Below are 57,671 nucleotides of genomic sequence, written 5' to 3'. Positions count from 1 at the left end.
CACCCCCTCCGATGGCATAGGAAATTTCCGAAGGGTTAGGTTGCGCCGCAATAAATGCTTCGATGTCCAGTACGGTAGCATCGCGACGGATGTCGCTGGCGTCAAACGCATCGTACAAGTCTTGTGTGGGAAGGTTGTAGCTATTTCCGTCGGCATAGAATGGTCCTTCGTATTGCCGAATACCGTGGAAGCCCACCGCGGCATTGCCATTTAGGCATATCAAGCAGCCGTAATCTCCACCTTGTAACCCCGAAAACTGAATGGTAAACACATCTTCGGATACGTTTTGGTTTGCCACTAAGAATAGGGTGCTGTAGTCTGAAAATAAGCCATAGCCACCCGCATTGGTATCAATCAGGTTGCCGAGTACCGTCGCTGCTTCGTTGTATTTGCCTTGGAAGAGCAGTACTTGACCCAATAGGGCTGCAGCAGCTCCTGAAGTCAAGCGACCGGTTTCGCTGACGGTTGCCGGAAGAACCTCCCGGGCCGCTCTAAGATCGGACTCGATTTGGGCGTATACCTCCGCTTTTGGTGTCCTAACGGTGCTGGAGATTTCATTGATCGAGATCCTTCGGTCTATAATCAGCGGCATATCTCCAAAGTATTTAACCAGGTTAAAGTAGAAATAGGCGCGCATCATTTTGGCTTCTGCCAGGATGAGCTCCTTGCCGGCAAAGTCAATTTTGTCCTGATTTTCGAATATATAGTTTGCTCGGGCAATGCCGGTATAATTCACCCGCATGACGGCTCTCAGCTCTTCATTCACACCGCCATGGGTCATGTTTTGAATCTCGTGAAGGCCTTGGGTGTCGTTTACGCTTTCACCTCCAGCGATGGAGTTGTCGGAGGCAATCTCTCCGATCCATATGTTCAGGTATGCGGGTTGCATCATGTCATAGACACCGATGATGGCCCGGTCGAAATCTTCCCGCGTGTTGAAGAAGTTTTCTGCATCTTGGGTGTATTCAGGATCTACGTTCAGCAGGCTGTCGCATGCCGAAAGTATTCCAAAAGGAATGATCAATAACCACTTATATATACGTCTCATGATGTTAAAATTTAATGTTAAAGCCTGCCATAATGGTTCTCGCCTGTGGGTAAATACCGTTATCTACCCCAGCGCCAAGAGGATTGCCTGAACCCACATCCGGATCAAAGCCTTGGTATTTGGTGATGGTTACCAAGTTGTTGGCGGCTATATAAAATCTGAAAAATTGAACTCCGAACCTCTGCGATACCTCGGTAGGCAGTGTATACCCCATTTGAACGTTTCTCAAACGGGCAAAGGAGCCATCTTCGACATAAAAGTCAGAGAAAACGGTGTTTCTGGTTGCGCCTGTGGTTAGTCTAGGCACCTCGTTGGTGGTACCTGGACCTGTCCAGCGAGCCAGGTTGTAGCTGAGTTGATTGGCCCAGGGCTGCTGTCTCTCATAGTTTCGGATAATGTCTTGACCAAGTGCCGCAAAAATATTTGCACCAAAGTCTATTCCTTTGAAGTCTACGGAGAAATTAAAGCCCATCACCACATTCGGAATAGGTGAGCCGATCATCGTTCTGTCGGAATCATCCCCAAAGTTAACCATGCCATCACCATTCTGATCGACAAACCTCAAATCACCCGGTCTCGCACCTGCTTGGGTTACTGGGTTAGACGCTATCTCTTCAGCAGATTGGAATATTCCGTCTGTCTGGTAGCCTACAAAATAGCCGATGGGGAATCCCTTCTGAAATCGGGTGGCAACGTTGCCGCCCACACTGAAGGGAGCACCAGGAATGAATTCGAAACCTTCTGGAACAGCGGTCACTTCGTTTTTTAGAAAGGTGACGTTGTAGTCAAATCGGAAGTTGACACCCTGTGGCCTTACCGTTCCGTACCCAAGTTCGAGCTCAATGCCGCGGTTCATTACGTCCCCTGCATTGATTACCGGCGGAGAACCCCCTGGTCCGTATGATCCTAGCAAAGCAGACACGTCAGGTTGGAACAAGAGGTCTTTGGTGTTTTTAATGAAATAATTGGCTGTGAAGTCCAAGTTCTGGAAGAAGGAAAAATCTAGGCCGATATTTGTCTGGTACGTAGTCTCCCATTTCAGATCAGGATTGCTCGTATTTCCTATGGCGGCACCATTTATGATAAAATCATTGAACACATAGGTAGCCGAACCATTCAGTAGCCCCCTGTATCGGAACAAGCCGATTTGATCATTTCCGGAAACTCCAAAGCTGGTTCGAAGTTTCATGAAATCAATTGCGCTTGAATTGAAAAACGACTCGTCTGAGATGACCCAGGCGCCGGAGATTGCTGGAAAATATCCGATACGGTTATTCGGTCCAAAGTTTGATGATCCGTCTCTACGAAGAATTGCCGAAATTAAATATCTCCTCTGGAAATCGTATTCTCCTCGGACAAAGGCAGAGGTAAGGCGCTGTCTACTTTGAAAAGAACCCACATTGTTAAGAAATCCACCCGGAGCTTGGTTTGCCGAAATATCTGCAAACCGGATGTCGTTATTCGGGATATTGAACCCGGTTCCGTTTAATCCTTCGCTTCTGTTACCTACCAAGGATACCCCAAACATGCCCTTCACCCGGTGATCCGCAGTCAATGCCTTTTCGTAGTTTAGGAACGTTTCCAGGTTATAGTCCAAAAAGGTGTTTCTCGATTCAAATACACTGGCCCCGCGTTCGATTTGCGAACCACCTACATCTACAAGAACGGGGTCTAGGTTTGCATTTCTGGCAGTGTTTGCAAATTTGCCCGGACCGTACCAAACCAAAGGGTTAAATACTTTGGAGTCTACCAGCGCGTAGTTGTAGCCCGCGCGCCCTGTCCAGGTAAAGTTACCGTTGATTTTGTATTCGATTTCCTCTTTTCCTACCAGCTTGTTGACCCATGCGTCGTTATGGGTATTTTCCATTTGTGCGAGCGGATTGATGATGTCGTTTACGTTGTCTAGGTAGGAGTACCTGCTTCCGACAAGAATAGGCTCGGTAGGATATGCATTGATGGTATTGTATAAAACAGAACCTATTCCCCCCTGAGGGAGTGTTTTGCTCTCTTCTCGGGTAAACAGAAGTACATTGGTGAGCTTCACTCTGGGCGCAAGCTCCGTAATAAAGTTTATACGGGCATTATACCGTTCAAAATTTGCCTTGGGACCGCCTACGATACCCTGCTGCGAAAAGTAGGATCCGCCAATGGAGTACGAGGTCTTTTCGGAACCACCCGTCACCGTCATGTTGTATTCTTGAATAGGAGCGGTTTGAAACACCGCATCCTGCCAGTTGGTGCCCTCACCCAGTTCCACATTATTGAAGGGCATGGGTTGTCCTCCTGCGGCAAAAGCTTCATTTTTCAGAATCGCAAATTCGCGCGCATTTAGCAGGTCAAGTTTACGGGCGGTTTCCTGGACGCCGTAATAGCCGGAAAAATCCAGTCTGGGTTTCGATCCCAGGTTTCCTTTCTTCGTTTCGATCAGAATCACACCATTGGCGGCGCGAACCCCATAGATCCCGGCCGTACCGTCTTTCAGCACGTTTACTGATTCGATGTCGTTTGGATTTAAGGCGTTAAGTCCGGCAGCATCGTAAATGACACCGTCCACCAATATCAGGGGGTCGTTGTCCCCGAAGGTTCCTATACCCCGAATACGGATGTTTGAAGTACCTCCTGGCGCACCCGAGTTGGTCGAGATATTGACGCCTGCCAATTGTCCCTGCAAGGCTTGGTCTACCCGCGGCATGTTCATTCGCTCTATGGCTTCGCCTTTTAGCTGGGATGTGGCCCCCGTGAGTTCTTTTTTCGTGGCTGTACCGTATCCGATCACCACTACTTCATTGAGGTTCGTGAGATCTTCTAGCAAGGTAACGTTGATCTCCCGCGCATTACCCACAGTTATCACCTGTGTCTTATACCCTATAAAGGAAAACTGGAGTTTGTCTCCAGTGGAAGCATTGATGGAGAAATTACCATCCAAGTCGGTCACAGAACCTACGATCGACTCAAGCTTCAGAATGCTTACTCCTGGTAGTGGAAAGCCGGTATCATCCGTGACTTGCCCCCTCACTACGTCTCCTTGCGCCCATACTCCCGCATGGAGCGAAAGCGCAAAACACAACAGTACTAGTCTTTTCATTTTTTTTGGATTTATGAGCCTACAAGGTGGCGTTAAAATATAGTTTTCGGAAATATCGAGCTACATCAATACTACATCATAAGGTTTTACGGCCTTACTCAATAATTCATCAAAACAACTAAAAATGCTGCATTTAGTTTAACTAGACCTGTTTTTCAAAAATCTCACCAACACATTTTTGCTTTGTGTTCATTACATCATGGATAAATCCGTTATCTTGTAATTTCAAATCAATAAACCCGGAATTGAAACTGCTGCTGTTTTACCTATTGAGCTTTTTCCAAGTAGCCGCCCTGATGGGACAGGGGCTTGGTTTGCCGTTTTCAAAATACTACGCGAGTCAAGAGTATGGTGCTGGAATTCAGAACTATGCCATCACTCAAAAACCTTCGGGCGTTATCTATGTAGCTAATAACTACGGGCTGTTGGAGTATGATGGCACTTCGTGGAGGAGGTACGCACTTCCCTCCGGGGCCAAAGTGCGGCATGTGCAGCTAGGTGAAAACGGCCTGGTTTATGTTGCCGGCCAGGGAGATTTTGGTTTTTTTGGCCCAGACGCTACCGGTCATCTCCGGTTTCAGTCACTTCGTGGCGCACTTCCAGAGGCATACAGGGAACTGGAGGAAGTTTGGAAAGTCTATCTGTCATCTGAGGCATTGTATTTCTGTACAGATAGACAGATTTTTGTTTTTGACAAGGACCAGCAATTTCAGCAGGTAATCTCTTCAAAAAGTTCCTTTGAGAGCTTTCATTTCAGCGGGAATAAATTATACGTCAACGAAATAGGGCAAGGAATTCAGGTGGTTCAAAACGCAGAACCTAACACCATCGGTGGTTCCCGCTTTTTTCGGGACCAGTTGGTGACCTCTGTCCTGCAGCTATCTCCTGACGTGCTGCTGGTCTTTACCAGGGATCAGGGTGCGTATCACCTACAGGGTGATAACGTAACTCCTTGGAGGCAAGTCGGTGGTAGCGGGGTAAACACGGCCTTACGTCTGAGAAACGGGCAGGTCGTCATGGGGACTCAGACCGATGGACTCTATTTACTGGATGATCAGGGCGGACAGCTTTTGCATCTCGATACAACGAATGGTTTGACCAACAATGCTATTCTGTCGCTATTTGAAGACCTCTCCGGCAACCTGTGGATAGGGCATGCCAACGGTATCACCTTATTGGAGTTGAGCAATCCCTTTCGAAGGATCAATCAGTTCTCTGGCCTAAGCGGTACCGGCTATCATGCAGTGCTTCACGATGGAAACCTTTATTTTGGGACAAACTATGGGGTCTATGTGCGGGGGGATACCAACCGGGAGGGGGAGGAGGCTGTTTTTGTTCCGAATTCTCAGGGACAGGTTTATCAGCTAAAGACGATACAAGATCAGCTGCTGATTGCACATAATGACGGAGCTTTTGTGGTTCAGGGTGGTGTAGCCAAAAAACTGGACGGTCCGACCGGCATCTGGAACTTTCAGCCGCTTAGAGGGCATCCCAATCTGGTATTGGTGGGGGGATATAACGGTCTCTACCTGTATGAGATAGGTCCTTCCGAAGTCCGTTTTTTGCGTCAACTAAGTGGGTTTAATGAGTCTAGCCGAATCATTGAGCAAGATGACCAGGGGCGTATCTGGGTAGCCCATGGGTACAGGGGCTTGTACAGGCTTCAGTTGGACAACAAGCTGGAAACTGTAGCGGTGGAGAGGTTTGGACAGGAGGCGGGCCTTCCCAGTGGAACGATGAATAACGTGTGGTATGTCAACAACCGACTGGTATTTACCACCCAATCCGGCATATTCCGGTTTGATGAGCAAAGCAAGCGGTTTGAACGCGACGATTTCTTCCAGCGATATTTCGGAAACGGCGACTTGCTGCATGTACTACAGGAAGACCCTCTGGGGAATATTTATTTCATTGGGGCGGAAGAAGTAGGGGTTCTGGAAAAGCGGGTGGACGGAAGCTTTGTCAAACAAACCGAGCTGTTCAATCAGCTTCGGCCCTTGCTCAACGATGACTTGCAAAATATTTCTTCCATCCGGGGCAATGAGGTGCTTTTCGCTGCAAACGAGGGGTTTATTCGATTTAGCCTGAATGAGGGGAATTACCGGCCTCACGAATTCCGTACGCTGATTCGTTCGGTCTATCTGACCGGGGCGGTAGATTCCTTGGTTTTTGTTGGTGGCGCTTCACAAGCAGAGTCCGCAGCTGCAGCGCAGGTATTAAAAATCCCCTATACCAAGGCCAACCTTCGAATAGCAGCGAGCAATCCCACCCCAAACAACGAGAAAGAGCTGGCCTTTCAATATTGGCTGGAGGGTTTGGAACAAGGGTACGGCGAATGGATACAAAGCAACGAAAAAGCCTATACCAACCTCCGCGAAGGGAGGTATACCTTTTGGGCCAGAAGTCGTAATCTCTACGGTCAGGTAGCCGCCGAGGCCAGTTGGTCCTTTGAGGTGCTGCCGCCTTGGTACCGAAGTAGGGTGGCCTTTACTGCGTATTTTTTGATGGTGTGCTTAGGAGTGGTTTTGGGATATCGGGCTGTAGACAGTAGGTACCAGCAAAAGACCCAGCAGGTGAAAGATGCTTCGATGCGGGTGATAGAGGAAAAGGAGTCTGCGCTTCAAAGCTCGCAGCGGGAACTGGAGCAGCTGCGTACAGAGAAACTCAGGCAGGAGATTCAGTTAAAGGATAAGGAGCTTGCGACCGCTACGATGCACCTGATTACCAAAAATGGATTTATTGACCATGTCAAAGGGAACCTAACCGGGATCATTAAGAAGAGCAAAAACCAAGAGGTAAAGAATGAGATTCAAAAAGTGATCAAAAACATTGAGAAAAATATTGCCGAAGACGATGATTGGGAGCAGTTTGAAATCCATTTCGACCAAGTACATGGCGACTTTATGTCCCGTTTCAAAAAGTCCTTTCCAGAGCTTAGTCCCCAAGAAATCAAGCTTAGCGCTTACTTGCGCATGAATTTGAGTACCAAAGAAATTGCCTACCTGATGAATATATCTGTGCGGGGTGTGGAGATTGCGCGATACCGGCTGCGGAAAAAGCTTGTCCTACAACGCGAGGATAATCTTCAGGAGTATATTTTGAAATTTTAGCTACTTTCCTTCACACGAAGATTTGACCATGGAAATACCAAGCCAGAAAGAGTTGCCTATAGCAAAGCAGTGGGAAGACTCCCTTTGTGAACACAGGGATGTCGGTAACCAAAAATAATAGATGTTGATGAAATCGAGGCGGCCTGCCGGACAGGAAAGCATGACATAGGCCTCGCACACACTGAGATAACTATTTTGATCGATTGAGTTTTTCAGTAGATCCTATGTGATTACATACTTATTTTTAACATCCAGCCGAAAAAGAATTAGAATGAAAAATAGTTTGCAATAAATCCTAATGATGGGTTTCCGATTTTAATTTTGTTTAAATATGTTTTGAAGGATATATAACATTGATAATTTTATTTTTGTCAGGCTTACGTAGTATTAATGTTTCAAATAGAAAATTGAGAACCAACTAACCCCCTAAACCTGAAAACGGGAATCCAATTTTCTCTGGGAAAAAACTTTTTTTCTCAAAAAGATATATAAATTTACTTTCTCAAAAAATGTATACAGTATACATAAATCAAGTAATTTATAAGTAGGAATATGGGTTTCATGATAAAGCCGGCGTTTATTTTGCCTTTAGTCATTTTTTGGGTAGGCATTCCATGCGTATTTTCCCAGCAACAGGAATTCACTTTGGGAGACGAGGTGTTTTTTCCAAACCCAAAAGTTATAGACACTTATTCAGAAGTGACGGGTGAGTTGAGACAATGGCATAAAGTAACCCTAGTCATTGATGGGCCTAGAGCTAGTCAATTTGGGCAAACTTTACTGGTTGCGGACGAAGAAAATGCCACTTTAAATTTGGATGTTAGACCGAATGCAGGCCCTCCCGGAAGGCTTGGTTTTATGCATCCTAACCCTTATCTGGATTATCGGATGACGGTTACTTTTAGGCATGAGTCAGGAGAACCCGTATATCAAGTCCCGGGATATTTTGCTGCTGATGGAAATGCAGCCGAGTCAGGAGCCACTTCAGGTAATAAATGGAAAGCTCATTTATCACCTGATAAAACAGGGTTATGGGAGTGGGAAGTGTCTTTTGTGGCCGGTGTGGATGTTTCCATAGATGCCGAAAAGACGGGTCGTCCCTATAAGCCTTATGACGGAATGAAGGGAACGTTTGAATTAGGGCAGACGGACAAGGATTCCCCTGATTTTAGGTCCAAGGGCAGGCTTGCCTATGTGGGGCAACGGTACTTACAGTTTAAGGGTACCGGCGAGTATTTCCTGAAGGCTGGCACAGATGCCCCGGAAACCTTGTTGGCCTATGCGGATTTTGACGGTACCATGACCATGCATGTTCCTGGAAACAGGGGTTGGGTTGGCCCTGAAATGGGACATGGGCTTCATGAGTACGCCCCGCACATTCGAGATTGGCAGCAAGGTGATCCAACTTGGAGAGGAAACAAGGGCCTGGGATTGATTGGCGCTATAAATTACTTATCAAGCAGGGGATTAAATGCACTTTCTTTTATGACCTACACGGGTGGTGGGGATGGAGAAAATGTCTGGCCTTGGGTTTCCAGAAATGAAAAGTTGCATTTTGATGTTTCTAAGCTGGACCAGTGGGAGATCGTATTTGGTCATGCACAAAAAATGGGTTTATTTCTCAATTTTAAGTTTCAGGAACAAGAAAACGATTCAGGTTGGCCACATAGGGCAGGGCTTAGCCCAAACACCATAGTCCCTGAGGCGATGGATGGTGGTACCTTGGGCAAGGAAAGGAAACTCTATACCCGTGAATTGATCGCACGTTTTGGTCATCACCTGGCTTTGAATTGGAATCTGGGGGAAGAAACCCAGATGAAATCGGAGCGTATCCAAGAGTGGTCTTGGTACATCCAGCAGTTGGATCCCTATAAACACCACATGGTGATCCATACCCTCGGCTCCTCTTCGGGGCATGACAACACCTACCCTTACCTCACGGGAGACCAATCCGCCATCACTGGTCCAAGCATGCAAACCCAAAGGTACAGGGATGCCCATGCGTTCACCTTGCGCTGGATCCGGGCTTCTGAGAAGGCGGGTAAACCTTGGGCGGTGTCGTATGACGAGCAAGGAAACGGATGGTGGGGGGTTCCTGCGGACCCCGGTTTTGAAGATTGGGACAAGGAATTGGGTTTCGATTCGTTGGATGATGAGCCCATGGATATTGGTGGCACTGGTGAAATTGCGGACATACATGAAATTCGAAAATATGAAATGTGGCCTCATTATATGGCTGGTGGATTTGGGGTAGAACTATATTTCGGGTACAGGCCCGTACATAATGATCTCGATGCCGAAGATTTTAGAAGCCGGGAGAGAAGCTGGGGGTATGCCAGGAACATTTTGGAATTTTTCCATGTCAATAAGGTTCCGTATTGGGAAATGGAGAACCATAATATACTTGTAGGGAATGAAAAGGATGATAACAGTAAGTACTGCTTTGCCCAGCCAGGGGAGATATATTTGGTTTATTTGCCGGAAGGAGGATCTACTTCTCTCGATTTGAGGAGTGCTTCAGGTAGCTTTAGCGTACGTTGGTATGACCCCAGAAACGGGGGTAAGTTGCAGAAGGGTAGCTTAGAGACGCTGATAGGTGGGGATATCGTAGAAATTGGCACGGCCCCATCTTTACCAAATGAGGATTGGTTGGTGGTGATTAAGAAGGAATAGGCCAGTCAACCTAAAAGAGAGATCCTTAGAATTGCGAAACGTCTCCACCTGATTGTGAAGAAACGGGATGGTATTATTCTCGCTGATGGACTAAAATACGCGTGTTTGTTGCAAATTCAGGGCAACAAAGAACACAAAGAAAAATTGTCTAACCAATTAATATTCAGTTAATTAAATTATATTTTATGAGAGTCATAGCTTTGTCATGTTTCGGTTTGTTTTTCATTTCCTTTAATATCCTTCCCGGTACAGTTGAGGATGAAATAGATATTGCGGTTTGTTCAAGTAATACAAACCTATCGGCTGAACCTGCTCAAAACCTTACCGTGTATGCGGATAAGGATGTAATAGAGATCCTATCAACAGGGATTGACTTAAATTATTCTGTGACTGAGATTCAGGCCAAAGCGGGCACTACCTTACGTATCCGGTATATCAATGAAAGTGAAATGAGTCATAATATCGTGTTTGTAAGGGAAGAGGCAGATATCCGTCCCGTTGGAATTGCTTCCCTTCAAGCCATGGCAACTGACTGGATTCCTGAGAATGAAATGGAGCGAATTATTGCGTTTAGTGAGTTGGCCTATGCCGGGGATACCGTAGAGCTCTCCTTCAAGGTGCCACCGCCTGGAACCTACCCCTACATTTGCACCTATTCCGCACACTGGACTCTTATGCAGGGACGGTTGATATCAACAGAATAACCTACCTGTTATCAGCAGATCAAGATATCCAATCAGTTGATATTGCCGATCTTCTAACTGATTTATAACAAATGTCTCAATTTAATTGCCCAAATTAAATGATTTTGGCAATTGTTACATATAGAATTACTCAGGGCATATGACAAATTTAGTAAAACCGCTTTTCCTTAGTTCCGTATTTGCTGTGGCAACTTGTTTTATCTCAAGTATACCACTGCAAGCGCAGTTTCAGCCTTCAGATAATATGAATCCTATGGAACATGGGCTATTTGTCACTTCCACCATGGCTCATGACCCCTTTACATCTAGCAGCATATTTGTGAATAAGGGAATAGCTGTCAAGGTGGGGGCCGATCCACAGGCGGTAGTTACTTTTGACACGGATTTACTGCGTGTCGCAAGTGCTTGGACGGGTGGGTTTCTTCATTGGTATTTAGGACGGGATGGTTTGGAAAATTGGCCCAGTCCAGATGGGTTTATTCACTTCGAGACCAGCAAAACTCCTGGATGGTCGCTAAATAAAGGGTTTAAAGACCCAAGAAGTTGGCCTTATGGCCCGCTTCCGAAGGAGACGGGGCACTATAAGGGGCTTTATATCAACGGGGAAAAGGTCCTTTTTTCGTATACTGTCGGTGATAGCGATGTTCTTGAGTTGCCTGGTTTTGAACAAGTAAATGACCATCCGGTTTTTACCCGGACATTTACCCTGAGCCCCACCAAAGAAACCATGTCTTTGCGCGTGCTGCAAGTACCTGAAAATGCGGAAATGGAGATAACTTCAGTTTCGGATTCTAAGGAATACATAATACTAAAGGTTGGCAACAACACCCGTGCCGTAGGCTTACAGGGTGTTTTTGATTCCAAAGCAACATGGAGAATACAAAACGGCCATCTTGCACTGGATCTTCCAGCTATTGAGAAACCGCTTGGTTTTAAGTTGGCTATTGGTCCGGTTTTGTCCGGGCAAGAATCGAATTATTTGTCCACATACCTGGGACAGGCTGCGGGTATTTCAGATTTGACAGAGTATAAGAACCCCGGGCCAAATCAATGGGAGACACTGCAAACCGAAGCGGTGATGGGTGATGAAGCAGGTGCGTTTGCCGTGGATGAGCTTACCTTGCCATCGGAGAATCCATGGAATTCCTTCATTCGGTTGATGGATGTGGACTTCCTCTCCGATGGACGTGCCGTGGTGGCTTCACTAAGTGGAGATGTGTGGTTACTTGATGGTGTCAGGGAGGAACTAGGAACGCTCCAATGGCATCGATTCGCAACGGGTTTGTTCCAGCCTAGTGGGGTCAAAGTGGTCGATGACCAGGTCTATGTTATCGGTCGTGATCAAATTACCAGGTTACATGATTTAAATAAGGATGGATTTGCGGATTTCTATGAGAATTTCAATAACGAACTCATGGCATCCACCAATTTTCATGCGTTTACTTTAAATTTGGAAACGGACTCAGAAGGAAATTTTTATTTTGCTAAATCGACACCTTGGCCCCCTTATATCAGTGGAAAAGGGCCTTCAAAAGATGCTGAGATAACGCCACATCACGGAGTACTTTTTAAATTATCGCCTGACGGGGAAAAGCTTGAAATAATCGCAAGGGGCCTTCGGAACCCCAACGGGATGGATATGAACGCTGATGGTGAAATCGTATATGCCGACAACGAGGGGAACTGGGTGCCTACGAGTAAAGTCCATCGGATAAAAAAAGGAGGATTCCATGGCTTTATTCCAGCTGCACATGAAACACTTCGTCCTGATTCGTTTGAGCCGCCCATTGTTTGGACACCCCATTATTTGGACAATTCTCCCGCCAAACCTATGTTTATAACAAGTGATAAGTGGCCTAAAGAGCTACACGGCAACCTATTGCTGGCCTCCTATGGTCGTGCGAACCTCTCCTTGATAGTAAAGGAAGAGGTAGATGGCGTATGGCAGGGAGCGCATATAAATTTACCCCTTGTGTTTAGGTCTGGTCTTGAGCGTGGTCGGTTCCATAAGGATGGGCATCTCTATATCGCCGGGATGACTAGCTGGCAATCCATTGGGGAGAAATGGGGGTCCTTTCATCGGGTAAGGTATACCGGGCAGCCCTTAGATGTGCCAATTTCGGTTACTACCAAAGCGGGTGGGCTTGAAATTAGGTTTTCGGAGGTATTGGATAGAGAGGCAGCAGGTGAAATTGGAAATTACAAATTGCAAAAATGGACCTATCCCTGGACTAGTCAATATGGTACCCGTGGAAAGGTTTATTCTGTGGACAACCCCGGAGAGACAAAGCCTGACCCGGTACAAGTAAAATCCATTCGTTTATCCGAGGACGGGAAATCCGTATTTCTTGAGATTCCGGCTTTAACCCCCGGTTTGGTAAATAGCTCCATAGGTACGCTTAAAGAATTACCGGATATGATTGAATCCTCCTTGGGATTAGTCATATCAATAAGTTACCAGATTTCTACCGCAGACGGCACGAAGCTTAACCATATGATTCACAAAACCATACACCGTGTACCGGTTGAGGGGTTTGTAAGATAGGTTAAGTACTTCAACGGCTTCACCGTATTTAATACATCTCTTGTGAAAATTCAATAAATTGTAGACATACGGGAAAAGTAAGTTTTTGATCTTTATCTGGTCTGATTTTAAGAAACTTAATTCCCTATCTTAAAAACCAATAGTATGAAAAAAATAACCTATTTAATGCTGCCCCTATTAAGCCTATCTTTGCTTTTATTTGCTTTCCATCCTGCCCCAAAAAAGACTGTTGTTACCATCGAGGGTGAATCCTTTTATGTAAATGGCAAACCTACCTACGAAGGCAGAACCTGGAAGGGCAACAAAATCGAGGGGTTGCTAATGAATTCCCGAATGGTGCAGGGCATCTTTGACGACCTTAATCCGGAGACCAGAGAATTGTTTGGCTATCCGGATACCGGCGAGTGGGATCCGGATAGAAATACAGCTGAATTTGTGGCAGCCATGGACGAATGGAAATCGTATGGGATGAATTCATTCACCATGAATTTACAGGGAGGAAGTCCTACCGGGTATGGGAATAAGGAGTGGCTCAATTCCGCCTTTTACCCCGATGGCCGTTTAAGACAGCCTTTTATGGATCGGCTGAAGTTGATTTTGGACAAAGCGGATGATTTGGAAATGGTGGTTATACTGGGTATTTTTTATTTTGGGCAGGACCAAAATCTGGATGATGAACAAGCAGTGATCAATGCGGTAAAAAATTCGGTGAATTGGGTTTTGGAAGAAGGTTATGAAAATGTGTTGATAGAAGTCAACAACGAATGTGATGTAAACGCCTATGACCATGAAATCCTTAAACCGGCTAGGGTCCACGAGCTCATCGAGTTGGTAAAAAGCATGGAGCAAAACGGCAGAAGGTTGTTGGTTAGCACCAGCTATAAAGGAAATACTCCTCCCAAGCCCAATGTGGTGAAGTCAGCTGATTTTATTCTGATTCATGGCAATGGGGTGAGGACAACCGAGATGATGGAAAAGCTAATCGAAAATACCCGCAAGGTGGAAGGGTTCAGGCCCATGCCGGTGGTAGTCAACGAGGATGACCATTACGATTTTGATAAGGAAAGAAACAATTTTACCGTGGCGGTGGAAAATTATGTTTCTTGGGGATTCTTTGACTACCGAAGGAATGGAGAACCGTTCGAGGAGGGTTACCAAAGCGTACCCGTGGATTGGGGGATCAATTCCGAGCGGAAACAAGGGTTCTTTGACTTGGTCAAAGAGATTACAGGAGGTACCTACTAATTTAAACAGAACAAATTGGTTTTTGGAAATAACCTATGAGCTCCAATATCGTAACTTTAATCTTATCCTTTTCGCTAGCGGTATTGCATCAATGGACCACCGGTATCCCCTGCGATACTGGGCTGGGGAAACAATTTGATGGATATCCATCTATTCAAGATCAAATAATCAAACAAAAGGAAGGGTCGGCATGGCATCCAGAATATGTTACCACCTCGGAGAATAGTCTTTCTGATTCCGAAAAATGGAATTTGAAAATAAACGGCTTTTCTCCAGCTTATTATGACAAGGTCAGGGATGCCATTGCCATTAACACCGTTGAGCAACCAACTGATAAATGGGCTGCTGCCACCACTTCGTTTGAACTCCTAACGGGAATTTACACCATTCGTTTTACATCCTTGTTAGAATCAGACGGAGAAAGTTCCTATAAGGTTCGTATTGATGATAAGCAGGTGCTTGAATTTCAAAATCCCAGAATATACGGTAAGGATATCCCGGAGTATGCTCCCCATGTCGTAGAGGTTAAGGATGTGGCCATGGTTCGTGGATGTAAAATACAGGTTGAATTTCTGCCCCACTCAAATGGCTTGGTTCCTGAAGGTGACGGATTCGGGTACGCCCGGGCTAGATGGAGTAACAATATTGAATTTTTACCACAATAAAAAAAAAACTATACTAAAAAGTGCATCTACATAATAAAAAAAACATATGAAAACCTATCAATTAGCAATAGTCCCTGGCGATGGCATTGGCCATGAAATCATACCCGCAGCCCTTAAAGTTCTAGAGGCAGCAGCAAATAGGTTCGGCTTTAATTTAAACTATACATTCTTTGATTGGGGAGCGGGCAGGTATATTAAGGAAGGGGCGTTTATGCCGGAAGATGGCTTGGAGACATTGAAATCTTTTGATGCCGTTTTTTTTGGTGCTGTCGGATTGACGGAGGTAGATGATACGCTACCGGCCAAATTATACACCTTTAAAGTACGGACGGCCTTTCAGCAATATGTGAATTATAGACCTGTGAAATTGTTTAAGGGGCTGGAAAGCCCACTTCGAAATAAAACTTCAAAGGAAATTGATTTTGTGGTGATCCGCGAAAACAATGAAGGGGAATTTGTACAGTCCGGTGCTTTTTTCCGACCGGAAAGCCCCGAGGGATTAGCAACAGATACAAGCATTTTCACCCGTAAAGGTATAGAACGGGTCGCTCATTTTGCTTTTCAATTGGCACAAAAAAGGCGAAAAAAAGTCACTAATGTGACCAAATCCAATACCTTGATCCATAGCTTAAAATACTGGGATTCGGTTATTTCAGAGGTTTCTGAACAGTACCCCGATGTCAAACTGGAGAAAATGTATATAGACAACGCCAGTGCCAACTTTATCCTGCATCCGGAGTATTTTGACGTAATACTTACAACCAATCTTTTTGGGGACATTTTAAGTGATCTTGGTGGAGGTATCATGGGCAGCTTGGGCTTAGGCGGAAGCGGCAACCTCAATCCTGAAAAAGAATTTCCATCCATGTTTGAACCCATTCACGGGTCTGCCCCTGACATTGCCGGAAAAGGAATAGCCAATCCGGTAGGTACGATTTGGTCTGGAGCCTTGTTGTTAGAACACCTTGGTGAACACGAGGCGGCTAATCATATCATAAATGCTGTTGAAAATGTTTTCGAAAAAGGCATAAAAACCAAAGATCTTGGAGGCACTGCTTCTACCAGTGAATTTGCGGAAAATGTAATCTCCGTGTTAAACCAGTAAAAAATGGAATGGATTGATCTCACGCAAACCATCCATCCGGAGATGCCGGGAGTGAATCTTCGGGAGGCTAAGAATCTGGAAAAAGACGGATGGAATGCTACAACGATTGAAATGTATAGCCACTCAGGAACTCACATGGATGCCCCAATTCACTTTGGCGTAGACGGGCCGACTATTGATCAGATCCCATTGGCGAATTTGATGGGCTATGCACGAATCCTTGACTTGACAGGAATCCTGCCTTCCGCTTTGATCCAAGTCAGCGATTTGGGCCCGTTGAGGGAAGAGCTTAAAACCGGGGATAGCCTGATTATTCATACTGGATGGAGCCAATACGCTAGGACTTCCATGGAAAAATACAGAAACGAATTGCCAAGAATCAGTGAGGAACTTGCCAATTGGTTAGTAGAAAGAGGTATTAAAATGATAGTTGTCGAACCCCCTTCTGTTGCGAATGTAAATGATTTGCAGGAGGTTACACGGATTCATCGGATATTGTTTTCCGGTAAGATCATCATTGTAGAAGGAATCTGTAACTTGGAGGAGATACAAACAGACGAAGTCGAACTTATGGTCTTGCCCTTAAAAGTAGGTGGAGGAGATGGCGCACCAGCCAGGGTAATTGCAAAACCGCTGAACTAAAAACCAGTTAATGATGGAAAAATACGACCCACTTGAAAGGCCGTTAGAAGGAAGAATAAAGACTTTGTTTCATGAGCAGCAGATGTCATTGGTCATTGTAGACGATGATCCTACTGGCACCCAGACTGCGCATGACGTGCCTGTGTTGGGCGATTGGTCAGCGGATGCATTTATTCATGAATTCAACCTAAAGACACCTCTATTTTTTGTACTCGCTAACACCCGAAGCCTTCCCAAGGAGGCGGCGACATCCCGGGCTAATGAGATAGGTCAGAACTTACGCAAGGCATCAATGATCACCGGCAGGAAATTCATGATTGTCAGCAGAAGTGATTCCACCCTCAGAGGATATTTCCCCTCAGAAGTAATTGCCTTAAGTCAGTCAGCAGGCATAGGCAACATGCCGGTTTTTTTAACTCCGGCATTTTTTGAAGGAGGACGGATAACCGAAAATAACGTGCATTATATCATGGAAGGCGAAAAGAAAATCCCCGTTGCGGAGACAGTTTTCGCCCAAGATAAAAGCTTTGGATATGTCAACTCTGATTTGACCAAGTGGATAGAAGAAAAGTCCCTAGGTAGCATTAAACAACAGGATGTGAAAAGCCTTTCTCTTGAGGACATTCATGCTGGCGTTGAAGTGATATCAGAAAGGCTTAATGCATTGCAGCCCAATGATATCATGGTCATCAACAGCAGATCTTATCGGGATCTGGAAATGACCTGTCTGGCAATTCATGCGTTGATTAAAGAAGGAAAAGGGTTTAATTTTCGAACTGCGGCTTCCTTTGTTTCCGCGTTTGCCGGCATAGCAGCAAAGTCGTGGAAGCCCAAAAATGTATCCGGAGCGTCAAAAGGGGGCTTGACTATCGTGGGATCCTATATAAAAAAATCAACTTCGCAATTGGAGCTCCTGTTAGAAAAAGAGGGGGTTTTACCAATTTCTATCTCCGTTGATTCCATCGTAAATGATTCGGGTACTATAGAAACGTACATGAATGTTTTGGTGGAAAAAATTGAGAAAGAATTAAAAAAAGGAATTGATGTGGTGGTATATACTTCCCGGGAACTGATTTCGGGAGCCAACGCAGAAGAGAGCCTTGCTATTGGGGAAAAGGTAACCAGTTTTTTGGTTCAATTGGTTGCTAACATCAACTTCCAGCCGGCTTTTATAATTGCCAAAGGTGGCATTACATCCAACGACATTGCTGTAAAAGGATTAGGGATGAAAAGAGCCATCGTTTTGGGACAGGTAATTCCCGGAGTTCCAGTGTGGGAGCTAGGTGAGGAGACCAGATTTCCTGAAACTCCGTATGTTGTTTTTCCGGGAAATGTCGGGGATGAAAAGAGTTTAGCCCAGGTTTATGATTTGTTTATAGATAATAAGATGGGTGGATGAAAAAACTTAAAGGGGTAATTGTTGGTGCCGGATATTTTAGCCGGTTTCATGGAGACGCATGGTCAAGGATGCCTGACATAGAAATAGTGGCTGTTTGTGACAAAGATGTTCAAAAGGCAAAGTTATATGCGAATCACTATGACATTCCAAATGTATATGGGGATGTAAATGTAATGTTTGCAGCCCATCAGCCTGACTTTGTTGATATTGTTACTCCTCCGGTCACACATAAGCCCATCATCAAGTCCGCAATCGCGAAGGGCATTCATATCATCTGTCAAAAGCCGTTGGCTGACACATTTAAAGAGGCAAAAGAAATCCGAGAACTGGTTAGGGGAGAGGACATCCGTTTTATGGTGCATGAAAACTGGAGGTTTCAACCTTGGTATAGGGAGATCAAATCGGTTATTCAGGCAGGCACTATCGGGAAAAAAATATTTCAGTATACGTTTAAAATGCGGCTGGGAGATGGTTGGAGAGAAGATGCGTATTTGGACAGACAGCCGTATTTTCGAAATATGCCCCGCCTGTTGATTCATGAGACGGGAGTTCACTTTGTAGACACTTTCAGGTATTTGGAAGGGGAGATTTCCGAGGTCTACGCTCACTTGAAAACCTTAAACCCACTAATTAAAGGGGAGGATACCGGCATGGTGTTTTTTAAATTTAAATCGGGTTGCACCGCATTGTTTGATGCCAACCGATACCACGAACCTACACACAACAATGCAAGATACACTTTTGGGGAAATGTGGGTAGAAGGAGATAAAGGCAGCCTTACCTTACACCCGAACGGACTAATTTCAATCAAACCATTGGGAGAACCACAGTATCAACTGCCTTTTAAACCTACGGAAATCGGGTTTTCCGGTGACAGTGTCTTTGCATGTCAGAATCATTTTATAAAAGGAATTTTAGAAGAATCGCCTTTTGAGACTGAAATTGATGATTATATTAAGACCTTGAAAGTAGTTGAAGCCATCTATCATTCGGATCATGAAAGAACAATTTACCCGATTAACAGCGTAAAATAGAGAATATTCGCTATTTTTATTATTTAGTATACGGTACACAAAAATGGAAATTTTATAGCGTAAGTGATGCTTAAAAATGATGAGTTGGGAATTCAGGCGTATAGAGAGCTAAGGAAGCTGATCATCAATGGTATCTTGGCACCCGGCCAAAAAATCATTCAGGAAAAACTGGCTGCAAAACTGGGTATAAGTAGAACACCACTGCGGGTGGCTCTTCACATGCTCGAGGCGGAAAACCTTATTGAGCCAAAAAATAAAACCGGATTCAAAGTTAAGGAAATTGACAATAAGGAAATCCTTGAGATTTTTGATTGTAGGATTGCGTTGGAATCAACAGCCGCCGGATTGCTTGCAAAAAGAATAAATGGGAAAGAAGCTGAAAAACTGAAAAGTTTTTTTCTGCCCTTTGAAAATGAAGGTTTACAGAAAGGAAGTGAAAGCTATAAAAAGGCTGATACCCAATTCCACAATTTTATTGTGGAAAAATGTGGTAACAGGTATATAGATAAGTTGTTCAAGCAGGGTAATCTTATCACCTATATAGAAAGAATTGGTCTTATCAGACCACCAGAAGCTACTCTTCAGGATCATATAGACATAATCAACGCCATCATTAACAATGATTCCGAAGAGGCCGAAAAGGCTATGAAAGTTCATCTAACGAGATCAAAGGAGATCATTGAGGAAAAACTCATCAACGAACCCGTCCAATAGGCATTTATAATCAAGCCGCTGACGACACCTACACCTCGATTGTGCAGTTTCCCCACAAATAAACCCAAAGTATCATGTCTTTCACAAAAAAGCCTTTTGTTCCAAGCCGGTACTTTATGGTGGCGGGAACCTTTTTATTGTCCATGTTGGTCTATGTAGACCGGATAGGAATATCCGTTGCCAAAGACCCAATGACTGATGCGCTTCAATTGAGCGACAAGCAATTTGGGTGGGTACTGTCTATGTTTGCTTTAGGGTATGCCCTGTTCCAAACGCCCTTGGGTATTCTTTCAGACAAAATAGGACCAAGAAGGGCTTTGGCAGCAGTGGTTAGCCTATGGTCTTTTTTTACAGCACTAACGGGAGCTGTGACAAATTTCATTACCTTATTCTTCGTACGGTTTTTTTTTGGGGTCGGTGAGGCCGGTGCTTATCCCGGTATATCCAAAGCGGTTTATCATTGGATTCCAGTAAGAGAAAGAGGGATTGTAAACGGGATCAATTTTTCAGGGGGCAGGTTTGGCGCTGCGTTTGCACTTCCCTTGATAGCCTTGGTGATTGACAAATTAGGATGGCGGAGTACCTTTTTTGTTCTTGGTCTGCTCGGTATCATTTGGGCTTTGGCGTGGTATTTCCTATTCCGGGACAATCCGGAAGACCACCCCAGGGTATCGGCATACGAAAAGCAGGAAATCTTGATTACCAGAACTAAATCCGGGGTAGAAACCCCTTCGCATTTCACCGTGAATTCGTTGTTAGGTTCCAGAAATATGTGGTTAGCCATGGGGCAGTATTTCGCCAGTAACTTTACCTTTTTCTTCTGCCTTACCTGGCTGTTTCCACATGTAAAAGAGCAGTTTATGCTCAATAATGTAGAAGCAGGTTTTTATGCGTCATTTCCTTTGATCGCAGGTGCATTTGGTAATATGTTTTCGGGGTGGTTGGTAGACCGAATCTATGCAAGCGGGAGGTTTACATGGTCACGGATAATCCCTGCGACGGTAGGGTTTGCTTTGGCAGCTATGGGATTGATTGCTAGTCTGTATTCCACGGATGTATTCTTTTCGATTGTCTTTTTATCAATAGCGATTTTTGGTGCGGACATGACCATCAGTCCTTCGTGGACGCTCTGCAATGACATAGGTAAACTGCACTCTGGAGCTGTTTCGGGAACCATGAATATGGCTGGTAATATTGGTTCTTTTATTACAGCGCTGGCTTTTCCCTATCTTCGGGATTGGACAGGATCGGTTACGCCTTTTTTTATTATTGGGGCCGTATTGAATGTCTTGGCGATCATTATGTGGCTTAGGATAAAGCCAGAAAATCCCATTCGTTTTAAGACTATATAAAAAAATCACTCCCTCACCCAGTAAATTTTCTCACTAGGTATTTTGGGGACTTGTTACAGGATCCGCCTGCTAACCCTTCGCAAGTTCCGTGCAGGCCTTTACCAGCACATCCAACTCATCCAGCGTCGTGTAGAGGTTTGGGCTGATCCGGCAGCCATGGACATTTGATCCGTCAATCGCAACGGTAAATATTTTATACCTATCCATCAGTGTTTTTGCGAAATCAGCAGGTTTCATGCCTGCGATGCCTACGTTTCCTATTCCGCAATATCTCGCAGGGTCCTCGGGTGTATTGACGATCACACCGGGAATATCCCGCACCTTGCTGGTCCAATACGTTTGCAGATATCGGAGGCGTTCCTCTTTTCGCGCTCCGCCGATGGCATTATGGTAGTCGATGGCGTCGTTGATGGCCAAGTCGGTATGTGCGGGATGTGTGCCCACATGGTTCAGCCCGTGAATATCAGTGTGTGCGCGGGATCCCTCTGCCAGCAAGGGCCAGATCTTTTCTGCATTTCCTTTCTTGACGTACAGTAGCCCGGCACCAAGCGGTGTACTTAGCCATTTGTGCAGACTGGATCCGTAGTAGTCGCAATCCAGATCAGGGAGATTGAACTGAAAATGCCCAAAAGCGTGTGCGCCATCCACCAATACCGACACCCCTTTGCTGTGGGCCATGTCGCAAATTTTACGTACCGGTAGGATCTGACCGGTGATATTGATGATGTGGGAAACCATCAGGAGTCTGGTCTTTGGCGTGATGACCTGGGCATACAGGTCCACGATCTCTTCGTCCGATTGGGGGTGGTTTGGAACAGACACCACCTTATTTACCACACCGTACCTTCGCGCAGCGAGTTTGAATTGATTCAACATCGCGCCATAATCCTGTTCTGCCATCACCGCTTCATCGCCCTCTTTCCAGTCGATGCCCGTAATGACCATGTCCAGTGATTCGGTCGCGTTGCGGGTGATCACGACCTCCTCGGGGCTGCAACCTCCCAATGCGGCAAGGCGGGCTGCGGTTGCATCTTTGTCTTTCTTCCGATGGTTCCGCATGTACCAGGATCCTTGAAAATTCACATCCCGAACGTGCTGGATAAAATTTTCCAGTGTTTCCTGTGGCACAAAGCAGTAAAAGCCATTTTCCAGGTTGATATAGTCGGGCTTGAGTTTGTATCCCGCCCGAATCTTTGCCCAAAAATCCTCATCCGAGGCAAGCTGCGTGGGGGGTATATGTTCCACGCCGGACAGAAGCTGGGCAAAGGAGTTAATTCCAGGGCTGGCCGTAACACCTAATGCCACGAGGTTTTTGAGGAAGGTTCGTTTTTTCATCTGTTTATAATTTGTTCTTTAGCGGTCAGATGGAATCTCGCACGTATTACAATCGTTCCTCCGTGTGTCGCTTGCGTCGTGCTCGATTTCATGTGTCTATAATTGTTCTTCAAAGGTCACATGGAATCTCGCATGGCTGATAGGCATCCCAGTGTGTGAGGGGAGTGTAATGCTCGATTTCATGTGTTTGGGAAGTTTGGTTAAATGTAACGAAAAAATGGCTGGATTTGAAAGGGATATTTTGTGTTTGGTACTTGTTTGTGGGTTTTGTAGGTGTTTTTGGTTCGGTGTTCTGGGTTGACGGTTCGGGGTTCAATGTTCGGAGTTTAGGGTTTAATCTTCAGGTTTCAATCCTTGTTGTGCTGGATTTTCGGTTGTAAAATTAAATATGATAAAAATTAGCCCTTCTGTGAGAGTCGTGATGTTTGCAAATCCCATCAAAAACAAGCAAATTGATCTTTGAAGTTTTTAACAGTTTATGGCACAAGTAAAACCCAAAAAGGAGCATCGAATTACGGTGTAGTGCTGACCAATGAATGTCAATATGGGAGTATGTAGTGGTCGGCTATTTGAGCCTTTTTCAGTGGTAGGTCTCGATTCTTTTGGTGAAAAGCGTAAAGACGACTTTCCAAAATGCCCTCAGCAAATTGCATATTCAACGTAGAATTTGAAAAAAATGAAGATAGAGAAAATCAGAATAAAGAACTTCAAAGTTTACCGGGAGGCTGAGATTCGGGATTTGCCGAATATGTGCGTTTTTCTTGGAGCCAATGGTGCCGGAAAGTCTACCCTATTTGAAGTGTTTGGGTTTCTCAGTGATGCCTTGAAAAATAATGTTAAGAATGCATTAAACAGAAGGGGTGGATTCAAAGAGGTATACTCTAGAAACGGCGAGGGTGATATCGAGTTTGAGATTAAATTTCGAAACCCGGAAATTGATGGAAAAAAGCAGCCGTTGATTACGTATGAGCTTTCCGTGGGGATGGATCCAAACAAGCAGCCGGTGATAACCAAAGAAATACTGAGCTATCGAAGGGGAAACAGGGGGAGACCTTATCGGTTTTTAGAGTTCTCGAATGGACGAGGCAATGCCATTATCAATGAAAGTGAGTTCGAAAGTGCTAAGCAGGAATTTAAAGAGCAGCGGGAAGAACAAACATTAGACAGTCCAGATATTTTGGCCATAAAAGGGCTGGGGCAATTCCAGAAGTTTCAAGCGATCAGTTCTTTTAGGCGATTATTGGAAAATTGGTACGTTTCTAATTTTCAGATTCATGCGGCTCAAAACATAGAAGATACCGGTTTAAGTGAACACCTTTCGACTACTGGAGATAACCTTGCGCAGGTGACGAAATTTATATATGAAAACTATCCAGCTATTTTTAAAGTAATTCTTCAAAAGATGTCGGAAAGGGTTCCTGGTATAGAAAAAGTAGAAGCGACCGAAACCATAGATGGTAGAATTGTGCTACAGTTTTCTGACGGCAGTTTTAAGGATCCTTTTATATCCAGGTTCGTTTCCGATGGAACGATCAAGATGTTTGCCTATTTGGTGTTGCTATACGATCCCAAGCCTCACCCACTTTTGTGTATCGAGGAGCCCGAGAATTTTCTTCATCCGGAATTGCTGATCGAACTGGCAGAGGAGTTTCGGGAGTATGCCAACCGTGGTGGACAAGTATTTATCTCATCCCATTCCCCGGATTTTGTCAATGCGCTCGAAATTGACGAACTATTTTGGCTTACCAAGGAAGGAGGGTATACAAAGATCGCTAGGGCGACAGATGATCTGTTAGTAAGGACATTGGCGGCGGAAGGGGATAAGTTGGGCTATCTATGGAAGCAGGGGTATTTTAAAGGGGGTGGGCCAAAATCCTGACAGTATGGCTAGAATAGAAATAATGGTTGAGGAACGGTCCATGAAGGAGTTTTTGACTATTTTTTTGCCGGTTGTTATGGATGAATTTTGGGTGTTAAATCAAAATGTATTTATCCGGAGCTTCGAAGGAAAATCTGATCTTCAGAAGAATATACCTTCCAAACTAAAGGCGTATAGTAACTGGCATGAACCCATAGGAGTAATTATCCTGCAAGACCAAGATAGTAACGACTGCGTTGAGTTAAAAAATAAGTTAGTGGAATTATGTGCTCGCAGTGGCAATTGTAGAACGCTAATTCGGATTGTATGTAGGGAGCTCGAGTCGTGGTATTTAGGGGACTTCGAGGCACTGGGACGGTCCTATCCTGCGTTCAAGTTTGAAAAATTCCTAAACAAATCGAAGTACAGAGACCCAGATAAATGCAATGCATACCATGAGTTAAAAAAAATACTTCCGGAATTCCAGAAAGTCGATGGGGCGAAAAAGGTGGCGCAAAATATAGATTTGGATAGGAATCGATCAAGAAGCTTTCATCAAACAATAAGTGGTATACGGAAATTACTTGCTGAGATTAAAAAGGAGAAATCCGATTGATTTATCCTTTTTGGTAAAAGATCTAATGTGACGGTCATGTGATAGACACTGGTCGTGAGATCGATATATCACACAAAATCAATAGTTTCTTATGTGATGGTCATGTGACAAAACATGCTAAAAGTTTATTTGATGGTCATTTGATAGCTAATACCATTAAGTAATTAAATTACGGATTACCAATGTGTTTTTATTTGATGGTTATTTGATAGAATAGTAAATCATGGCATAAGCATAGGTGGGTGGGTTTTTCCGCATTGATTTTCCACGAATGCGGTTTGAATCCGTTATATATGCTACCTGAGTATTCATGCAGGAGAAGTTTCAATCCTTGTTGTGCTGGATTTGCCATTGGAGGAAAAAACACCCTCATAAGAGGGTGCCTTTCCAGTCTAGTTTCAATCCTTATTGTGCTGGATTTGCCGTTGTAAAATTGAATTTGATTCAAATTAAACACGATATGAGAGTCGTGATGTTTGTAAATCCCATCAAAAACAAGCAAATTGATCTTTGAAATTTTACACAAAAACTATTTTTTTGAGGGGCGAGTATATCCTCAGGGATATTCCCCTCCAATGAAAGAATATTCGAAAACATTCGATTGAAAATAAGTGATAGATCAAAAAGGCCAATTTAATACATGGCTCTTTAGTATGTCAAAATTTAAATTGATGTATTGAAATTATTCAAATAGTACTTTCTCAAGTGTTCCCACATGCCTTCCCAGTCACAATTCATTGGAATTTGCATTTTTGCTATGTCAGCATGGCTGTCATCATACTGTGGCACCAATTGGGAAGCTGCTTTTGTGATGGTATTTATTATATTAAATTCTATAAAACGGTCTTCGACGCCGTTTCTTCTCATTTCCAATATTTCAAAACACGCAAAGTTTATTACGATTTCCTCCAGATCAGAGATGCCTACACGGCCTTTCGTTTTCTTTAAGACAACTAATTGTTCTTGGATATGCCCCATATATTCATTGACATCTGTTTTGTAATTTGTCATAGCTATTAATTTTTGTTTTGTTCTATTTTAAAAATATAATATAATATAATATTTCTTATTTTTCACTAAGAGGTTTATAATGGGCGTTGATTTTTTTGTAAAACAATTGGAATGTTTAAAACGCAGCTAGAAGGATTATGTCAGTTTATTTCTATTAAATTAAACCATAATTCCCTATTTACCAACTAGAGCAGCCGTTTGGTGTCTAAAACATCTGAGAGGGACACTACATCGTCGAATTTTCAGTACTGTTGGAATCCCCGCTTCAGTCTTTCATGAATAACCTTTTTCAATTCTTCAGGTTGAATGACTTTGGCTGAATCCGCATAGGATAGTATAAGTCTTTCCAGTTCATAATTTAGAATTACTTCAATTTTAATTTCTAAAGTACTTTTATTCAGCCAGTTTGATTTTTGTGAACCATGGATTGGTTTAGTTTCAACATACCTCCCCGTTTTTCCATAGAAATGTAGAATTATTTTTTGAACTTCTGCACCCTCAGATTTGGAAACTCCAATCATATCCTCGAAGTATTCATCCCAATTGATCGTTGTATTTTCAATAAATGGAATTGAATGCTCCATGATTGTTGCTATTCTGTCAATTGCCAAGTTCCAATCTGATTTTCCCGTAAATGGGTTGAAACCAAAAAGAAACCACCTTCCATTGTATTGCTTTAGAAAGTAAGGGTGGATTTCCAAATCAAAGGGCGAATCATTCTGAAAGGGTTGATAACTGATTTTTAGCGGAGTCTTGTACCTAAGAGCACTATAAATTATTCCTAAGTAATCTGTACCCTTCAAAAACGCATTCGACTCGAACTCCATCAATCTACTTTCCGAATTGGTGGCAGTAATTCCTTGTCTAAGCTTCGGAATCATTTCGCTAATCCAATCAAAATGCGGCATTCCTTTAAATTGGGATAGGATGTCTACAGCCTCTTCCAATTGGTTTATCTCCAGTTCATTTAGAGGCATGTTATTGATAGAAAAAGACAGATCTTGATACCTGTAAAATACTTTCTTGCCATCTCTGTGCCTATTGAGATCAACGGACCATCCATCCGAACTCTCCATAAAACCAATATCATCAAAAATCTGCCTTCTCGATATTCCTTTGGAATTAGGGTCGATTTCTAGGAGAACTTTGTTGCATTCATCTATCAGATCCTCAATGAAATAACGCCTCCCAGGATTTCTAAAGCAATTATCTAGCACTTTGTAACGAATAAAAGCATTTTTATTTGTTGACATCTTTGTTAATTTGGGCGAAACGAAACTTTGTATTAGCTGGGGTAAAGTAAAATTAAACATTTATGCAGATAGGCTGCATAGAAAAGACATTATTTTGTGACCTAATCCCGAACATTTTGAATACAATGAAATTTAGAATTGCCAGGCCTGCTTATACAGGTCCATATCTCAAACAACCAATAGACATGAGTTTTTCCTTGTCCGAAGATCATTTTCTATTTAGATTAGGTGAACACTTTCATAAAGAGGGAGACATTGAAAAGGAGGAAAATCGAGGAAAAGAAAATCTCTCCATCAAAGAAAAAATAAGGGAAGGCTACCTAATTGAATCCGCGGTAGTGACTAGTGTAGATGGGGAGCAAATAGTGGTCGACATATCAGATGCTGAGGGCAATTTCAGTGATGGATCTGCCCTAAAAATTCTCGAACTAAAAACCGGAAATAAAACAAAAGGAACTTTATTGTCATCCGATGGTCAGTATTTGTCGATTGAATCAATCGGATGGAGGCCAAATATGGGGGATAATGTAAGTCTAGTTAAGCACTTTACTGCGTTTGATTTTTTGATAATGAGGAGAACGGATGATTTTTACCGGTTACTTCGCACCAAGAAAAATGTCGACATAGTTGAACAGAAGCTCAACGGAACCCTTGGACCCATACAATTCTCGATTCCAACGGTTGTGAAATTGGGTAATTTGGACACCTCCCAAATTAATGCAATTAATCAATGTTTGGGGGATGATCCAGTAACATTGGTTCAGGGACCTCCAGGAACCGGCAAAACCTTTTTTGCTGCGCACTTATCCAAATATTTGTTGGATCGGGGGTATGAGATTTTAGTCACCGCGTTCACCCATGACGCAATCAATAATATTCTGATAAAAACCCAGGAAATAGGTGCTCCTGTGTCGAAAATTGGCACTAAATCCAAATGCTCGGAAGTACTACAAGCATCACGGAAGGAGAAAATTTCTACCAGTATAAAGGAAAAAAAGGTTGTAGGAATGACCATCCACGAATTCCTGAAGAACCACAAAAGGTTTGATTTTATCCTAGTGGATGAAGCAAGTCAGATGGACATGGTTTCGGGGATCCATTTCCTTGCGTCTTCTACCAAAACTATTTTCATTGGTGATGACATGCAATTGCCGAACATTCCGAAAATTCCAGACACCGAGTTTTCCATATCCATATTTGATTTGCTTCTGAAAGTTTATAAAGCCTCACCGCTTTTGACCACCTATCGCTTTAATCAGAGGATTTGCGACTACATTTCACCGAATTTTTATTACGGCAAATTGACTTGTAGCGATTCTGCAAAGTCTAAATACTTAGATGCACCAATCGAACTGAATTTCAGCCAGTTTAAAGTATTGACAAAGGAAATTCTGAAGGAACCGCTGGTTTTTGTCAATACGGAAGAGGAAGTAGAATTCCTGATCAACAAGGAACAGGCTAGTTTAATTGCAGATCTCGTAGAGGATTTCCTATCTTTAGGTATTGAGAAAGACGAAATTGGTGTGATCGCTCCCAATAATATGCAGTTGAATTTTATTCGGAAGGTACTGTCAGCGCGAAAATTGGATTGGAAAGGGATCAAAATTGAAACGGTCAATAAGTTTCAGGGACTTCAGAAAGACATAATTCTTTTTTCGTCGGTCATTACAAAGTTGGGTAGCGAAAAGGTCAAATACGATTTCTTCTTTGACATCCGGAGATTTAATGTGGCTGTTTCCAGGGCCAAAAAAATGGCGATTGTTTTAGGAAATCGGAATTTAATTGCTAAGGCAGGTACCCTAGCACCGGAGGGAGATAAAATTGCAGACTTCTTGAAAAAGTCATTTCTAGTAAATAAGCTAATCAATGATTAACAATATGAACTCAATTGGCTTCAAAAATTTTAGGCAATTCAGAGATTTTCCTACAACTAAATTGGGCCCAATTACCTATTTGGTAGGGAAGAACAATTCTGGAAAGTCGACCATCGTAAAAGCTTTACTCCTTATTTCAGACTTTTTGAAGTCAGGAGAAATGAGAGAGTTTAAGTTTGGCAACAATGTGCTAGAGGATGCTAATATCGTAACTTTTGGAAGGGCTAAAACTGCATCAGCGGAGGAATCCTTAATTGCCTTTGAAACAAAAGTTTCGAATTATAGAATTGAAATCCAAATAACAGGAAATGATGATGATACGAATGCTCGGGTCTTGAATTTTCTTGTTGAAGATTTAAAATCTAGATTTTTCTTTAGAGTAGAACCGCACTCTTCTCGTATTTATTTTGGGCAAGGCAAAACAGGGGATTTCATTAAGGAAGAGGAAGTCCCTGAATTTCAAATGAAAACTGAAATCCGCCGTTTGGAGGATAGAATCAGATTTTCTAACCTAAAAAAAACAGACAAAGAATATTTGAGATTGGTTGATCAATTGAATTCGCTCAAACAAAAACAAAATCTTTTTGAGTCGAATAATGAGGAGCAGTATGAGGAATATTTGAATCGGGAAATGGAAAATATCCCTGAAAATTTTTTGCTTGACATGCCAATTAATTGGAGTTATTCATTGAAAGAAAATCTTGAAGCAGCTCAAAAGATTGCAGTCCATATGCATGATGTTGAATTTAGGAATGCGCAACTAAATGAGAATACTTCAAGTCTTTTCGATGAATACAGGGGTTTTTATCAAAAAAAGGATGATTTGCGAAGATCATTTGAGGAGTATTTTGAATCCATTCAAGAATTGGAGCTTTTTTACCTTGGTGCAAATCCTTCTAAGCAATCAGGACTTTTTACAATAAGAGATAAAGGAAATGCACTCTCTCAGTCCATCCACAAATTCTATCAATTAGGTGTATTTAACAATAAAGGCTCTGAATCTTATCGGTTTCTTAAAAAGTGGATGGGAAAAGATGGTTTTGATATTGGTGAAGACCTGACAATTAAAATGTATGGGGGAGAGGCTTATGATGTAAAGATCAAAAATGGTGATGGTGAATTATCCTTAGCAGATAAGGGAATGGGATCTATCCAAGCTATGTTGTTATTGTTTAGAATCGCCTCAATAATTGAATTGAAGAAAAGTTCTTCAACCAATACTAAAATAATTGTTGAAGAACCAGAATTAAATCTTCATCCCAATTTTCAGAGCAAGTTAGCGGATTTGTTTTTTGAGGTTTGGGAGAAGTTTGATATTGAATTTATCATCGAAACTCATTCAGAATATATAATCAGAAAGTCTCAGGTCATTGTGTCTGAAAAGCAGCTTGAGGATTCAGTTAATGAAAACCCGTTCAAAGTTCATTATTTGGATCTGCATCAATCCCCTTCGATTTATTCAATTGGATTTGATTCTGACGGTGTATTGGATAGATCGTTTGGTTCCGGATTTTTTGATACAGCTGCTGATACTAATCTTCAATTGTTAAAACTAAAACGGATAAGAAATAAGCAATGAGAATAACTATATACGCTGAACCTGATGTTTTTGAGAATGTTTTATTATTTCAAGAGGATTATCCGAATTGGAGTTTTCTTTTTAAATATCACACAGATATTTGTCTGAATATTTCAGATGAAGAATATGAGACTCTTCTTAAGGAAAATAATGAACTTATACTATCATACATCGCAATTACAGGGGGAAGAGAGCCTTTACCTTTAAGGGATTTTTTTAACGAGATATATGATTTGCCGGAGGAAACCATTGAGGAAAAGCCTAGAGATATCTTTTTTTTGAAATTATCCAAAGAGGATGCAGCTGATTTATCTGAAAGAATTGGTGTATTAGTATTATCCGCAGATGATTTTAATGATAAAGTTCTTAATCTGAGTTTTTTTAAAGAATTAGAGGAGGGGCAAGTTTGGGAAAATGGGGCCAGCATAGGATGGCATGAATTGTTTAGGCTTGATGCTAAGCCAATAAACTCAATGGTCCTTGTCGACGAGTATATTTTTGAAAATACCCAAAAAGTAAAAGGCCAAATTGTTCATATTGGGGAAGAAAATATGATCCAACTTCTGGATAAAACTCTGCCTCAAATTATTTTAGTTCCATTTCATTTTACCTTGATTACCAAGTACGAAAGTGAAAATGAAGATGAACTTTCTGCTTTTGCAACAAAAATTATAATTAGGATAAAAGCCTTGAGAAAATATGAGATTTTATGCGAGATTGTTTTTCAAAAATCTGAACTTTTCCATAATAGAAAACTCATAATCAATTATGCGAATGCGGCTTGTGAAAGAGGGTTTTGTGTATTCAATCCCGCCAACATGAAGGAAGTTCGTAAAATCAATGATTTTCGACTTAATCAATGGTTTCATGCCTTACTGGAATCAAAAGGTGATTTAGAATTTCAATCCTCATTCATTAGGTTGAAAATAGTTAAAAAATTCAGTAGGGATCTTGTAGATGGTAAATATCAAGGATTTGTTTTTGGAGATTGTAAAACAGACAAAACCCTAATAAATCGGTTAGTAAATAGTGTTTGATTTCCAATGCACTTCTACTGCACAGATCTTTCTCATATTTGTACCATCAATTTGAATCACTAAAATGACCAATAAAAAAGAAGTAGTAGGCTTTATTTTCCAGATCACGGACAAGGTTCTTTGGAACGTCTTCCGTAAAAATGAGATTGGAGATGTTCTCTTGCCTTTTGTGGTGCTTAGACGATTGGACTGCATCCTTGAGCCAGTCAATGGGAAAGTCCGGGAGGCTTATAACAACTTTAAGGACAAGGTGGCTGAGGATAAACTGGATCCGATTCTCCGAAAAGCTGCCGGAGGCCTTCAGTTCTACAATATTTCACGTCATACATTTGAGTCTCTTCGGGAGAATCCCAAGACAATTGAGATTGATTTTAACAATTACCTCTATGGATTCAACAAGGAGGTTAGAGATATCATCGACAATTTCCAGTTTGAAAAAGTAATTGGTCGACTGCTTAAGAATCGATTGTTGTACCAGATGATCGATGCGATCTGCAAAGTGGATCTCCATACCGATAAGATTGACAACCATGATATGGGATACATCTTTGAGGAATTGATCCGTATCTCCAACGAACAGAGCAATGAAACCGCCGGGGAGCATTTCACCCCAAGAGATGTGGTTCAATTGATGATTGAAGTGATGTTCAGTACAGAGAAAGAGGTATTTACTCAACCTGGTATCATCCGGACGATCTATGACCCGGCAATGGGAACTGGTGGAATGATCAATATTGCCAAGAATTATGTAGTAGAAGTGCTCAGTGCGAATCAATCAAATAAGCCTACAATCCGAACGTATGGTCAGGAAATCAACGAACAGTCTTATGCGATTGCGAAATCAGAAGCCTTGATTACCGGAGAGAATATTGATAACATTCGGCACGGGAATACATTTACTCAGGATCGATTTGCTGATAAGAAGTTCCACTATATGCTGGCCAATCCCCCCTATGGAGTGACTTGGAGTAAGGATGCGGATTACATTATCAATGAAAGTGCAAATCCAGCTGGTCGATTCTATGCAGGACTACCAGCTAAAAGTGACGGTCAATTACTATTCCTTCAGCATATGATTAGCAAGATGGAGTATGAGGGAAGTAAGATTGCGGTCGTAACCAATGGTTCTCCTTTGTTTTCTGGAGGTGCAGGAAGTGGAGAAAGTGATATCCGTAAATGGATCATTTCCAATGATTGGTTAGAGTGCATTGTTGCCCTTCCAAAAGATCTATTCTACAACACTGGGATCAACACCTTTATCTGGTTTTTGAATAATAACAAGCCTTCTCATCGTCGAGGTAAAGTTCAGCTTATCAATGCAGTAGAGGCAGATGACAAGTCAAGTCAGAAGGAAGGATTTTGTCGTCCTGAAAAAAGAAGCTTGGGTAATAAGCGAAATAAAATCGAAGAATACCATATTCAGAAAATAGTGGACTTATACACTCGTTTCGAAGAGGGATCTTACTGCAAAATCTTCGACAATGAATTCTTCGGCTACTACCAAGTAACCATAGAGCAGCCTGAATTGGATGAAAAGGGCAAGCCTAAGCAAGGCCGAAACGGAGAGCTAAAACCGGATACCAAAAAGCGGGATAAGGAAAATATCCCCTTGTCGGAGGATATCGAAGTGTACTTTGAAAAGGAGGTGCTTCCCCATGTTAAAAACGCTTGGATAGACTTTGATAAAACCCGAATCGGGTATGAGATCAATTTCTCCAAGTATTTCACAGAATTCAAACCTCTTCGATCCACAGGAGATATCAAGGCGGAAATTCATGAATTGGAGTTTGGAAATGAATCAGAGAAAGGGATCAAAGACTTGATTTTAGACTTATTTAAATGAAAAAGTACGAGTCCTACATAGATTCCGGGGTAGACTGGATTGGACAAATTCCAAGTGAATGGCAGATTAGCAAAATGAAATATTATGCTAATGTGTTCACAGGAAATAGTCTTAATGATAGTCAAAAATTAGAATTTGAATCTGATGATCCAGATCATCTTGCTTATATAGCTTCAAAAGACATTGATGTTAACACGACTGCGGTCAATTATGAAAATGGAACTCGGATTCCCAGGGATCAAGTCAATTTAAAGGTTGCCCCTGCTTTCTCTTCATTACTATGTATCGAGGGAGGAAGTGCAGGACGAAAAATGGCATTTATTAACCAGGAAGTCTGTTTTGTCAATAAATTGGCATGTATCGACTTAGAAAAAAAATGGTTGGCTAAGTACACCTTTTACTTTCTGAAATCGGAGATTTTCCAAAAGCAGTTCACAGAATCATTGGCGGGATTGATCGGAGGGGTAAGTATTACTAACCTGAGGAACTTTTTGATGCCAATTCCTCCAAACTTCGATGCTCTGGAAATTGCCCGCTATCTTGATCATCAAACCGCTTTGATTGATGAATTGATTGAAAAGAAGCAGCGGTTGATTCAGGCTCTTGAGGAGAAACGAAAGGCAGTTATCAATGAAGCGGTGACCAAAGGACTCAATCCCTCAGTCCGGATGAAGGATAGTGGAATCGATTGGATTGGGGAGATTCCGGAGCATTGGGACATAAAGAAATTGCGATATCTCGGGAAATGCCAAAATGGGGTTAGTGCCGGGAGTGAGTATTTTGGAGAAGGAGATCCATTTATTAGCTATTCAGATGTTTACAAAAATGCATCATTGCCTGATCAAATATTAGGATTGGCCAAATCCTCAGAATTGGATAAAGAAAATTATTCAGTTTTGGAAGGTGATATTTTCTTCACAAGGACATCTGAAACCGTAGAGGAAATTGGCCTTTCATCAGTTTGCTTAAATTCAGTTCCTGCTGCTGTTTTTGCAGGGTTTCTAATAAGATTTAGACCGCAAAACCCTTTCCAAGAGTTAAATAAATGGTTCTCGAAATTCTATTTTAGATCTCATATTGTTAGGCATCATTTAGTAAAAGAGATGAATCTTGTGACAAGGGCATCTTTAAGTCAGGAGCTATTAAAAAGTGTTCCTGTATTGTTGCCGCCAATTAACGAGCAGATAAAAATTGGTGAACATCTCCAAGAAATAACAAGCTCAATCGATACGACTATTGATAAAATTTACTCGGCTATTGAAAAATTAAAAGAATATCGCCAATCTCTAATTTCAGAAGCTGTTACTGGAAAAATTGATGTAAGAGATTGGGAACCATCAAATTAATAAACCATGGAATTTTTAATCTACATTTTTATTGGCTTAGTAAGCCTCATTATTGGTTGGTTGCTAAGTAAAACCACCACAAGTTCCTCCCATCAGAAGGTATTGGCAGAGGAAAAGCAGAAATACACCGAATTGGATCGAGAGTTTGTTGAATTCAAGGCCACATCCAATTCAGAATTGGCACACCTGAAAGAGGAATTGGATGAAACGGTTAAGGAAAAGGAGTCTTTGACAGCGGATAAAGATTCATTCAAAAAAAAGTTAGAAGACTATCGGGTAGAGCTGGAAATAGTCAAAGGACACCTGGAATCCGAAAAAGAGAAAGTAAAAGAAAAATCAGATCAGGTTAATGACCTGCAAAGCAAGCTTAATGAAACACAAGAAAAGCTGAATGAGGCCAATAAAGACTTATCCAGTCAGACGGCTATTAATACTTCGATTCAAGAAAAACTGGATACCCAAAAGAAGGAAATCCAGCAATTGGGAGAACAGGCTAAGAAAGACTTTGAATTGATTGCCAATGAGATATTAGAGGCTAAGACAGCCAAGTTTACTTCAATCAATGAAGAGAAGCTTACTGCGATCTTGAAACCACTCGGGGAAAATATTGGCGACTTTAAAAAGAAAGTGGAAGAGGTCTATGATGCCGAATCCAAGGAACGGTTTTCTCTTGCTGCGAAGGTCAAGGAATTGGCAGAACTGAATAAAGTAATCAGTGAGGAGGCAAAGAACCTTACCAAGGCACTAAAAGGGGAAGCCAAAACCCAAGGGAATTGGGGCGAGATGATTTTGGAAAGCATCTTGGAAAAGTCAGGCTTGCGAAAAGATGAAGAGTATTTCATGGAAGAAGTCCTGAAGGACGAATTCGGAAATCCGCTCAAGTCTGATTCAGAAAACAAAAAGATGCGTCCGGATGCCGTGATCAAATACCCGGATAGCAGAACCGTGATTATTGATTCCAAAGTTTCTCTGAATGCTTATACTCGATATGTGGAAGCCACAGAATCTTTGGAACAAGAAAAACATCTAAAAGAACATATTCAAGCCGTAAAATCACATATAGTACAACTCTCAACTAAGGGATATGATGATTATGATAAAGCGTTAGATTTTGTGATGATGTTTATACCAAATGAGGCTGCTTATATAGCTGCGATCAAAGGTGATCCCGATTTGTGGAATTTCGCTTATGAAAAACGTATCTTGTTGCTTAATCCAACCAATTTAATAACTTCACTCAAGCTTATTGTGGACCTTTGGAAGCGGGAATATCAAAATCAAAATGCAGTTGCAATCGCTGATGCTGGAGCCAAGCTGTATGATAAGTTTGTTGGCTTTGTAGAAACGCTTCAGAAGGTAGGTAAAGCAATTGAAGGAGCCCAAGGGCATTACAATACAGCACTGAGTCAGCTTTCCGAAGGAAGTGGGAATCTGGTAAATAGGGCAAATTCCCTGAAAAAATTGGGGGTAAAGAATAAGAAAGAACTTCCGGCAGGATTGGAAGAGAAAACGGATAGTTTTGATATAAACGATATCATCTAATGGCAGAGGGAACCAAAGAATTTCATTTTGAGGATCATATTGCGAGATATCTTACCAGGGATATCTCGCCTTACTTTTCTGAGTACACATTGAAGCCTAGTTCTGTCTATGACAAAGATTTATGTTTGATTCCAGAGGATGTCATTGGTTTTATTAAAGATACACAACCCAAAAAGTATGAAGCGCTAAAAGTCCAATATGGCAGTCAGGTTGATGAGAAAATCATTTATCGGGTGTCAGAATCACTGAGTAAAAGAAAGACTCTTTCCTTATTTCGTGAGAAGGTCAAAGACAGAGGCCAAACAATTGATTTGGTTTATTTCAAACCTAATCATGATAAAAGTCCCGAGCATCGGGAATGGTATGATAAAAATCGGTTGACAATTATCCGTCAGTTGAAATACTCCAAGAACAATGAGAATTCAATTGACTTGGTGTTTTTTGTCAACGGGATTCCCGTCATTACGATGGAGCTGAAAAATGCCTTGACCGGACAAAATCACCTGCATGCCATCAAGCAATACATCGAAGATCGAGATCCCAACGAGAAGTTGTTTGAGTTCAAGCGCTGCTTGGTGCACTTTGCTGTAGGTACCGAAAAAGTATTTATGACCACCAGACTCGCTGGTAAAAGCACCTTTTTCTTGCCATTCAATAAAGCTCTGATCAATGAAAACCCGGATGGATATCCTACCTCGTATTTATGGGAAGATGTACTGACCAAGGATTCATTGTTGGACTTGATTCAGAATTACATTAACCTTCAGGAAAACAAGGAGAAATTCTACGACCCGAAAACGAGGGCCCTTAGAGAAAAATCCAAGGATATTCTCATCTTTCCCCGTTTTCATCAGAGAAGGGCTGTACAGAAACTTCTTAATGATGTGGCTGAAAAAGGTGTTGGCCAAAAATACCTGATTCAGCATTCTGCCGGTTCAGGGAAATCCAATACCATTTCATGGTTGACCCACAGATTATCCGATTTTTATCGAAGATCAGATGATGCAAAGGCGTTATTCTCCGGAGTAATTGTTGTCACAGATCGTAAGGTATTGGACCGTCAAATTCAGGATAACATCCGACAGTTTGAACAGACACCAGGTACAGTGGCTTACATTGATGACAATAAAACTGCTCAGGATCTAAAGGCCGCAATTGAAGATGGAAAACGGGTGATTGTAACAACACTTCAAAAGTTCCCCGTCATTTCAGACTTTGTTAGCCAAAATAAGTCCAAAACTTATGCCGTGATCATTGATGAAGCCCACAGTTCTCAATCCGGTGAATCAGCCCGTCACCTTCGAAAAGCACTTTCTCTGGAAGAGTCGGAAGAAAAAGACGTGCTAGATAAGAATATTGATGAAATTATTGAGGAGGAAATCAAGCGAAAAGGAGATCAATCAAATATTTCATTTTTTGCATTTACTGCCACTCCTAAGCCAAAGACCTTGGAGATTTTTGGAACAGAAAGAAATGGGCAAAAAATACCTTTTGATATATACACTATGGAGCAGGCCATCAAGGAAGGGTTTATCCTTGATGTACTGAAAAATTACGTCTCTTGGCGGAGATATTATAAGTTGGTAAGAAGGGAACATATTCCGGATAAGGAGTATGAAACTCGTAAGACAGTAAGGCTCCTCAGTAGTTATGTTGATCTTCAGGATCATGCGATTGAGCGGAAAACCCGGATCATGTTGGAGCATTTTTTTTTTAAAACACAAAATGAAATCCAGGGAAAGGCACGTGCAATGTTGGTCACTCGTTCACGCCTTCATGCAGTTCGATATAAGCGGAAGTTTGATGAGATCATGAGGGAATTGAAGCTTCCCTACGAAGCCTTAGTGGCGTTCAGTGGAACAGTTACTGATTCCGAGACGGGAATGGATTACACCAAGGAAAACATGAACAGCCTAGGGGGGAAGGTTCAAATTCCGGATGCTTTGAAACTCCCTCAATACCGCATATTGATTGTGGCAAACATGTATCAAACCGGTTTTGACGAACCTCTCCTGCATACCATGTTTGTGGACAAAAGACTTGGTGGAACCAGTACCGTTCAGACCCTAAGCCGACTCAACAGGAGGACAAGTGGAAAGGATTCCACCATGGTCTTAGATTTTGTCAATGACCCAGAAAAAATCCAGCAGGATTTTCAGGATTACTACGGAGGAACCTACATGGAATTGATAGATCAGACAGATCCAAATTCATTGTATGATGTCCTCGGGAAGGTCGAATCATCGGGAATTTATACTCAAAAAGAACTCAATGATTACGCTGGGTTATTTTTCAGAAAAGGAGATCACAAAGAAAAACTCCAGCCCATTCTGGAACGAGTAGCTAACCTGATGGTAAAGCATAAATCGGAAGAAGAGATTGCTGAAATTAAATCCTATATTAAAGACTTCATTCGTTTATATCGATTTCTCTCCCAGATTATTTCTTTCACGGATGTCAATTTGGAAAAGAACTATGTGTTCTTAACAGATTTGTACAAGAAGCTTCCCGTTAGTCAAAATTCACTGCCCACGGAGGTATTGGAAGAAATTGATTTAGGTAGTTTCAAACTCCAACATCAATTCACCACCAGTTTGGAGTTGGAAAGTGCTGATAAGGGAATGACCGGAATGAAGCCAACTGGTCCGGCTGGACCAACTGACGAAGACAAGGATTTCCTGAGTAACATCATCAAGACCTTGAATGAAACCTTCGGAATAGATCTTAAGGAAGAAGACCAAGTGGAATTTGAGAAAATGAAAAAGAACATTTACGCGAATGAGGAATTAATGAGCTTTTTCAACGATAAAAACAGTAAGGAAAATATTAAGGATAAATTCAATGAAGAAATCGATAATGAGCTCCTGAATTTCATAAACGATAAACTGGATTTTTATAACAAGCTGACCGAAAACAAGATCAATTCCATGTTCAAAAAAATGTGGTTTGATGATATCTATGATAAGAGAGTAAGGGGGATTTAGAATTAAAATATATGATTATTATTTAATTTAATTGTTTTAATAAATGAAAATATATTTATTATATAATAATTTTTATTACATATTTGATTTATAGGGAGTTCATAATGCAGATTTTCTTCAAATTATGAATTTCAAATAGACCCCTCCTTCCATCCACTGACCACCCGTTGCATTTCCTTTACCGCCCGTATCAGTTGCTGTAGGTCGGTTTCGGGCTCGGGGATTTGGTGGCTGGTGTAGGCGTGGAATTTCCATATCTCCAGCACCTCGCCGGCGGGCACCGCATAAGGCTCAAAGAGGGGGTTTAGGGACTTTAGCCTTACCATGCCCTCCGGATCCACCGTCACCAGCTTAAAAACAAAATCCTGTTGCCCGCTCAAGATCACAATGCAGGGGGTGTCTGCTTTGAGGCTGGACCAGTCTTCCACATACTGCGTCACCACATCGCTTCCCCCGGGGATGGGCAGCATGGAATCTCCCACGATAGGGAAGATCCGGTACGTACCCTGCTTGGGCAGGTTGGGCAGGGAGAACTTGGGCAGAGAGGCGATAAATTCGGGGTCGTTGTATCCCGCCATGTACCCCGCCTTGGCCTTGATGGGCACGTACTCCACGTGTTCGTTGTTGCCCTTGTCCACGCTGATGGCCAAGACCCGCAGGTTGCCTCCCCGGATGTATACGTCGTTGCCCGCCTCCAGTTCCCGAAGCTTTAGCTCCCCAAGTTTGGATAGGTCCACCCGGATCAGGCTGTCTATGCTGATGCCGAAATACCCGGAGATACCCAGGAAATCTTCCGGGGAGGGAGCCTTGGTCTGCCCGGACTCCAGGGCGTTTACCTTGGAACGGGTGAGGCCCAGCGCCTCCGCCAGCCCCTGCTGCGTCAGACTTCTGCGCTCACGGAGAAATTTCAGGTTTCCCGAAAAAAAGTTTCTTGGCTTTTCCATTAGAGTTTGCTATTATTAAAGTCAATGATTTGACATGATACGTGTCAAATATAGGGATTTTGCCGAATATATGAAACTGACAAGCAATAAAATAGAACGACTGCGCCAGTTGCGGCAGGAGGTCATGGCACTGGAGGGATCCCTGCCCCGTGTGGAGCAGCGGGCGGAATCTGCCGTAAAGCTGGGACCTATGGAGGTGGCTTTTCCGGGCCGTACATTCCCCCTTGGGGCGAATCATGAGTTTATCAGCACCACGCCCTCCGAGGCGGCGGCTACCCAGGGCTTTGTGGCGTCCCTGCTGGGGATGCTGCTTCGTAAAGGAGGATATTGCCTGTGGATCGGCAATCGGCGGTTGGTATTTCCTCCTGCGTTGCAGCTTTTTGGCATAGCCCCCCACCGGGTGGTATTTGTAGATTTGGTTACGGAAAAGGAGGTGCTGTGGACGCTGGAGCAGGCTCTCAAGTGCGATGCGCTGGCAGCGGTGGTGGGAGAGCTCAGGGAGTTGGGCTTTGCCGATTCGCAGCGCCTCCAACTGGCCGTGGAGCGCAGTAGGGTCACGGGATTTTTGCTCCGGCACCGGCCCAGAAGTCTGCATGCCACCGCCTGTAATACCCGCTGGAAGATCACTTCCCTTCCTAGCCAAATGGAGGGGGGGCTTCCCGGGGTGGGATTCCCCACGTGGAATGTGGAGCTCCTGAAGGTCCGAAACGGCCGGCCCGGAGCTTGGAAATTGGAATGGAGCAGGTTGCAGGGATTTTGTTCGTTGCCTCGGCAGCAGGAAGCTTCCCGCCGCGCACAGGAGGGGCGTCGCTATGCCTAGGCGTTTTCTGTCCTTGTGGTTTTGCCATCTGGCCACCGACCGGCTGGCGATACGCAGGCCCGAGCTGAAGGGAAAGGCCTTTGTGTTGGCAGCTCCCGATCGGGGGAGGACGGTGGTGCGGGCGGCCAGTAGAGAGGCCTTGGCACTTGGTGTCCATCCCGGTACGGCCGTGGCAGACGCCCGCGCCATCTACCCCACCTTGGAGGTGTTGACCGACAAGCCCGGCTGGGGGGATAAGCTGCTGTATCGCTTGGCGGAATGGAGCCTGCGCTACACACCTTATGCGGCTACGGATCCCCCGTCCGGCCTGATGCTGGATATTTCGGGTTGTCCGCACCTTTGGGGCGGGGAGCGGCCCTACCTAGAGGCAGTGCTGTCTGAGTTGGGCACCAAGGGCTACCACGTGCGGGCGGCCATAGCCGATACCATCGGTGCAGCCTGGGCATTGGCGCGCTACGGGGAGGAAGATGGTTGCATTGCCGGTGCCGGAGGGCAGCGGGAGGCTTTGCTGTCTTTGCCGCCCAGTGCGCTGCGTTTGGAGGCACCTGTGCTGGAAGGTCTGCAGAAGCTGGGGTTTCGCCAGATCCGTCAGTTTATCGACATGCCCTTACCTACCCTGCGGCGGCGTTTTGGGGAGGGGCTGTTGCGGCGGCTGGGGCAGGCGCTGGGCACGGAGCAGGAGACGTTCAAGCCCGTGCAGCCCAGGGTTCCGTATGAGGAGCAATTGCCCTGTCTGGAGCCTATCCGTACGGCCAAAGGGATCGAGATAGCCCTACAGCACCTGTTGGATAGGCTGTGCCAGCGCCTTTCCCGTGAGGGCAGGGGGCTGCGCAAGGCTATTTTCAGTGGGGTACGTGTGGATGCCAAGAAAGTACAGATCACCATCGGCACCGGTAGGGCTTCCCATAACCCGGAGCATTTGTTCCGCCTGTTTGCCTTGAAGATACCCAGTTTTGAGCCGGCTATGGGCATTGAGTTATTTACGCTGGAGGGGTTGCTGGTGGAAAAGGTGCGCAGCCCGCAGGAGCAGCTGTGGCACCGCTCCGGAGATCCCGCTGCCGTGGCCGAGCTGCTGGACCGGGTGGAGGCCAAGGTAGGCCCCAGGCGGATACAGCGGTATCTGCCCCAAGAGCACCACTGGCCCGAGCGTTCCATCCGCCCCACCGTTTCCTTGGATGAGGAGCCCGATACGGCTTGGCCGGATAAACCCCGTCCTCTTCACCTGTTGCCTGAACCGGAACCCATCGATGTGATGGTGCCCCTGCCCGATTACCCTCCGCTGCACTTCAGGCATCAGGGCGAAATCATCCAGGTGGCCAAAGCCGACGGACCCGAACGCATAGAGCAGGAATGGTGGCTGCAGACCGGTCCTCCTCGGGACTACTACTGTGTGGAGGATCCCTCGGGGGCCAGGTATTGGCTCTTTCGGCTGGGACTCTACGGCAACGGGGAGCCTAGGTGGTTTTTGCACGGGTTTTTTCCTTAAGGGAGCGGGGTTTTGCGAAATAGATCAGAAGTAAATGCACGTGAAGGAGTATATCGAACTACAGGTAACCACGAATTTTTCCTTTCTGCGGGGAGGCTCCCATCCGGAAGAGATGGTGTGGAGGGCCAAGCAGTTGGACTATGGAGCTATTGCGGTGACTGACCGCAATACGCTGGCGGGGATTGTTCGTGCCCATGCTGCAGCGAGGGAGTCCGGACTGCGCTTTATTCCTGCCTGTAGGCTGGACCTGCTGGACGGTCCCAGCCTGTTGGCCTATCCTACGGACCAAGCAGCCTATGGGCGCTTGTCCACCCTGCTCACGGTGGGCAATCTGCGTGCAGAAAAAGGGGTTTGTCACCTGCGGAGGTCAGATGTGTACGAGTATGCCCAGGGAATGAGGTGGGTGGTGGTGCCACCGGCAGAATTGAACGAGGCATGGGATTTTGATCCTGGGTTTTATGCCGCACTAGGAGAGTACAAAGAGGCCTTGGGAAGGGATCTTTACCTGGCGGCAGCCTTTTACTACGGAGGTAGGGATCATAAGCGGATGTTTCGGCTGTCGCAGGTAGCGCAAGGTATGGAGATTCCTCTGGTGGCCGTAAACGATGTGCACTACCATGCGCCAGGTAGGCGGGCCCTGCAGGATGTGCTCACCTGCATTCGGGAGAAGTGCACGGTGCAAAGTGCGGGCTTTCGTCTGCACCCCAATGCCGAGCGGTACCTGAAGCCCCGTGAGGAGATGTTCCGGCTGTTTCGGGATTATCCGACTGCCCTGCGGCGCACCTTGGAGATAGCGGAAGCCTGTAGTTTTTCGCTGGATCAGCTCACGTACCAGTATCCTGAGGAGATTACCAGCGAAGGGCGCAGCCCTCAAGAAGAACTGGAGTTACTGACCTGGGAAGGGGCGAAGGTTGCTTTCGGAGGTCGGATTCCGGAAAGTATCCGGGGGAGCATCGTCTATGAGCTTGAGTTTATCGCTCGCAAGGAATATGCTTCTTATTTTCTTACCGTGTACGACTTGGTGCGCTTTGCCCGGGATCGGGGCATACTCTGTCAGGGGCGGGGTTCGGCTGCCAATTCGGTGGTCTGCTATTGCCTGGGCATTACTTCGGTGGATCCTTCCAAGTTTAAGCTGCTCTTTGCCCGGTTTATGTCCGATGCCCGCAACGAGCCTCCGGACATCGATGTGGATTTTGAGCACGAGCGCCGGGAGGAGGTGATGCAGTATATCTACGAAAAATACGGCCGTGATCGGGCGGGCATCGTGGCCACGGTCACCCAGGTGCACTGGAAGGGAGCTGTGCGGGATGTGGGTAAGGCCATGGGCATGTCGCTGGATGCGGTGGATCGGCTCGCCAAGTCGGGGCACGAGCTTACGGAGGAGTGGTTGCAAGGGGAGGCGGTGTCGTCGCAGGGTTTTAACCCCAAGGATCCCCACTTGCGGAAGACGCTGCGTCTTACCTGGCAATACATGGGTTTTCCCCGTCAGTTGGGGCAGCATACGGGAGGCTTTGTGATCACGCGGGATCAGCTTTCCACGTTATGTCCTGTGCTCCATGCCCGTATGGCCAACCGTACCTGCATCGAATGGGACAAGGACGATATCGATGCATTAGGGTTTTTGAAGGTAGACGTGCTGGCCTTGGGTATGCTTACCTGTATCCGGAAGGCCTTTGACCTGGTGCGAGATCATTATGAGAGGGAGCTTACGCTGGCTAATATTCCGCAAGACGATCCCGAAGTCTATGAGATGATCTGCCATGCGGATACCCTGGGGGTATTTCAGATAGAAAGTCGCGCGCAGATGTCCATGCTACCGAGACTGCAGCCGCGGACTTTTTACGACTTGGTGATCGAGGTGGCCATCGTGCGGCCGGGACCCATACAGGGAGATATGGTGCACCCTTACCTCAAGAGACGCAGGGGAGAAGTGCCCGTGGAGTATCCCTCCAAAGAGTTGGAGGAGATCCTGGGCAGGACGCTGGGGGTGCCGCTGTTTCAGGAGCAGGCCATGGAGATAGCCATCGTGGCGGCGGGCTTTACCCCGGCCGAGGCGGACGGGCTGCGCCGTAGCATGGCGACCTTTAAGGCCCACGGGCTGGTGAGCCAATACGAGAAAAAGCTGGTGGGAGGCATGGTGGCCCGCGGGTACGAGGAGGAGTTTGCCAAGCGGGTGTTTCGGCAGTTGGAGGGGTTTGGCAGCTATGGTTTTCCCGAGAGCCATGCGGCCAGTTTTGCGCTGCTGGTCTACATATCCTGTTGGCTCAAGTACCATTACCCGGATGTGTTTGCGGCGGCTTTGCTCAACAGTCAGCCCATGGGGTTTTACCGGCCGGCCCAGATCGTGACGGATGCCCGCAAGCACGGCGTGGAGCTGAGGCCTGTGGATGTAAACCACTCGCAGTGGGACAATATTTTTGAGGAGAAGCAGGGAAAGTACTTTGCGGTCAGATTGGGTTTTCGGCATGTAAAAGGATTGCATCAGGAGGATATGGAGCGGTTGGTAGCCTGTCGGACAAGGCCCTATGCGCACGTCACCGAGCTGATCCACGCGGGTGTGCCCAAGGCTGCTTTGGAGCGTTTGGCAGATGCGGATGCGTTCCGCTCTATGGGGCTGCACCGCAGGCAGGCACTGTGGGATGTGCTGGCCCTGCAAGGCAGACCGGTGGGGGTGTTTGAGGGGCAGGTGCTGGAGACACCGGAGGAAAAAAAGATAGCCCTTCCAGAAGTATCCCCCATGGAGCATGTGATGCGCGACTATGCGGCTACCACGCTTTCGCTGAAGGCGCATCCGGTCAGCTTTGTGCGCGAAAAGCTGGATCAGCTGCGGGTGATTCCAACAGGCCTCTTGGGCAAGCTGAAGGATGGGACTTTCGTGAAGGTCTGTGGGCTGATTACCGTTAGGCAACGCCCCGGGACGGCCAAAGGGGTGCTTTTTGTGACCATTGAGGATGAGACGGGCTTTGCCAATCTGGTGGTGTGGGCCAAGACCTTTGAGCAGTATCGTCCGGTGATCCTGCAGTCCAAGCTGCTGATGGTGGCGGGTAAGGTGCAGATAGAAGGGGAGGTGATCCACGTGGTGGTACGCTCCTGCCACAACCTGAATAGCCTGCTGCGGGTAGACCCCGATGCACGCAATATCGGTTCGGTGGAAAAGCCGGTCCGTTCCGGCTCTGCTAAGCTGGGGGCTAAACCACCGTCTACGCTGGACAAGCCGGTGCAGGGAGAGCTTTTCCCTTCCAGGGATTTTAAGTGATATTTATTTGAGCGGATTTTTCCCGTCGGGCTAATAGCGTTAGAGATATTTGTTTTTTGAAAAATGTGAATTAAATAAAAATAGGTTGCTTGATTAAGTAGGAATACTTCATACATTTGTGTCCAAGTGTTGTTTTTCAGACTTTATAAAAAAATTGTTTTAGGTTTAATTTATCAAAAAAATGAGAGGGGCATTAGTTTTTTTCCTTTTCTCTATGAGTAGAGTTTTTTTTGTTGATGCTTTCGCGCAGACAGAAAGTGTGGGCAATGTTTATGCTATTTACCAAAATTATATCAGCGATATTCGGCCCACAAAGTGCCCAATGCATCCAAGTTGTTCTAATTATGCTATGTCTGCTTTTAAGAGCCATGGAGTTTTTAAGGCTTTGGCTTTGACCTCAGATAGGCTTTTAAGGTGTGGGCATGAGCATTCTTACTACCCTGGTGTGATGATGAATGGGGAGTTTAAATTGCTTGATTCCGTAGTCTCAGGATATGAAATGGAGGAGCTTTTGGTTAAGCCTGAGAGGCTTTTTTCTGTTAAGGACACTGTACCCGATGTTTCGTTGATACTTTTGGGGCAATTGATTGATGAGGGATATTTTCAGGAAGCCATTTACGAATACCATCGGATTCTTATAAGTGGGGATTTCAATAGTAGGAGGCTTCTGGAGATTAACCATTACAGAGCATTGTTCGGTTTGGCTGAATATGAGAAGGTTATTTTTCATCATGCCAATTATCTTCCCGAGGAGCTGAAGGTAGATCCGTTTTTGAATATTAAGGTGGCAGAGGCTTGGTTTAAGCTAGGCCAGTTTGAAAAGGCTGTTGATGTCATTTCAACATGGTCAGATGGTGAATTTCAAAAGGCAGATGAGTTTAGCGGGCTTGCTCATGCATATGCCGATGATTATAAAGCGGCTTTGAGATCGTATGGCAATATCACTGCTGATTACGCCTATGTTGATTATGTGCATTATAATACTCAAATAATCAATGAATTGACTGATTTGAGCTTTTTAAGTCCAGCAGTTGCCGGGTTATTAGGTATTTTCCCAGGGGGAGGCTATTTGTATTCGGGACATACAGTGACAGGTTTTTCTGCGGCTATTCTTACTGGTTTGCTCGGCTACGCAGCCTATACAAGTTTTGATGTTGGCAATAAGGGGGTTGGAGTCCTGTCAGGTATATTCGCTCTCACTTTTTACAGTGGCTCCATTTCAGGTGGTGTTAAAGCAGCCAAAAGAAAAAATGAATTCAAGAAAAATAATTTAAAATCAAAAATGAAATATTCTTTTAATTAGTTACTATCTAAATTTTAAAACAAAATGATTAAAAATCTAAAAAAAAATCAGGGAATTAAAGTTGTTTGCTTCTTCTTGGCATTTTCAATTCTGAATATGTCATTTATCCCCAGAAGTTATGAAACTGTCAAAATTCCGGCAGGAACAGTTGTTACCCTTGAAAATTCTAGCGGGATATCTTCAGCAAACCTGACAGTAGGTCAAACGATCGATTTTTTCGTCAGAGATGATGTGAAGGTTGGTGGGCAAACGGTGATTAGACGTGGTGCACCTGCCAGAGGGCAAGTAGTCCGGGTACAGAAAGCTAAGGGACTCGGGAAAGAGGGATCTGTGGAAGTAGAAGTGAAATCCGTTCAGGCGGTTGATGGTTCTGAAGTTAGGCTTACAAGCACTAGGATTTTTGAAGAGGGAGAAGACAGACAAACCGCAGCCATTTTGCTAGGTGTGTTGGTTTGTATTCTCTTCCTTACCAAGAAGGGGAAAAATGCAGAGATTGCCCCTGGTACGAGTATTGATGGTAGAGTGGCGCAGGAGACTAGTGTTGAGGTTTAGTCTTTTCGGGTTTTGTTTTTGAGTTAGAAGAGAAGCTGTTCGTTTTCATGAGCAGCTTCTTTTTCTTTTTTGGGTTGATATGTTACCGGTAAAAGTGATTAAAAGGCTTGTTGAACTGTTTGAATCATAGTTTCAAATAAATTTAACCCGATTTTTCATTTAAAAGAAATGGCCCACTGAAATTTTTTTTCACCCGATGGGCCGTATTTTGGAGCGAGATTTTGATGGTTTGTTACGAACGTTTGTTTGCCATGGGAAAATTTGACTTGATTCTACTGATAATCCTTGTGCTGCTCATCCTCACCACAATTTACGCTTACGTCGTGGATGAGATCTCCCTTAGGCTGTTTGCGCTATTGCTTACATCCATGATCCTCTCAGCAGTGATTGTGGGCAGACGATTGGCGACTGGTGCCTAATACATGGAGGCCCTACTAGTAGGTTGATCTCTAAAAAGAGCGTTGGGCTGCCCGTCCGATGCTCTTTTTTGTGAGATATGATCTCGGCAAAGTGGGTAGAAAATGGGGGAATAACTTGTAAATTTATTTCAAATGATGTATATTTGTTTGTCAAATGAAATTTATTATGGCAAAGGTTAAGAAATACATGTCCCCAGCCCAAGAGGATGTTGCCGCCCTTCATGATTTCCAAGGGGAGTATGGATATGCCGATACATTTGTCGTTCGGAGGGGAGAAGATCGGGTCAGCTATGAGGTAAAGAGAGGGTATGGGTATTTTTTGGTCTCCCTCAGAGATGTCCACAGCATGTTTGATGTAGCGGCACACCTAGAAAAGAATCTTACGTTTGCCGAGATTTCTCCCATCGTTGATTTTTTGGAGCTGAAGATGGTGGATGTGGCCAAAGCGGCGGCCGTTTCGCCGAGCACGGTATCCAGGTGGTCTGCTGCGAGCCTGATAGGTACGCCGGGTTCTTATCAGTTCTTTAAGATCGATGAGGCTATCAGGAAGGGTATGGAGGTTTTTGGTCAGCAATCCCACTTCAAATCCTGGCTGCACACACCCAATTTATCCCTAGGTCAATCTAAGCCGGTGGATCTGATGCTTTCCATGGCAGGCATAGAGCTGGTGCACGAGGCGGTGGATGCCCTCCACTATGGCAATTTCCTCTAGTCTATGTTGAGGTATTACCGCATGATGTCGGAGAGGTACCACCAAGCGCCGTACAGCAGTTCCCTGTCTGGCGGAAGGTGGAATCCCAAAGGGTTGCCCATGATCTACGCGGCAAGCTCGGCAGCTTTGGCGGCGTTGGAGTACCTGTGTATCAAGGGGACTTCCGTTGGTGCCGATCCGTGGTTTGTGATCGTATATGAGATCCCGTCTGATCGCCTGATCGGTACGCTGGAAAGAAGCAGTCTTCCCGAAAATTGGGATGTATTGCCCCATGGCAAAGCGACTCAGGATTTTGGCAGGCAGTGGCTGATGCAAAATGCCTTTCCCTTTCTCCAAGTTCCTTCTGCGCGGTTGCACGAGTCCTTTTATCCGGAAGAGCATAATTTATTGATCAACCCCTCCTTTCCTGGTATGCAGGAGCTGTTGCGTGTGGTGGATACCCGCAAGTTTGCGTACAAGCTTGGGGGATGATCCCACTTCTGTGGATGGGTGGCATTTGTCCTTATCAGATAAAAGTGTATTCGGGTGATGTTTAGGCTATTGATTCCGCGCCTTTGGCGCTTGGGTGACGTATTCGCGTTATTTTTTGGGCGTTGCCCAAGGCTAGTGATTTTGCACCTTTGGTGCTGATAATTAACGAAACACCAACGGTGCCACGGGCACTGGTATGGCCTAAAGGGCCATGGAATCGTGCGGCCACCTCCATTAAAGCACCAACGATGCGGTAATCAACATGCCCTACCAGGGCTATGCAAACGTGTCATCCCAATCAGCGTAAGCACCAAGGGTGCGACAATCAATCCCACAAACATCCCGACCTGTTTGTTTATTTCATAGAGATCCTTGCGGTATTGCATAGCAGAATAACTACAGGCTAGGTAGCTCTACGCTGTTTTTATCCGTTCTAATTTCGGAGGGGACAAGTCTGAAATCTATTGGGGCCGTTGGGCCAGCCCTTTCTTATTTCGATGAAGTGGGTCTCTTTTATGGGTAAGTTGCGATACCGACGCGATGGTAATCAGCCCAGCCAGCATGGCAAAAGTCCTGAACGGAAACAGCACACCCTCTAAGGGATCGTTCATGGGGTAGGGAATAAACGGAGGGATATCAAATAGGGGTTCTCCTCCTCCAAGGCGCAACACCAATGCCACCACGACACCGGCAACGGCTCCGTATCGGTTGCTTTTTTGGTAGTATAGAGCCAGCAATAATTGCGGGAATAAGATTACGTATACCAAGTCAGCACACAGGTACCAAAGGTCATAAACACTCTGTAGCGTGAGAGCCAGCCAAGTAGCGATCCCTCCGGTACACAAGATGGATAGCCGGATGATCAGGTTGATTTGTTTGTCCGTACATCCCGGATTGATCAGCGGACGGTAGATGTTCCAGGTAAACATGGAAGAAGCGGAGAGCACAGATGAATCCACGGAAGACATCACTGCGGCGGCGACGGCACCCAAGCCCAATGCACCTACTAAGGGTGGGGTCATTTCCAGTAGTACATAGGGCAAGATCATCGTGGCTTCTGGGGCCTCTCCCAGTGTGGAACCGCTCCAGTCAAATCCTGCGCCTGCGATGCCGATCCACACGGCAGGAACAGCCATTAGGGCACAGCATAGCCCTCCGTAGATGGAAAGTCTTACGGCAGATCGGTCGGATTTTGAGGACAGCACCCGTTGGAAATACACCTGCCATGGGATTCCGCCCATAATCAGCAAAAGCGCAAAGTCCATCCAAACCCATATTTGGTTGCCCCAATTGGGGTCATTTCCCAAAAATGCCTGTATGGGGGGAAACAGATTCAGGCCATTTTCCATGCGCAGACCATACAGATCTAGTGCGGTTTCGAAACCGCCAATTTTTTGAATAGCAAAGGGGATACTGATCCCGAGACCTATTAGGATAAAGATCAATTGGACCACATCGGTATAGGCTACCGACCACAAGCCGCCTAGCATGGTGTATACTATTGCAATGCCCGCAGATGCCAGAATAGAGGTTTCCAGATCTAGTTCGAAAATGGTGGAAAACGTGATGCCCAATGCCGCCAAGATGGCAGCACTCCAGCATATCTCGCCCACCAAAGCGGGGACGAAAAGCACGGCTGCGGTTTTTTTTCCGTATTTCTGTTCGAAGACATCGATGAAGGTGGTAAAACCTTGACTCCGGATTTTTTTGGCAAAAAACAGTCCTCCCAATATCAGACTAAGTGCATATCCCCAAGGGGCTTGGGCCCATACCAGCCCGCGGGCGCTGTCATAGACTGCTTCGCTTGTTCCAATGAGGTATCCTCCGCCTACCCACGTGGCGGTCATGGTGAAAATCCCAATCCACGTGGGCATTCTCCTTCCTGCCAATAGCAGTCCCTGTGCACTTTTATCTCCTGATTCTTTTTGGCTGGCGTAGATTCCGGTCAGCAGAATCAGCAGGTAAAAAAAGATGGTGACGAGTATTCCGAGCGTCTTGGTGTCGATAGCCGTTTGGATTTATGCTTTGCTCCCAAACCAATGGGTGGGTTGCGGATTGAAATTTTGATACACGTGTTTGATTTCCGTAAATTCTTCGAGTCCCGTGGGGCCAAGTTCTCTACCTAATCCAGACTGTTTATAACCTCCCCACGGTGCCTGGGTAAAATACGTGTTAAAATCATTTACCCACACGGTGCCAAAGCGCAGGGCTTTGGATACCCGTTGGATTCGGGCGGGGTCTTTGCTCCAGAATCCCGCCGAAAGGCCGTAAATGGTATCATTGGCTTTGCGAATTGCCTCTGTTTCGGTGGCAAAGCGTTCGATGTGGAGCACCGGCCCAAAAACCTCTTCTTGGACAATAGTCATTCCGGGATGGCATCTGGTGAGCAGGGTAGGCTCGTAGAAAAATCCGTTCTCTAGGTGTTTTTCCGAGGGTACTTTACCGCCGCAGACCAATTTGGCACCTTCTTTCACAGCCTGGTTTACATGCTGTGCTACTTTTTGGCGTTGGGCTTCGGAAATGAGTGGCCCCATTTGGGTACCTTCGTCCATTCCGTTTCCGAGTTTGATTTTTTCGATCCGGTCGGTCAATCTTTCGACTACCTGATCGTGGATGGGTTCTTCCAGCATAAGCCGTGTTCCCGCGGAGCAGATTTGTCCTGCGTGGAAGAACACACCGTTTAGAATGAAATCCACGGCAGTTTCCCAATCCGAATCGGCAAAGAGGATGTGGGGGTTTTTTCCACCCAGCTCTAAAGCGATCTTTTTGACGTTTCCGGCAGCGGCTTGCATGATTTTTTTCCCGGTTACCACGCCTCCGGTAAAGGAGACCATGTCTACTTCCCAGCTTTCGGCCAGTTCAGCACCCACTGTTGAGCCTGGTCCGGTTACCGTATTGATTACGCCGGGGGGAAACCCGATTTGTTCGGCTAATTCGGTAAATAGTAGGGTGGACAGGGGGGTCAGTTCACTGGGCTTGATCACCATCGTACATCCTGCGGCCAGTGCCGGGGCAATTTTCCAGGCGGCCTGTAGCAGGGGGTAGTTCCACGGGCAAATCAGTCCGACTACGCCAACCGGTTCTCGTTCCAGACGGCTTTGGCTATGTGGGTTTGGACTGTGCAGCAGCTCGCCCGCAGTCTTGTCTGTTAGTCCGCCGTAATATCGGAATATTCCCGCGATATCGTCCATGTCCCAGAGACTTTCGGAGTAGGTTTTACCAGTATTTAACGTTTCTATTTCCGCCAGTCGGGCTTTGTTTTTTTCGATGAGCTCGCCGAGTTCGTAGATCATTTTGCCACGTTGGCTGGCAGGCGTTTCGGGCCACGTACCTTCCTGAAAGGCCCTTTTGGCGGCTGCTATTGCTTTTTTGGCATCCTCCCGATCTGCTTCCGCGACCTCGCCGATTTTTTCCTGATTGCAGGGGTTGATGATGCTTCGGCTTTCACCCTTTAGGGGCCTGATCCAGTGGCCATCTAGGTATAATCTCTGAACCTCCATTTAGTGGGTGGGTTGGTTTTTTTTCTGGTGTTGGTAGTAGGGTACCTCTTCGGGAGTAGCGGGTGTTTTTCCCAGTAGGATATCTGCGGCTTTTTCGGCAATCATGATCACCGGTGCGTAGATGTTACCGTTGGTGATATACGGCATTACAGAGGCATCCACCACGCTCAGGTTGGACACTCCGTGCACTTTGAGGTTCTTATCCACCACCGCCATGTCGTCGTATCCCATCTTGCAGGTACAACTTGGATGGTATGCGCTTTCTCCTTCTTTGGCCACAAACGCTAAAATCTCCTCGTCGGTAGATACTTGGGCTCCTGGTGAGAGTTCCTTGCCCCGGAGTGCGTCGAAAGCCGGCTGATTGATCAGGTTTCTGGTGCATCGGATGGCTTCCACCCACTCCTTTCGTTCCTGCGGCGTAGAAAGGTAGTTGAAGAGGATACTGGGGTATTGGGTGGGGTCGGCTGATTTGATTTTCACATGTCCCCTTACATCCGTGTTCATGGGGCCCACATGCAATTGAAACCCGTGTCCCTCATTGGGTGCCGACCCGTCGTAGCGGATAGCAATGGGTAAAAAGTGGTATTGGAGGTTTGGGTAGTCGACTTCTTCGTTGCCTCTGATAAATCCACCTGCCTCAAAATGGTTGCTGGCTCCAATACCTGTTTTGCGAAAGAGCCATTCCAGCCCGATTTTTGGTTGGTTGTAAAATTTCAGGGAGGGGTAGAGGCTTACCGGTTTTTTTGCAGTCCATTGCACGTAAACTTCCAGGTGGTCTTGGAGGTTTTCCCCCACCCCCGGAAGGTCCGCCACCACTTTTATCCCATGTTGACTGATTTCTGCGCCGTTGCCTATGCCTGATAGCTGCAAAACCTGAGGGGAATTGATGGCCCCTCCACAGCAAATAATCTCTCCACCATAGACTGTGTGTAGGGTTTTGCCCTTCTGGAATTCCACTCCGATGGCTTTTTTTCCTTCAAAGAGAATCCTAGTAACGCTAGATTTTAAACTGATAGTTAGGTTTTTTCGCTGTTTTACCGGGTGAATGTATGCCCTAGCGGCATTCCACCGCTTACCTTGGTAGATGGTGGCATCAAATTTCCCAAAGCCCTCCTGTTGGTAGCCGTTTACATCGTCTGTCAGGGGATACCCCGCCTCTTGCACGGATGCAAAGAAAGCGTCAAACAAGGGATTGTCACAGGCCGGTGTCGTTAGGTGTAGTGGGCCACCCTCCCCCCGGTATTGGTCCCCACCGTTCAGGCGGTTTTCCAGCCGTTTGAAATAAGGTAGGCAATGGCTAAATCCCCAATTATCCAATCCTTTTTCACCGGCCCATTTTTCATAGTCTAACGGATTGCCGCGGATGTAGATCATACCGTTTATGCAACTGGATCCTCCCAATACCTTTCCCCGAGGCTGATAAATTCTCCTGCCACCCATATAAGGCTCGGGATCGGATTCGTAGCCCCAGTTGTAATAGTTGTTTCCCAGTGGATACGTCAGGGCCGCAGGCATATGTATCCTGAAATCCCAGCCGTGGTCCAGTCGTCCGGCTTCGATGACCAATACGTTACAATGTTTATCTGCGCTTAGCCTGTTGGCCAACACACTTCCGGCTGACCCGCCACCAATAATGATGAAATCGTAAGTTTCTTTTGGCATTATAAAGGATGTATTCGCCCAGTGTTTGGTTCCTGTTTAATGCGTTTCACCACATTTTTTGGTATCCTTAATCGCTGGCCGTTGGTACGGATAAAGTTCGTTTTGTAACTTTTCTTAGATAGGATTATGTAAGAAATTACGGAGTGATGAATGATATAGTCCGCTAATCTAATGGGAAAATTTATTTGATCCAAGTTTTCAAATGCTACCTTTTTCGATATTTTACGGTGTATTTTGTCATTTTTTCAAAATCTAGGAAGGTTTTTTCGTTGGGTGTTTGGCGATTAGAGACTAGTTAATATCATGTTGGTTGTGAGAAAAAAATTAAATTTTGGGTATCCGGTGTATTTTCATTTCAAAGAGGATTGAATGATTATACACCTACTAAATTTTGTTTTATTTTGCTACTGGGAGTATTTTCCTATTTTTGTTTTTATTAGACGAAACGAAGAAATTATTTTTGAAAAGGTTGATTAGTTCTTAGTTTTTGAGGATTTTCCAAATCAAGGAAGTGTGCGAGGGATTTGCCAAGGGTTAGATCACTTGTTTTTCTTTGGGCGGAGTTGTCATACGGACTGATGACTGTTGAAAATCAAAAAGGAAACAGATGAAGAACAAGTACTTCGATATTCACCCTCCGGTTTTTTGGCCTTCGGTTGCCCTTATCCTGTTATTTATGGCTGTGACACTTTGGGTAGGAGAACCCATGGCTTTGGTGTTTGCTTCTAGCAAAGTGTATATCACCGAAAAAACCGGGTGGTTATTTATAGTAGCGGTCAATTCCTTTATTGCCTTCTCTTTTTACCTCGGTTTCAGTAGACTTGGAAGGATCCGCTTAGGAGGGCACGATGCCAAGCCGGAGTTTTCAACTGGGGCTTGGTTTGCCATGCTTTTTAGTGCGGGAATGGGGATTGGGCTTTTGTTCTGGGGCGTTGCTGAACCGGTCTTCCATTATGCGAGCCCTCCCTATGGTGAAACCTACTCCATTGAATCTGCTAGAAGAGGCATGAATCTTTCGTTTCTACATTGGGGAATCCATGCTTGGGCCATTTATGCGGTAGTGGCTTTGGCGCTTGCCTTTTTTTCTTTTAATCGAAAGTTACCGCTTACCATTCGCTCCGCTTTTTTTCCGTTGATCGGAGATCGGGTTAACGGATGGGTGGGACATGTCATCGATGTATTTGCGGTATTGGCGACACTTTTTGGCTTGGCAACTTCGTTGGGTCTGGGGGTAAAGCAGGTTAGCGGGGGGCTAATGCACTTGTTTGGTATTCCCAACACCCTCTTGATTCAGGTGTTGCTAATTGCAGGGATTACCTTGGTGGCGACAATTTCGGTGGTTTCAGGGATCGACAAGGGTGTAAAATTTTTGAGTCAATGGAATGTGAGGATTGCGGCGGTATTGCTGTTGTTTGTCGTATTTTTAGGTCCTTCGCTTTTTGTCTTTCGTTCCTTTGTTCAGAACATGGGGAATTATTTGAGTAGTATCTTAGAGGTGTCTATGTGGACGGGCGCCTATAGAAACAATGGCTGGCAGGGTGATTGGACCGTATTTTACTGGGCTTGGTGGATTTCTTGGTCCCCCTTTGTAGGTATGTTTATCGCCCGCATTTCACGGGGCCGTACTATCCGGGAATTCGTGCTTGGTGTAATCCTGGTACCTAGTCTACTGACTTTTTTCTGGCTTACCGCAATGGGAGGAACGGCTGTATTTATGGACCTACAGGAAGGTGCTCTGAGTGGTAGCCATCACATGGCGGAATCGATTACCAAAGATGTGTCTGTGGCATTATTTGTTTTTCTGGAGAACTACCCTTTCAGTGGCTTTGGGTCCTCTATTGGGATATTGCTGGCTATCAGTTTTTTTGTTACCTCCTCGGATTCAGGTTCTTTGGTTATTGATAGCATCACAGCCGGTGGCAAACTGGACGCACCTGTAGGACAGCGGGTATTCTGGGCAGTTACGGAGGGTGCTGTTGCGGCGATTTTGCTGGTAGGTGGAGGGTTGACAGCCCTGCAGACCGCAACGATAACCACAGGTCTGCCCTTTTTGGTGATTTTACTGGTTATGTGCTATTCGTTATACAAGGGGTTGAACCAAGAGCATGAACGGATCCTGCAAGTTGAAAAGGAGGAGTTTCTTAAGCGTTATGAAAAGCAGGTCTCGGATGAACGCAAAGGAAAATAGCAAGGACATCGCCATGGTTTGATAGGGTGTAGGGGTTTTTGTTTCTGAGAACTATAGCAGGTGGCTGGTTAAAGGCTACAGCCATTCCCGCAAAAACTCCAGGATATCGGCTCTCATTTCCGGGTTTTCCTCGTGGCCCACATCGTAGATTTTGAGTTTCCAAGCTTCGGGAGCTCCTTCTTTCGCATAGGCCTCTCTTAGCTCGGTATCGATGATTTCCAATCCCTCTAGCGGGGTTAGGGGATCAAATTTTCCTGCAAGTCCAAAATGGGGCCGGGGAGCTATCAAGGCGTTGATGGAGGATGTGGAAAAATGGCTGAGCAGATCGGGGACATAATAATAGATGCCGTGAAGGCGAAGTTCTCCCTTATCCATCAACGTATGGAAGTCCGTCAGACAATTGATGTCTACCACTACCTTAATTCGCTCATCTAAAGCTCCTAACCACCAAGCCATGGTACTGCCCATGGACATGCCCATGGTGGCAATTCGCTCTCCGTCCAAGTCTTCCCGTGTCTGTAGGTAGTCCAAAGCCCTTAGATTATCGTATACCATCATGCCAAACATGACCTGTCCCCTCCACAGCATTTCCTTAAAAATATCCAGTTCCGGCCTCCCGGAGCGCTCGCCAAAACCCCACGAATCCAGACAAAAGGCGGCATAGCCTTCATCTGCCAACGCTTTCGCATAGGGAGGAGACTGCATTTCCTTTCTTCCCATCACCAATTCATTTTTTCCGACTGCATACTGGCCAAAATG

The 57,671-nt window shown here is 44.9% G+C and carries 40 protein-coding genes (2 of these 40 cut by a window edge); 30 read left to right on the top strand and 10 right to left on the bottom strand.

Translation table 11 applies throughout. The features are described from left to right. Positions 1 to 1,048, bottom strand: the 5' portion of a protein-coding gene (locus JJU34_RS15400; RefSeq protein ID WP_228693292.1) for a RagB/SusD family nutrient uptake outer membrane protein. The gene continues 425 nt to the left of window position 1, outside the view; the window shows 1,048 of its 1,473 coding nt (coding positions 1-1,048); its start codon is at positions 1,046 to 1,048; its stop codon lies beyond the left edge, outside the window. A 4-nt stretch (positions 1,049 to 1,052) separates the two neighbouring features. Next, a complete protein-coding gene (locus JJU34_RS15395) occupies positions 1,053 to 4,133 on the bottom strand; it encodes a TonB-dependent receptor (protein ID WP_228693291.1) in 3,081 nt (1,026 codons plus the stop codon). Positions 4,134 to 4,378: 245 nt separating this feature from the next. Here JJU34_RS15395 and JJU34_RS15390 point away from each other — a divergent pair, with 245 nt between their 5' ends. The 12 genes from JJU34_RS15390 (at position 4,379) to JJU34_RS15335 (ending at position 21,321) form a co-directional block, all read left to right on the top strand. Continuing rightward, a complete protein-coding gene (locus JJU34_RS15390) occupies positions 4,379 to 7,243 on the top strand; it encodes a regulator (RefSeq protein ID WP_228693290.1) in 2,865 nt (954 codons plus the stop codon). Between the two features lie 582 nt (positions 7,244 to 7,825). Continuing rightward, the gene (locus JJU34_RS15385) at positions 7,826 to 9,916 is read left to right on the top strand and encodes a DUF5060 domain-containing protein (protein ID WP_228693289.1); all 2,091 of its coding nucleotides are present in this window, start codon (positions 7,826 to 7,828) and stop codon (positions 9,914 to 9,916) included. Between the two features lie 185 nt (positions 9,917 to 10,101). Continuing rightward, complete coding sequence (locus tag JJU34_RS15380; protein WP_228693288.1) at positions 10,102 to 10,620, top strand: plastocyanin/azurin family copper-binding protein; 519 nt, start codon at positions 10,102 to 10,104, stop codon at positions 10,618 to 10,620. Between the two features lie 244 nt (positions 10,621 to 10,864). Next, positions 10,865 to 13,165 (top strand): DUF6797 domain-containing protein, encoded by a 2,301-nt coding sequence (locus JJU34_RS15375; RefSeq protein ID WP_228693287.1) that lies wholly within the window; start codon positions 10,865 to 10,867, stop codon positions 13,163 to 13,165. 144 nt (positions 13,166 to 13,309) lie between these two features. Beyond that, positions 13,310 to 14,410, top strand: coding sequence for a hypothetical protein (locus JJU34_RS15370; RefSeq protein ID WP_228693286.1), 1,101 nt, complete (start codon positions 13,310 to 13,312; stop codon positions 14,408 to 14,410). 35 nt (positions 14,411 to 14,445) lie between these two features. Beyond that, a complete protein-coding gene (locus tag JJU34_RS15365; RefSeq protein ID WP_228693285.1) occupies positions 14,446 to 15,075 on the top strand; it encodes a hypothetical protein in 630 nt (209 codons plus the stop codon). A gap of 46 nt (positions 15,076 to 15,121) precedes the next feature. Then, complete coding sequence (locus tag JJU34_RS15360) at positions 15,122 to 16,180, top strand: isocitrate/isopropylmalate family dehydrogenase (protein WP_228693284.1); 1,059 nt, start codon at positions 15,122 to 15,124, stop codon at positions 16,178 to 16,180. 3 nt (positions 16,181 to 16,183) lie between these two features. After that, positions 16,184 to 16,822 (top strand): cyclase family protein, encoded by a 639-nt coding sequence (locus tag JJU34_RS15355; RefSeq protein ID WP_228693283.1) that lies wholly within the window; start codon positions 16,184 to 16,186, stop codon positions 16,820 to 16,822. A 10-nt stretch (positions 16,823 to 16,832) separates the two neighbouring features. Next, a complete protein-coding gene (locus JJU34_RS15350) occupies positions 16,833 to 18,221 on the top strand; it encodes a four-carbon acid sugar kinase family protein (RefSeq protein ID WP_228693282.1) in 1,389 nt (462 codons plus the stop codon). Next, positions 18,218 to 19,255, top strand: a complete 1,038-nt coding sequence (locus tag JJU34_RS15345; protein ID WP_228693281.1) for a Gfo/Idh/MocA family oxidoreductase — start codon at positions 18,218 to 18,220, stop codon at positions 19,253 to 19,255. The genes JJU34_RS15350 and JJU34_RS15345 overlap by 4 nt, the downstream gene beginning before the upstream one ends. 66 nt (positions 19,256 to 19,321) lie before the next feature. Then, positions 19,322 to 19,969 carry a GntR family transcriptional regulator gene (locus JJU34_RS15340; protein WP_228693280.1) on the top strand — a complete coding sequence of 216 codons (648 nt, stop codon included), beginning with the start codon at positions 19,322 to 19,324 and terminating at the stop codon, positions 19,967 to 19,969. Positions 19,970 to 20,043: 74 nt separating this feature from the next. Next, positions 20,044 to 21,321, top strand: coding sequence for an MFS transporter (locus JJU34_RS15335; protein WP_228693279.1), 1,278 nt, complete (start codon positions 20,044 to 20,046; stop codon positions 21,319 to 21,321). A 69-nt stretch (positions 21,322 to 21,390) separates the two neighbouring features. Here the strand turns inward: JJU34_RS15335 and JJU34_RS15330 are convergent, their stop codons facing one another. Beyond that, the gene (locus tag JJU34_RS15330) at positions 21,391 to 22,656 is read right to left on the bottom strand and encodes an aminotransferase class V-fold PLP-dependent enzyme (RefSeq protein ID WP_228693278.1); all 1,266 of its coding nucleotides are present in this window, start codon (positions 22,654 to 22,656) and stop codon (positions 21,391 to 21,393) included. Positions 22,657 to 23,332: 676 nt separating this feature from the next. Between JJU34_RS15330 and JJU34_RS15325 the strand changes: the two genes are divergently transcribed. Both JJU34_RS15325 and JJU34_RS15320 read left to right on the top strand, forming a co-directional pair. Continuing rightward, the gene (locus JJU34_RS15325; protein ID WP_228693277.1) at positions 23,333 to 24,535 is read left to right on the top strand and encodes an AAA family ATPase; all 1,203 of its coding nucleotides are present in this window, start codon (positions 23,333 to 23,335) and stop codon (positions 24,533 to 24,535) included. Between the two features lie 4 nt (positions 24,536 to 24,539). Beyond that, positions 24,540 to 25,130 carry a DUF4276 family protein gene (locus JJU34_RS15320; RefSeq protein WP_228693276.1) on the top strand — a complete coding sequence of 197 codons (591 nt, stop codon included), beginning with the start codon at positions 24,540 to 24,542 and terminating at the stop codon, positions 25,128 to 25,130. Between the two features lie 663 nt (positions 25,131 to 25,793). Here the strand turns inward: JJU34_RS15320 and JJU34_RS15315 are convergent. Together JJU34_RS15315 and JJU34_RS15310 are read right to left on the bottom strand one after the other, a co-directional pair. Then, positions 25,794 to 26,141: a hypothetical protein gene (locus JJU34_RS15315; RefSeq protein ID WP_228693275.1), complete on the bottom strand. Its 348-nt coding sequence runs from the start codon at positions 26,139 to 26,141 to the stop codon at positions 25,794 to 25,796. A 242-nt stretch (positions 26,142 to 26,383) separates the two neighbouring features. Continuing rightward, the gene (locus tag JJU34_RS15310; protein WP_228693274.1) at positions 26,384 to 27,394 is read right to left on the bottom strand and encodes a WYL domain-containing protein; all 1,011 of its coding nucleotides are present in this window, start codon (positions 27,392 to 27,394) and stop codon (positions 26,384 to 26,386) included. Between the two features lie 185 nt (positions 27,395 to 27,579). Here JJU34_RS15310 and JJU34_RS15305 point away from each other — a divergent pair, with 185 nt between their 5' ends. The 7 genes from JJU34_RS15305 (at position 27,580) to JJU34_RS15275 (ending at position 39,599) form a co-directional block, all read left to right on the top strand. Beyond that, a complete protein-coding gene (locus JJU34_RS15305; RefSeq protein WP_228693273.1) occupies positions 27,580 to 29,268 on the top strand; it encodes an AAA domain-containing protein in 1,689 nt (562 codons plus the stop codon). Positions 29,269 to 29,272: 4 nt separating this feature from the next. Next, on the top strand, positions 29,273 to 30,847 hold the full coding sequence (locus tag JJU34_RS15300) for an AAA family ATPase (RefSeq protein ID WP_228693272.1): 1,575 nt from the start codon (positions 29,273 to 29,275) through the stop codon (positions 30,845 to 30,847). Next, complete coding sequence (locus tag JJU34_RS15295; RefSeq protein WP_228693271.1) at positions 30,844 to 31,884, top strand: hypothetical protein; 1,041 nt, start codon at positions 30,844 to 30,846, stop codon at positions 31,882 to 31,884. The genes JJU34_RS15300 and JJU34_RS15295 overlap by 4 nt, the downstream gene beginning before the upstream one ends. A gap of 64 nt (positions 31,885 to 31,948) precedes the next feature. Continuing rightward, on the top strand, positions 31,949 to 33,727 hold the full coding sequence (locus tag JJU34_RS15290; protein ID WP_228693270.1) for a class I SAM-dependent DNA methyltransferase: 1,779 nt from the start codon (positions 31,949 to 31,951) through the stop codon (positions 33,725 to 33,727). Continuing rightward, the gene (locus JJU34_RS15285; protein ID WP_228693269.1) at positions 33,724 to 35,073 is read left to right on the top strand and encodes a restriction endonuclease subunit S; all 1,350 of its coding nucleotides are present in this window, start codon (positions 33,724 to 33,726) and stop codon (positions 35,071 to 35,073) included. Before JJU34_RS15290 ends, JJU34_RS15285 begins: the two co-directional genes overlap by 4 nt. Positions 35,074 to 35,079: 6 nt before the next feature. Continuing rightward, positions 35,080 to 36,615 (top strand): DNA recombination protein RmuC, encoded by a 1,536-nt coding sequence (gene rmuC, locus JJU34_RS15280; RefSeq protein ID WP_228693268.1) that lies wholly within the window; start codon positions 35,080 to 35,082, stop codon positions 36,613 to 36,615. Then, positions 36,615 to 39,599 carry a type I restriction endonuclease gene (locus JJU34_RS15275; RefSeq protein ID WP_228693267.1) on the top strand — a complete coding sequence of 995 codons (2,985 nt, stop codon included), beginning with the start codon at positions 36,615 to 36,617 and terminating at the stop codon, positions 39,597 to 39,599. Before rmuC ends, JJU34_RS15275 begins: the two co-directional genes overlap by 1 nt. Positions 39,600 to 39,730: 131 nt before the next feature. On the opposite strand, the gene JJU34_RS15270 is transcribed toward JJU34_RS15275, so the two are convergent. Continuing rightward, entirely contained in the window at positions 39,731 to 40,543 is an 813-nt protein-coding gene (locus JJU34_RS15270) for a LexA family transcriptional regulator (protein ID WP_228693266.1), read from the bottom strand. A 34-nt stretch (positions 40,544 to 40,577) separates the two neighbouring features. Between JJU34_RS15270 and JJU34_RS15265 the strand changes: the two genes are divergently transcribed. From JJU34_RS15265 to JJU34_RS15230, 8 genes are all read left to right on the top strand, one after another. Next, the gene (locus JJU34_RS15265; RefSeq protein WP_228693265.1) at positions 40,578 to 41,363 is read left to right on the top strand and encodes an Error-prone repair protein ImuA; all 786 of its coding nucleotides are present in this window, start codon (positions 40,578 to 40,580) and stop codon (positions 41,361 to 41,363) included. Then, entirely contained in the window at positions 41,356 to 42,849 is a 1,494-nt protein-coding gene (locus JJU34_RS15260) for a DNA polymerase Y family protein (protein WP_228693264.1), read from the top strand. Before JJU34_RS15265 ends, JJU34_RS15260 begins: the two co-directional genes overlap by 8 nt. A gap of 34 nt (positions 42,850 to 42,883) precedes the next feature. Next, the gene (locus JJU34_RS15255) at positions 42,884 to 46,105 is read left to right on the top strand and encodes an error-prone DNA polymerase (protein ID WP_228693263.1); all 3,222 of its coding nucleotides are present in this window, start codon (positions 42,884 to 42,886) and stop codon (positions 46,103 to 46,105) included. Positions 46,106 to 46,286: 181 nt separating this feature from the next. Then, a complete protein-coding gene (gene yidD, locus JJU34_RS15250) occupies positions 46,287 to 47,408 on the top strand; it encodes a membrane protein insertion efficiency factor YidD (protein WP_228693262.1) in 1,122 nt (373 codons plus the stop codon). A 24-nt stretch (positions 47,409 to 47,432) separates the two neighbouring features. Continuing rightward, the gene (locus tag JJU34_RS15245; protein ID WP_228693261.1) at positions 47,433 to 47,960 is read left to right on the top strand and encodes a hypothetical protein; all 528 of its coding nucleotides are present in this window, start codon (positions 47,433 to 47,435) and stop codon (positions 47,958 to 47,960) included. A 251-nt stretch (positions 47,961 to 48,211) separates the two neighbouring features. Continuing rightward, positions 48,212 to 48,379, top strand: coding sequence for a hypothetical protein (locus JJU34_RS15240; protein WP_228693260.1), 168 nt, complete (start codon positions 48,212 to 48,214; stop codon positions 48,377 to 48,379). 166 nt (positions 48,380 to 48,545) lie between these two features. Then, a complete protein-coding gene (locus JJU34_RS15235; protein WP_228693259.1) occupies positions 48,546 to 49,091 on the top strand; it encodes an antitoxin Xre/MbcA/ParS toxin-binding domain-containing protein in 546 nt (181 codons plus the stop codon). Between the two features lie 3 nt (positions 49,092 to 49,094). Beyond that, a complete protein-coding gene (locus tag JJU34_RS15230; RefSeq protein WP_228693258.1) occupies positions 49,095 to 49,562 on the top strand; it encodes an RES family NAD+ phosphorylase in 468 nt (155 codons plus the stop codon). A gap of 461 nt (positions 49,563 to 50,023) precedes the next feature. Here JJU34_RS15230 and JJU34_RS15225 read toward each other — a convergent pair whose 3' ends face one another. From JJU34_RS15225 to betA, 3 genes are all read right to left on the bottom strand, one after another. Then, positions 50,024 to 51,502 carry a sodium:solute symporter family protein gene (locus JJU34_RS15225; protein ID WP_366512717.1) on the bottom strand — a complete coding sequence of 493 codons (1,479 nt, stop codon included), beginning with the start codon at positions 51,500 to 51,502 and terminating at the stop codon, positions 50,024 to 50,026. Positions 51,503 to 51,580: 78 nt separating this feature from the next. Next, positions 51,581 to 53,062: an aldehyde dehydrogenase family protein gene (locus JJU34_RS15220; protein WP_228693256.1), complete on the bottom strand. Its 1,482-nt coding sequence runs from the start codon at positions 53,060 to 53,062 to the stop codon at positions 51,581 to 51,583. Continuing rightward, positions 53,063 to 54,724, bottom strand: a complete 1,662-nt coding sequence (gene betA, locus JJU34_RS15215) for a choline dehydrogenase (RefSeq protein WP_228693255.1) — start codon at positions 54,722 to 54,724, stop codon at positions 53,063 to 53,065. It abuts the gene before it with no gap. Positions 54,725 to 55,331: 607 nt separating this feature from the next. Between betA and JJU34_RS15210 the strand changes: the two genes are divergently transcribed. After that, positions 55,332 to 56,912: a BCCT family transporter gene (locus JJU34_RS15210; protein ID WP_228693254.1), complete on the top strand. Its 1,581-nt coding sequence runs from the start codon at positions 55,332 to 55,334 to the stop codon at positions 56,910 to 56,912. Between the two features lie 75 nt (positions 56,913 to 56,987). On the opposite strand, the gene JJU34_RS15205 is transcribed toward JJU34_RS15210, so the two are convergent. Next, positions 56,988 to 57,671, bottom strand: the 3' portion of a protein-coding gene (locus JJU34_RS15205) for an alpha/beta fold hydrolase (RefSeq protein ID WP_228693253.1). The gene runs 348 nt beyond the window's last position; 684 of the gene's 1,032 nt are visible here — the last part of the coding sequence; its start codon lies beyond the right edge, outside the window; its stop codon occupies positions 56,988 to 56,990.

It is taken from the genome of Lunatimonas sp., from assembly GCF_020832325.1.
Taxonomy (GTDB): Bacteria; Bacteroidota; Bacteroidia; order Cytophagales; family Cyclobacteriaceae; genus Lunatimonas.
The sequence above is the reverse complement of the archived record's forward strand: the minus strand, read 5'-3'. Positions and strand labels throughout refer to the sequence as shown.

Excerpts from the sequence above, each read along its gene's own strand:
- JJU34_RS15240 (WP_228693260.1), top strand. The coding sequence starts at position 48,212 with ATGGGAAAATTTGACTTGATTCTACTGATAATCCTTGTGCTGCTCATC.
- JJU34_RS15275 (WP_228693267.1), top strand. The coding sequence starts at position 36,615 with ATGGCAGAGGGAACCAAAGAATTTCATTTTGAGGATCATATTGCGAGA.
- JJU34_RS15295 (WP_228693271.1), top strand. The coding sequence starts at position 30,844 with ATGAGAATAACTATATACGCTGAACCTGATGTTTTTGAGAATGTTTTA.
- JJU34_RS15210 (WP_228693254.1), top strand. The coding sequence starts at position 55,332 with ATGAAGAACAAGTACTTCGATATTCACCCTCCGGTTTTTTGGCCTTCG.
- JJU34_RS15335 (WP_228693279.1), top strand. The coding sequence starts at position 20,044 with ATGTCTTTCACAAAAAAGCCTTTTGTTCCAAGCCGGTACTTTATGGTG.
- JJU34_RS15290 (WP_228693270.1), top strand. The coding sequence starts at position 31,949 with ATGACCAATAAAAAAGAAGTAGTAGGCTTTATTTTCCAGATCACGGAC.
- JJU34_RS15330 (WP_228693278.1), bottom strand. The coding sequence starts at position 22,656 with ATGAAAAAACGAACCTTCCTCAAAAACCTCGTGGCATTAGGTGTTACG.
- JJU34_RS15375 (WP_228693287.1), top strand. The coding sequence starts at position 10,865 with ATGAATCCTATGGAACATGGGCTATTTGTCACTTCCACCATGGCTCAT.
- JJU34_RS15320 (WP_228693276.1), top strand. The coding sequence starts at position 24,540 with ATGGCTAGAATAGAAATAATGGTTGAGGAACGGTCCATGAAGGAGTTT.
- JJU34_RS15220 (WP_228693256.1), bottom strand. The coding sequence starts at position 53,062 with ATGGAGGTTCAGAGATTATACCTAGATGGCCACTGGATCAGGCCCCTA.
- JJU34_RS15350 (WP_228693282.1), top strand. The coding sequence starts at position 16,833 with ATGATGGAAAAATACGACCCACTTGAAAGGCCGTTAGAAGGAAGAATA.
- JJU34_RS15265 (WP_228693265.1), top strand. The coding sequence starts at position 40,578 with ATGATACGTGTCAAATATAGGGATTTTGCCGAATATATGAAACTGACA.
- JJU34_RS15310 (WP_228693274.1), bottom strand. The coding sequence starts at position 27,394 with ATGTCAACAAATAAAAATGCTTTTATTCGTTACAAAGTGCTAGATAAT.
- JJU34_RS15285 (WP_228693269.1), top strand. The coding sequence starts at position 33,724 with ATGAAAAAGTACGAGTCCTACATAGATTCCGGGGTAGACTGGATTGGA.
- JJU34_RS15365 (WP_228693285.1), top strand. The coding sequence starts at position 14,446 with ATGAGCTCCAATATCGTAACTTTAATCTTATCCTTTTCGCTAGCGGTA.
- JJU34_RS15230 (WP_228693258.1), top strand. The coding sequence starts at position 49,095 with ATGTTGAGGTATTACCGCATGATGTCGGAGAGGTACCACCAAGCGCCG.
- JJU34_RS15370 (WP_228693286.1), top strand. The coding sequence starts at position 13,310 with ATGAAAAAAATAACCTATTTAATGCTGCCCCTATTAAGCCTATCTTTG.
- JJU34_RS15270 (WP_228693266.1), bottom strand. The coding sequence starts at position 40,543 with ATGGAAAAGCCAAGAAACTTTTTTTCGGGAAACCTGAAATTTCTCCGT.
- JJU34_RS15355 (WP_228693283.1), top strand. The coding sequence starts at position 16,184 with ATGGAATGGATTGATCTCACGCAAACCATCCATCCGGAGATGCCGGGA.
- JJU34_RS15235 (WP_228693259.1), top strand. The coding sequence starts at position 48,546 with ATGGCAAAGGTTAAGAAATACATGTCCCCAGCCCAAGAGGATGTTGCC.
- JJU34_RS15345 (WP_228693281.1), top strand. The coding sequence starts at position 18,218 with ATGAAAAAACTTAAAGGGGTAATTGTTGGTGCCGGATATTTTAGCCGG.
- JJU34_RS15305 (WP_228693273.1), top strand. The coding sequence starts at position 27,580 with ATGAGTTTTTCCTTGTCCGAAGATCATTTTCTATTTAGATTAGGTGAA.
- JJU34_RS15360 (WP_228693284.1), top strand. The coding sequence starts at position 15,122 with ATGAAAACCTATCAATTAGCAATAGTCCCTGGCGATGGCATTGGCCAT.
- JJU34_RS15395 (WP_228693291.1), bottom strand. The coding sequence starts at position 4,133 with ATGAAAAGACTAGTACTGTTGTGTTTTGCGCTTTCGCTCCATGCGGGA.
- JJU34_RS15255 (WP_228693263.1), top strand. The coding sequence starts at position 42,884 with ATGCACGTGAAGGAGTATATCGAACTACAGGTAACCACGAATTTTTCC.
- betA (WP_228693255.1), bottom strand. The coding sequence starts at position 54,724 with ATGCCAAAAGAAACTTACGATTTCATCATTATTGGTGGCGGGTCAGCC.
- yidD (WP_228693262.1), top strand. The coding sequence starts at position 46,287 with ATGAGAGGGGCATTAGTTTTTTTCCTTTTCTCTATGAGTAGAGTTTTT.
- JJU34_RS15260 (WP_228693264.1), top strand. The coding sequence starts at position 41,356 with ATGCCTAGGCGTTTTCTGTCCTTGTGGTTTTGCCATCTGGCCACCGAC.
- rmuC (WP_228693268.1), top strand. The coding sequence starts at position 35,080 with ATGGAATTTTTAATCTACATTTTTATTGGCTTAGTAAGCCTCATTATT.
- JJU34_RS15245 (WP_228693261.1), top strand. The coding sequence starts at position 47,433 with ATGATTAAAAATCTAAAAAAAAATCAGGGAATTAAAGTTGTTTGCTTC.
- JJU34_RS15325 (WP_228693277.1), top strand. The coding sequence starts at position 23,333 with ATGAAGATAGAGAAAATCAGAATAAAGAACTTCAAAGTTTACCGGGAG.
- JJU34_RS15300 (WP_228693272.1), top strand. The coding sequence starts at position 29,273 with ATGAACTCAATTGGCTTCAAAAATTTTAGGCAATTCAGAGATTTTCCT.
- JJU34_RS15340 (WP_228693280.1), top strand. The coding sequence starts at position 19,322 with ATGCTTAAAAATGATGAGTTGGGAATTCAGGCGTATAGAGAGCTAAGG.
- JJU34_RS15380 (WP_228693288.1), top strand. The coding sequence starts at position 10,102 with ATGAGAGTCATAGCTTTGTCATGTTTCGGTTTGTTTTTCATTTCCTTT.
- JJU34_RS15315 (WP_228693275.1), bottom strand. The coding sequence starts at position 26,141 with ATGACAAATTACAAAACAGATGTCAATGAATATATGGGGCATATCCAA.